Source organism: Achromobacter sp. ACM02, assembly GCF_014851605.1.
GTDB lineage: Bacteria > Pseudomonadota > Gammaproteobacteria > Burkholderiales > Burkholderiaceae_B > Achromobacter > Achromobacter aegrifaciens.
Genome location: NZ_JACUZY010000003.1, coordinates 739093 through 795622 on the forward strand (window position 1 = coordinate 739093; position 56530 = coordinate 795622).

The following is a 56530-nucleotide window of genomic DNA, read 5'->3' on the forward strand; positions in this document are numbered from 1 at the left end:
CCCAGGAAGCCGGGCGTAAGCCGGTCGATGCGGATCACGTCCGCGCCCATGTCCGCCAACATCATGGCGCAGAACGGGCCGGGCCCGATGCCGGCCATTTCCACCACCGTCAATCCGTTCAGGGGACCAGCCATGTCTATCGTCACTCCATGATGTGTCGGGTTCTCAGGCTTCGAAGAATTCGGCGCGCGCGTCCAGGATGACCTGGGTGTACTTCTCCATGTTGGCGTCCATGCGATGGGTCGGGCCGACGATGGACAGGGCAGTCAACTGTCCGCCGACACGCCCGGCGATGCCGATGGCCGAGACGCCTTCATTGCCTTCGTCGCGGGTGTGGAAGTACTTCTTTTCCAGCTGGGATTCGATCTGCGTGCGCAGGGTCCCGGGGTCGGTGATGCTGCTGGCCGTGACGTGTTCGAACGGCAGCGCATCGATCACGGCGTTGCGTTCTGCGGCGTCCATTTCACCCAGCAGCGCCTTGCCCAGCGCCGCGACCTGCAGGTCGAAGGTGGTGCCGGGCTGCACCACGTAGCGCAAGGCGCGCGGGCTTTCCTGGCTGGCGTAGATCTTCACCTTGTTGCCGTCCAGCAGGCCGCACATCGAGGATTCGCCGGACTGGCGCGTCAGGATCTCCAGCGCTTCGGACGCGAAGGCTTGCAGCGGATCGGCCGCCGAAATGCCCTGGGCCACGTCGAGCAGCCTGCCCGTCGGGTGGAAGTAGCGCGACTTGGGCGTGCGCAACAGGTAGCCTGCCTGGCGCAGCGTGTAGAGCAGGTCCGAGCAACTGCTGTCGGCCAGGTCGAGAAAGCGCGCCATTTCCGAATTCGTCAGGGGACGGCGTTCCCGCGCATAGACTTCGAAGACTTGCAGCACGCGCTGTGCGGTAGGGAGGATTTGCGGCATAGGATGTCGGAGTGGATAGTGGAACCGGCCCGGGCGTTTGCGTAGCCGGTCATTTCAACGCGGAAATGCCTAATACGCTCTGCGCCATGAGCAGGGCCTGGATCTGGTTGGTGCCTTCGGCAATGCTCAGGTGGCGGGCGTCGCGGTAATGACGCTCGACGGGGAACAGCGTGGTGTAGCCCGCGCCGCCATGCACCTGCATGGACAGTTCCGCCACGCGCAGCACGGCGTCGGTGGCATGGCGCTTGGCCATCGAACATAGCATCTGGCTGTCGGCGGCGTTGCGGTCCAGCGCGTCGGCGGCGCGCCAGCACAGCAGGCGCGAGGTTTCGACCAGCGTCATCATGTCGGCGATCATATGCTGCACCAGCTGGAAGCCGCCTATGGGCCGGCCGAACTGGACCCGGTCGCCGGCGTATTTTACCGCCGCCTCATAGGCGGCCTCGGCGATGCCCAACGCGGAAAACGCCACCACGCAGCGGCCGATGTTGAGGTACTTCTTGGCCAGCGCGAAGCCCTTGCCCTCGGCGCCGATCAGGTTGGCCGCGGGGATCTCCACGTCTTCGAACAGCAGCTCGCCCAACGGGCAGCTCAGCATGCCCATCTTGTCGATGGGGCTGGACGAGAAGCCTTGCATGGCGCGCTCGAACAGCAGGCAGGACACGCCGCGTTCGCCGCCATCCCGCTGGGTCTGCACGAACACCACGCCCAGCTCGCAGACCGTGCCCAGGCTGATGTAGAGCTTGCGGCCGTTGACCCGCCAGCCGGTTTCGGTCTGCACCGCGCGCGTTTCGACATGGGCCGCGTCCGAACCAATGTTGGGTTCGCTCAGCGCGAAGCTGGCGATCGCGTCGCCCGACAGGACGCGCGGCAGGTACTTTTCCTTGAGGTGGGGCGAGCCGCCGTCGCTCAGCACCGAGGCGGCGAGATTGCTGGTGCTGACGATGCTGCGCAGCGACGGCCAGACGCGCGCGAGCTCGGCTATCAGCATGCCGTAGGTCGTCATCGGCAGGCCGTAGCCGCCGTCCTTTTCCTGCAGCATGCCGCCCAACAGGCCGAAGTCGCGCATGGCGCGGACCATGTCCTGCGGCACCACGCGGGCTTCGGCCTCGTAGCGGTTGACGATGGGCGCGACTTCGGCCGTCAGGTAGCGGCGCAGCGAGTCGCGCAATTCGATCTGGGTGGAGTCCAGTGAGAAGTCCATGCGAGTCCTAGGCGGATATGGTCGAGGAGGGCGTTGCGGCGGCGGTCATGAGGGGCGTTGCTCCAGGCTGGCATCCGCGCCGGGGCGCAGGCCGATCAGCGCGTCCAGCGGCATCGCGCCCTGTCCTTCGGCGCCGACCCAGACCGGGTTGAGCTCCAGTTCCTGCAAGGTGTCGCGGCGGCTCCAGGCAAAGTCCGAGACCCGCAGGATCAGGTCCTCCAGCGCGGCAAGGTCGGCGGGCGCCTGGCCGCGCACGCCGTCCAGCATGTCGGCGTAACGGATCTCGCGCAGCAGGGCGCGCGCATCGTCGCGCGACAACGGCACCATGCGGTGGGCCACGTCGCGGATGGTTTCGACGAAGATGCCGCCCAGGCCGAAGGTCAGCACCAGGCCGAAGGCCGCATCGCTATGCACGCCGACCAGCACCTCGCGGCCGCCCGGCGGCAGCATGCGCTCCACCAGGATGCCGTCGATGATGGCGTCCGGCTGGTGGCGTGCGACCGATTCATGAATGGTGGCATAGGCTTCGCGCGCCGCGCCGGCGCTGGCGATGCCCAGCTTGACGCCGCCCGCTTCCGTCTTGTGCGCGATCTGGGCGCTGACCACCTTCATCACCACGGGAAAGCCCAGGCGCTCGGCCTCGCGGGCTGCCTGCTCGGCGCTGGCGGCAACCACTCCTTCGGGTATTGGCAGGCCGGCCGCGCGCAGCATGGCCTTGGCCGCGGCTTCGCTAAGCATGCGGGCCTGGTCGGATGCGGCATCGGCGTGCGCGGGCGCTGCCGCCGTCGCGCGTTCGGGCCGCTTCCACGGTATGGCCTTGGACAGGGCCGCGATCGCGTCCGACAGCGACAGGAACGGCAGCAGGCCGGCGGTTTCCAGCAGTTGGAAACCGCCGCCCAACCGCCGGCTCATCCAGACCGGCACGATCAGGGTTTCGGTTTCGGCCGCCACCGTGGCGATGGCCTGCGCCATGCCGTCGGTGATGGAACCGTAATCCATGGGGATGGGGAACAGCACCGTGCCCACCGCCGGGTCGGCGCATATCGCGCGCAGGCAGGCCGCCGAGGCTTCGGGGTTGCGCAGGATGTCGGCAGTGGTGTCTACCGGGTTGTCGATACTGGCGAAATCCGGCAGCAGCTTGCGCAAGGCGGCCTTGGTCTCGGGCGCGAACACCGCCATCGGCAGGCCGGCTGCGCCGGCGATGTCGGCGGCCAGCGCGGCGGTGCCGCCCGAGAAGGTATGGATGCACAGGCCGTTGCCGCTCTTGGGCGTGATGCGCGTCAGCAGGCGCGAGACCGCCAGCAGCTGGTCCAGGTCGTCCACTTCGATTGCGCCGAACTGCCGGAACACAGCGCTGTTGACCGCAGCCGTGCCGGCCACCGACGCCGTGTGCGACTGCGCGGCGCGTACGCCGGCTTCCGACCGGCCCACCTTCAGCACCACCACCGGCTTGTTGCGGGCGCGCGCCAGTTCCAGCGCCGCCGTCAGCCGCCTGCCGTGCTTCACGCCTTCCATCAGCAAGGCGATCACGCTGGTTTTCGGATCGTTCGCCATGTGGGCGATGAAGTCAGGAATCTCCAGGTCGACCTCGTTGCCGGCGGAGAACCACAGGCCCACTCCCTGGCCGTAGGACAGGCCCTGCAGCAGGTTGCGGCCGAGTCCGCCGCCCTGGGTCGCCAAGCCGATGGAGCCGGTGTTCAGATCGTCCTTGAAGGCGGGCGAGAAGGTCATGCCCAGGCGGTCACGCACGTTCACGAAGCCCGGACAGTTCGGCCCGTAGACGTGCAGGCCGGTAGCCTCGCACAGCTCGGCGATCTCGCGTTCCAGGCGCCGGCCTTCCTCGCCTGCCTCGGAAAAGCCGGAGGTCATGACCACCGCGAAAGGGATCCCGCGCGCCGCGCATTGCCGCAAGGCATCCAGCACCAGCGAGGCGTTGATCATGATCAGGGCCACGTCGATCTCGGCTGGTGGCAGGGCGCTGATGGATGGCCAGCAGGGCCGGCCGCCGATTTCCTGGTAGGCCGGGTTGACCGCGTACACCTCGCCCGGCACCGACGAATGCAGCACCAGGTTGTCGTACAGGCGGCGCCCCTGGCTGGATTCGCGGGCAGAAGCGCCGACCACGGCCACATTGCGCGGATTGACGAAGCGCGTCAGGTCTGCGAACGGTTTCATGCCGCGCCCTCCACGGACCGCAGCACCATCGCGAAGTCGGCCTGGACCACCACCTCGCCGCGCTGGTTGACGGCTTCGCGCCGGAACACCACCTTGTCCTTGCCCGGCCGGTACTGCCCGGTTTTTTCGGTCACCGTCACTCGCACGACGATGGTGTCGCCGATGAAGGTGGGTTTGGGAAAGCGGCAGTTGATGTCGATCAGCGCCAGCACGTAGGGTTCCAGCTGGCGGTAGCCGCTGGACTGGGTGGTCAGCCCGGACAGCACGGACAGCACCAGCAGGCCGTGGGCGATGCGCTGGCCGAAGGGCGTGGCGCTGGCGTACTCGTGGTCGACGTGCAGGCGGTTGAAGTCGCCGGACAGGCAGGCGAAGTTGACGATGTCGCTTTCGGTAATGGTGCGGCCGGCGGATTCGAAGCAATGGCCGACCTCCAGCGGCTGCTGGACGGGAAGCGGGGATGGGCTGGCAGGGCTTGCGCTTTGCATGGCTGATCGGATTCCGGAAGGGAGGAGCGTTTTACGAAGCGTAGCGGCCGCCGGTCACATGCAGCAGTTCGCCCGTGATGAAGGAGGACCGTTCAGAGGCCAGGAAGGCCACCGCGTTGGCGATGTCCTCGACCGCGCCCAGGCGTGGCACCGGCTGGCGCGCCAGCGCATTGGCGCGCAGGGTTTCGTAGGTGGACAGGCCGCGCACCAGCGGCGTTTCGATCAGTCCCGGGGCGATGGCGTTGGCGGTGATGTTGAACTTGCCCTGTTCCAGCGCCAGCGCGCGGGTGAAGCCGATCAGGCCCGCCTTCGCAGCCGAGTAGTTGGTCTGGCCGGGATTGCCCCAGTGCGCGCGCGAGGCGATGTTGATGACGCGGCCCCACTTCCTTTCCATCATCGAGGGCAGGGCGGCCTTGGTGCAGTAGTAGGCGCCTTTCAGGATGGTGTCGACCACCGAATCCCAGTCCTCCACCGGCATCTTGAGCAGGTACTTGTCGCGCGTGAAGCCGGCGTTGTTGACCAGGATGTCGATGCCGCCGAACTTGTGCGCGGCCAGCTCGGCCATGGTCTGCACCTGTTCCGCGTCGCAGACGTCGAGCACGGCGCCGATGGCCTCGTGGCCGGCCTGCTTCAGGTTGGCTACCGCCTGTTCCACCGATTCGGGATTGATGTCGGTAATGACGATGCGGGCGCCTTCCTGCGCCAGGGCCAGTGCCGACGCGTAGCCAATGCCGCGGCCGGAACCCGTGATGACGGCGACTTTACCGGTGAGTTGCAGGTCCATCTCCATTCCCCTTCTGTAGCTGATGGCGCCCGGCACGCTGGGCCCGAAATCCGATATCCCGGGATAGGCGCCTGGCAAGTTTGAATTTATTCCGAGGTTCCGAACAAATATACACACCACCGGAATTCTTGACAATTAATATCGGCACGTCGTTATACTGTTCGGCATGTCGGAATAAGTTGGCCCGACATTCCCATATCTCTAAAAAAACGGAAGGAGATCGACTCATGGCAATGTTGAAGGGATTGTTGGCCGCGGTACTGAGCCTGGCTGCCGCAGGCGCAGCCAGCGGGGCCGACGCTTATCCGGACAAGCCGGTGCGGGTGTACGTGGGCTTCGCGCCCGGCGGCGCCACGGACTTGCTTGCCCGCCTGTACGCCAAAAAGCTCGGCGAACGTTTCAACCAGACATTCATCGTGGAAAACCGCCCCGGCGCGGGCGGCAACATCGCGATCCAGGCGCTGACGCAGGCCCCGGCCGACGGCTACACCATCGCGATGGCGGCCAACTATGTGGCGGCCAACGCCGCCATGAAGCGCAACCCCTACGACTGGGAGCGCGACCTGATGCCCATAGGCATGGTGGCCTCCACGCCCAACATCCTGGTGGTGCCGCCCGGCTCCAGCATCCAGGGTGTCGACGACCTGATCAGCAAGGCCAAGGCCGGCGGCAACAAGCTGACTTTCGCCTCGGCCGGCATGGGCTCGTCCATTCACCTGGCGGGCGAGCTGTTCAAGGTCATGGCCGGCGTCGACATGACCCACGTGCCCTACAAGGGCGTGTCGCCGGCCGAGGTGGACCTGATGTCGGGCACCGTGGACATGATGTTCGGCAGCGTTTCCACGGCCATTCCGCTGGTGCAGTCCAAGAAGCTGAAGGCGCTGGCTGTCACCGGGCGCGAGCGCATGAAGGCGATGCCCGACCTGCCCACCATCGAGGAAGCCGGCCTCAAGGGCTACGACGTGGAAGCGGTGTACTTCATTGCGGCCCCCGCCAAGGTGCCGGTGCCGGTCCTGAAGACGCTGGCCGATGCCGTGGCCGACATCAACAAGCAGCCGGATGTCCAGGAATTCATGGACCGGATCTACGCCCGGCCCCTGACTGGCGGCCCCGAAGAGGCGCGGGCCTTCCTGAAGAGCGAAGTGAAGAAGTGGCAGGGCGTGGTCGATGCCACCGGCATGAAGGTGGACTGACGCGCGGCAACGGGTCCGTTTGCCGGATTCGAGACAGCGGGCGCCACAAGCCCGCGGACACAAGACCAATCAGGAGACATACATGAACACACGCAGGCGATACACGCTGGCAGTGCTGGCCGGCCTGATGACCGCAATGACCTTGCCGCAGATGTCGCACGCGGCCGATGACTATCCGAACAAGCCCCTGCGCCTGATCGCGCCCAGTTCGCCCGGCGGGATCCTGGACATCACCAGTCGGGTGATAGGCAAGAAGCTGTCGGAGCGGCTCGGCCAGCCGGTGGTGGTGGAAAACATGGCAGGCGCGGCCGGCATCCTGGGCATGCAAGGCCTGCTGCGCGCCGAGCCCGACGGCTACACGATGGTCATGGGCAGCAGCGGCCCGAACGCGGTCAATTACACGCTGTACAGCAAACTGCCGTACGCCATGTCCGACTTCGCCCCGGTGATCCGCATCATCACCATGCCGAACGCGCTGGTGGTCAACGCCAACGCGCCGGTCAAGACGCTGGCCGAGTTCCGCGACTATGCCCGCAAGAAGCAGGGCAATCTGTCCATGGCGGTTTCCATGATCGGCACGTCCGGACACCTGGGCGGCGAGCTGCTGAAGAACCGCCTGGACTTCACCGCTGTCACCGTGCCCTACAAGGGCGCCGCGCCCGCGACCAACGACCTGGTCGCAGGCCAGGTCGACTTCACGGTCGAGAACGTGATCACCGTGGCGCCGCTGGTCAAGGCGGGCAGGCTGCGGGCGCTGGCGGTCACCACCCGCGAACGCAGCCAGATCCTGCCCGACGTGCCGACGCTGGCCGAGCAAGGCTATCCCGATGTCGACGTCGGCGCCTGGCTGGGCGTGCTGGTCGCGGCGCGCACGCCGCCAGCGGTGGTCGCGCGGTTGAACAAGGAGCTCAACGCGGTCCTGGCCGATGAAGAGGTGAAAAAGCAGCTGGCGCAGCAGGGCGGCATTCCGCTGGGCGGCACGCCGGCCGAGTTCGACAGCTTCATCCGGTCGGAAAAAGACCGCTGGGAAAAAATCATCAAGGCCGCCGGCATCAAGGCGGAATGACCAGCATGCCGGCGGCCTGGCGCCGCCGGCATGCGTAGGGAGGCATGATCCATGGCAATCGATTATCAAAATCTGCGCAACTGGAAGTTCGAGGACCGCGTCGACCGCTACAGCGCGCGCGACTGCATGATCTACGCGCTGGGCCTGGGCTACGGCAGCGATCCGGCCGATGAAGCCGAGCTGCGCTACGTGCACGAGGACGGGACGGCCGTGGTGCCGACTTTCCTGGCCACCATCGGCGCGCCCAATGGCTGGGCCGCCGATCCGGCCACCGGCATAGACTGGGTCAAGATCCTGCACGGCGAGCACCGCATGACCTTCCATGCGCCGCTGGCCGCGGCCGGCGCGGTGCGCAGCCAGACCCGCGTCACGCGCGTCGTGGACAAAGGCGCCAGCAAGGGTGCGCTGGTAGTCACCGTGCGCGACATTTCGGATGCTGAGAGCGGCGCGCCGTTGGCCACGGTGGAGCATGTGTCGTTCTGCCGCGCCGATGGCGGCTTCGGCCAGGGCGACGAGCCGCCCGAGGCCCTGCCGGCCACGCCGCAACGCGAACCCGATCAGGTCGTGCTGCTGTCCACGCTGCCGCAGCAGGCGTTGCTCTATCGCCTGAACGGCGATCTCAATCCGGTGCACGCGCTGCCGCACATGGCGCGCACCGCCGGTTTCGACCGGCCCATCCTGCATGGCCTGTGCACCTACGGCATGGCGGCGCGAGCCTTGCTGCAGGCTTGCGCGCCGGCGGCGCCGCAACGGCTGGGCGCCATCGCCGCGCGCTTTTCCGCGCCGTTCTTCCCGGGCGAAACGCTGCGCGTGGAGATCTGGCGCGACGGCGACCGCCTGCAATTCCGCGCGCTGGCCCACGAGCGCGGCACGGTGGTGCTGAGCCACGGCGCCGCCAGCCTGGCGCATTGAGAAAAACCAGAGGTGAACCATGTCAGTACTTGAAGCCCATGCCCGGGAGATGCCCGATGGCATCGCCTACCGCATGATTCCGTCCGGCACCACGGTGACCTGGCGCGAGTTGGAACTGCGCAGCCGCAAATGCGCGGCGGCCATGCTGGACGCCGGCCTGCAATCCGGCGATGTGATCGCGGTATTCCTGGAAAACCATCCGCGCTTCTTCGAACTGTTGTGGGCCGCGCACCGCGTCGGCCTGTACTACACCACCATCAGCCGCCACCTCAAGCGCGAGGAAGCGCGCTACATCATCGAAAACTGCGACGCGCGGGTGCTGTTCTATTCCGGTCACACGCAGGCCGAAACGGATGCGGACGAGCTGGATGCGCGCGGCGTGCTGCGCGTCAGCATGGACGGCGCGGACGCCAGCGCGATCCCGTACGAAGACTGGATCGGCCGCTACGCCGATGACGTGGCCCTGCCCGAAACCCCGGAAGGCACGGACTTCCTGTATTCGTCGGGCACCACCGGGCTGCCCAAGGGCATCAAGCGCCCGCTGTCGGTGGCCAACCGCTATTTCCGCGTTGGCGATGCGCCCAGCAGCGCCTGGAAAGCTTTCGACCGCGACACCGTCTATCTGTCCACCGCGCCGTTCTATCACGCGGCCCCGGTGCGCTGGAATATGGCGGCGCTGCGGGCGGGCGGCAGCTGCGTGATGATGGAAAAATTCGACGCGGCCGCTGCGCTGGAGGCCATCGCCACCCATGGCGTCACGCATTCGCAATGGGTGCCGACCATGTTCATCCGCTTGCTGCGCCTGCCGCAGGAGGAGCGCACGCGCCACGACCTGTCCACGTTGCGCTACGCCGTGCATGCGGCCGCGCCGTGTCCCGCCGACGTCAAGGAAGCCATGATCGCGTGGTGGGGGCCGATCCTGTACGAGTACTACAGCGGCACCGAACTGGTGGGACGCACCTCGCTGGGCTCCGATGAGTGGCTGGCGCACCGCGGCTCGGTCGGCCGGCCGGAGTTCGGCCAGGCCCACATCATGAGCGAGGACGGGCTGAACGAACTGCCCCCGGGCCAGCCCGGCGTCATCTATTTTTCCGGCGGCGGCTCCTTCGAATACCACAAGGATCCGGCCAAGACGCGCGGCGCCTACAACACGCGCGGCTGGGCCACCTATGGCGATATCGGCTACCTGGACCAGGACGGCTATCTGTACCTGACCGATCGCCTGTCCAACATGATCGTGTCGGGCGGCGTCAACATCTATCCCCAGGAAGCTGAGAACCTGCTGAGCACGCATCCCGCGGTGGCGGACGTAGCGGTGGTCGGCGTGCCGAACCCGGAGTTCGGCGAGGAGGTCAAGGCCGTCGTGCAATTGCGCGATCCGGCCGCGGCCAGCCCCGACCTGGCGCGGCAGTTGATCGACTATTGCCGCGACCGGATCTCGCCCATCAAGTGCCCGAAGAGCGTGGACTTTTCCAGCGACATGCCGCGCACCGAGACCGGCAAGCTGCTCAAGCGCCTGGTCAAGCAACGTTACTGGCCGCAAGCCTAGGCGGCCCGCCATGAAAGATCAGGAGGCAACATGAATCGGCAGCGCAAGCTTTTCTCGGCGGAGCATGACCTGTTCCGCGACACCGTGGCGCGCTTCATCGCGCAAGAGATCACGCCGCATCACTACCAATGGGAACAGGAAGGCCTGGTGCCGCGCGAACTGTGGCGCAAGGCCGGCGCGGCCGGCATCCTGCTGCCCAGCACGCCCGAGGAATACGGCGGGGGCGGCGGCGACTTCCTGCACACGATCATCGTGGTGGAAGAGATCGCCCGTGCGCTGGCCACCGGCGTCACCGGCTTCACCACCCATTCCGATATCGTCGCGCCGTATCTGCTGAACTTCGGCACCGAGCGCCAGAAGCAGCGCGACCTGCCCGGCATGGCCCAGGGCGATATCGTGGCGTCCATCGCCATGACCGAGCCGGGCGCGGGCAGCGACGTCAAGGCGATACGCACCGCGGCGGTCCGCGCGCAGGGCGGCTACGTCATCAACGGCCAGAAGACCTTCATCACCAACGGCTTCCATGCCGACCGCGTGCTGGTGGTGGCCAAGACCGATCCGGCAGCCGGCGCGCGCGGCATCAGCCTGTTCTGGGTCGATACCGCGACGCCCGGATTCACGCGCGGACGCCTGCTGGACAAAGTCGGGCAGAAGGCGCAGGACACGGCCGAACTCTTTTTCCAGGACATGTTCGTGCCGGACGAGGACATGCTGGGCGAGCCAGGCCAGGGCTTCGGCTATCTGATGAAGGAACTGGTGCGCGAGCGCCTGATGATCGCGGTGCGCTGCGCCATGGCGCTGGAAAGCGCGCTGCAATGGACCGTCGACTACACCAAGGACAGGCGCGCCTTTGACAAGGCATTGATCGACAACCAGCACATCCGCTTCAAGCTGGCAGACATCAAGACCCTGGCCGCCGCCACTCGCGCCTTCGTCGACGGTTGCGTGCAGCAATACCTGGATGGTGAGCTCGATGCCGGCGGCGCGGCCATGGCCAAGCTGTGGGCATCTGAAGCCACCAGCGCCATCGACGACCTGCTGCAGTTCCACGGCGGCTACGGCTACATGCGTGAATACCCCATCGCCCGCGCCTACACCGACGTGCGGCCCAACCGGATTTACGGCGGCGCCTCGGAAGTGATGCGAGAGCTGATCGCACGGACGCTTTGAGCTTTCTTCTTCTTCGACTTCGACAGGAACAGATCCCTACATGAGCAAGCATCTCTCGAAATCGGTTGCCATCGTCGGCGCCGCCGAATCCGACCTGGGGAAAGTGCCCGGGATGACCTCGCTGGACCTGCAGGCGCAGGCAGCGGCCCGCGCGCTGCGCGATGCCGGCCTGACGCTCAAGGACGTCGACGGCGTGTTCGCGCACGTGGACGACAAGTTCGCCGGGCTGCACCTGGCGGAATACCTGGGCATACGGCCGCGCTATGTGGATTCGACCAGCGTGGGCGGCATGTCCAGCGTCATGCACATCCGCCACGCCATGGCCGCCATCGAGGCCGGCATGTGCGAGGTGGCGCTGGTGGCCTACGGCAGCACCCAGCTGTCGGACGGCACGCGCAAGGTGGGCGGCACGCCCGAAGACATGCGCATGCCGCGCGGACAGTTCATCACGCCGTATGGGCAGCTGAGCCCTATCGGCTACTACGCGATGGTGGCGCAGCTGCACATGCAGCGCTACGGCACCACCCACAAGGACCTGGCCGAAGTGGCGGTGGCGGCGCGCAAATGGGCGCAGCTCAACCCCAAGGCCTACCGCCGCGAGGACACCTCGATCGAGGAAGTCATGGCGTCCAAGTTGATTGCCGACCCCTTGCGCCAGCGTGACTGCTGCCTGGTGACCGACGCCGGCGGCGCGGTCATCATCACGTCCGCGGCGCGAGCGCGAGAGCTCAAGCGGCCGCCGGTCTACGTGATGGGCATCGCCGAATCCTTCTCGCACCACTACACGCCCTTCAACACGGCGGACTGGCTGGACACCAATGTGGCGCAGACGGCCGACGCCGCGCTCGCCATGGCCGGCGTCACGCGCGCCGACATCGACGTGGTGCAGATCTACGACCATTTCACCATCGGCGTGATCCAGTCGCTGGAAGAACTGGGCTTCTGCAAGCGCGGGGAGGGTGGGGCCTTCGTGGCGGACGGACGCCTGGCTCCGGGGGGCGACTTCCCCATCAATACCTCGGGCGGCGGCCTGTCCTACAACCATCCCGGCCAGTTCGGCATGCTGCTGCTGCTCGAGGCCGTGCACCAATTGCGCAAGGAATGCGGCGAGCGCCAGCTGCCCCGCGCCGAACTGGCCCTGGTGCACGCGCCAGGCCTGGTTTTTTCCTGCAACACCACCCTGATACTCGGAGTCTGACCATGGAACTCGCCCAACGCCCGCTGCCGCAACCGACCCGGATCACCCAGCCTTACTGGGACGCGGCGAAGGAAAGCCGCCTGGTCATCCAGCAATGCGCCTGCTGCAAGACGCGCCAGTTCTATCCGCGCGAATTCTGCACCGCCTGCCTGTCCGACAGCATCGAGTGGATCGACTCCGCAGGACTGGGCACCGTCTACACCTACACCGTCAACCGGCGTCCGAGCAATGCCGCCCTGAGCGGAAAAGTGCCATATGTGGTCGCCATGATCGACCTGGACGAAGGCGTGCGCATGATGGCCAACATCATCGACACCCCGCCCGAGGCGGTTCGGATAGGAAGCCGGGTGCGGGTGTGTTTCGAACAGGTGTCGGACGAGATCACCTTGCCGCAGTTCAGGCTGGAGGTGTGAGCACAGCGCCGGCCGGTGGCCGGCGCAGGCAAATAAAAAAGGCCGGTCTGACTTTGAATCAGACCGGCCTTCTGCGGTATTTGGTGGAGCCGGGGGGAATTGAACCCCCGTCCGCAAGCCCTCCGCAACCAGTTCTACATGCGTAGTCGATTTATTTGGTTTTAACCTTGGACTTAGCCAACCGACAGGCCGGACCAAGGCGATTCACATAATTTAAATTTGAACCGTGTGACCCCAGTTCAAACCGATTCCTTGTGAATGTCGCTGCTGCGGTTCGAGGGTTACCCCCCTAGGAAGTTGCCTTCCTCCGCCTGACCCAAGGACAGATCAGTGCAGCGGCTCACCGCTTAAGCGGCGAGAGCGAAACGCTCGTCGTTGGCGTTTGTAGTGTTCCAGTGGTTTAACGAGCGTACTGGTGCTCGGCATGCCCTGAGTTGTTTCGCGACCCACGTCGAATCCGGATCGGCCCCAAGAAGATCTATTGTACTGGTAAACGCCATAGCTTGCTGCATCGTCTGCACCGCCATGCCCGGGCGTGGCGCAGACGATACATGCGCGCCGTCAGGCGGCGTTGGCGCAGGCTGCCTTGGGTTCCCGGCGTGGGCGCGAAGCCGCCATCAGCGCGAAGGCCAGGATCACGGAGACGCCGACGATGACGGCCGCGGCCCAGCCCAGCGAGGCCAACCCGTAGTTGTCGATGACGTACCCGCCGACCACGGCGCCCAGGCCGATGCCGGTGTTGGCGCCCGAGATATTCAGGGACGCGGCAAAGGCCGGCGCTTCCGGCGCGGACTTCATCAGCCGCACGTGGCAGACGATGAAGAGCGCGGCTTGGGCGATGCCCCAGACGCCCAGCGCCACGGCCAGCAGGCCGTGCGACTGCATCACGGGGGCGATCACGGCCAATCCTGCCGCCATCAGCGCCGAGAACAAGGCGGTCGCGCCCAGGGGACTGCGGTCCACCATGCGGCCGCCCAGGGTGTTGCCGATCAAACCGACGGCGCCGAATGCCATCATCGTCCAACCGACGATCTGGCCGTTGAAACCGGCCAGCCGCTCCAGCATGTCCGCCAGGTAGGTGTAGGCCGTGAACATGCCGGTGAAAACCAGCAGCGACAGCAGCACATGGCCGACCACGATCGGGTTGCGCAGGATGCGCAGCTGCGTGATGAGCTTGACGCTGTCGGCGCGGATGCGGGTGCTGGGGAAGGCGAACAGCAAGAGCAGGGCCTTGGCGAACGCCACCGCCGACAGCACGCCAAAGGCGGCGCGCCAGCCGAAGGCGTCGGAAATCAGCACGCCGATGGGGATGCCGAATACCGTGGCCGCGACGATGCCGAAGGCAACCATGGAGATGGCGCGGCCGGCGCGCGCCGGGCCGACCAGTTCCACGGCCGTGGCGCTGGCCAGCGACCAGAACACCGGCAGAGCCAGGGCAGGGACGAGGCGCGCCACGGCCATGACCCAGATGTTCGGCGCGACGGCCGCCAGGGCGTTGGACAGGCCGAACAGCACCAGCACGCCAATGAACAGGCGCTTGCGCTCTATGTTGGCCATGAGCGCCGTGAGCAGCGGACCGGTCGCCGCCACCGTGAAGGCGAACAGCGATACCAGCAGGCCGGCCTGGGACACGGTGACGTTCAGGTCGCGGGCCAGGCCGGGCAGCAGCCCGATGATCAGGAACTCTGTCGTCAGGATGGTGAAGCCGGCGGCGGAAAGTAACAGGATGGGCAATAGCATAGGCATTCCTCTGGCGCGACGCGGCAAGGCGGCGCGCGGGGGGCGTTGTGGGCGGTCTAAAAAAGGTCAGGTGTGCGCCGGCCTGAATGCCGGGCAGAGCAACGGGGCCGAAGGGCGCCGTGGCAGGGATCAGTGGCGGACGGCGGTGTCCGCAACCTCCGGCATCAGCCGGAAAAGGCAATCGGGAAGCACCCGCATGCCTTGCATAAGCCACACTTTAAGTGACTTTGGTTTCAGGATAAAGGCCCTGGTTTCGGAAATATTGTTCGGGAAACTCAACTAATTTTCGCGAACAACAGCAAGACAGGAGCCGGGCCGCGTGGCGGCCCGGTCAGGCAGGCTTACCGCAGGTCGCTGGGCAGCAGCGGCTGGATGGCGGACCAGAGTTCCGCGGGGGAATTGGCGCAGGTTTCCGCTTCCCAGGCCGTGATGTTGTCGTCTTCGCCGACGTAGCCGTAAGCGGCCGCGACCGCCGGCATGCCCGCCGCGTGCGCGGCCTGGATGTCGCGCAGATCGTCGCCGACATAGACGCAACGGTCTACGGCGAAGCCGGCTTCGCGCGCGGCGTGCTGCAGCGGCAGCGGGTGCGGCTTGGCGTGGGCCGTGGTGTCGCCGCAGACCAGGACGGCGCTGTCGCGCGTCAGGTCCAGGTATTCGACGATGGGCAGGGTCAGATAGGTGACCTTGTTGGTCACGATGCCCCAGGACAGTCCGCGGTTGCGGATGTCCGCCAGCAGCGCTTCGATGCCGGGAAACAGCTTGCTGTGGACGGTGGAGCCGGCGGCGTAGTCTTCCAGGAACTGCAGCCGGGTGGGCTCGTAGTCGGCGTCGCCCGGCTTCAGGTCCAGCGCCACGCGCAGCAGGCCGCGGGCGCCCTGGGATGCGACCGGGCGCAGGGCCTCGTACGGCATAGGTTCCAGTCCCTTGCGGGTGCGCTGGCGGTTGGCTGCGGCGGCCAGGTCGGGGGCGGTGTCGGCCAGCGTGCCGTCGAAGTCAAACAGGATCAGGGCGCTCATTTGCGGGTAGCCATCAGGTAATTGACCGAGGTGTCGGACGACAGGGTGTAGATCTGGGTGATCGGGTTGTATTCCATGCCGCGCATGCTGACCGGTTCCAGGTTGGCGCCGCGCGCGGCTGCCGACAGCTCGCTGGGCTTGATGAACTGGTCATAGCTGTGCGTGCCGCGCGGCAGCAGGCGCAGGACATATTCCGCGCCCACGATGGCGAACAGGAAGGACTTGGGATTGCGGTTCAGCGTCGAGAAGAACACCCAGCCGCCCGGTTTCACCAGGGTCGAGCAGGCGCGCACGATGGACGCCGGATCCGGCACGTGTTCCAGCATTTCCATGCAGGTCACTACGTCGTACTGGCCAGGTTGTTCCGCCGCGAGTTCCTCTACCGGAACCTTGCGGTACTCCACCTTCACGCCCGATTCCAGGCCATGCAGGCGGGCCACCTTCAGGGACTTGTCGGCCAGGTCGATGCCGGTGACCTCGGCGCCGCCGCGCGCCATGGCTTCGGACAGGATGCCGCCGCCGCAGCCTACGTCCAGCACCTTCTTGCCTGCCAGGCTGCCCGCGCACTCCTGGATCCATTCCAGCCGTAGCGGGTTGATGGCGTGCAGGGGCTTGAACTCGCTTTCGGGATCCCACCAGCGGCTGGCCAGGGCGCCGAACTTGTCGATTTCGGCCTGGTCGGCGTTGATGGGGCGGGCGGTATCGTGGGTTTGCGTAGTCATGGGCAGGTTCAGCGTAAGGCGACTCTATGACTCTATATATAGAGGGGTCCATCGCGCCGGGCGAGGGAGGGGCGGCGCAGCCCTGCACCGCTTTGGTGCGTGGCTGGCGAAAAAAAGGGCCTCGCTATGCGAGGCCCCCTTATTGTAGCTAGTCCAGCAATTACTTGCGGCTACCCACGATTTCGATCTCAACGCGACGGTTTTGGGCGCGGCCTTCCTTCGTCTTGTTGGAAGCGATCGGGTTCAGCTCACCCTTGCCTTCCGTGTAGATACGGTTCGGGTCGATACCCTTGCTGACCAGGTAGGTCTTGACCGAAGCGGCGCGGCGCTCGGACAGCTTCTGGTTGTAGGCTTCGGTACCGATCGAGTCGGTGTGGCCCACAGCAATGATGGTTTCGAGGTCGATACCGCGAGCTTGCTGGGCGACTTGGTCCAGCAGCTGACGGCCTTCGGGCTTCAGCGTCGACTTGTCGAAGTCGAAGAACGTGTCAGCATTGAACACGACCTTGGCCGCCATCGGGGCCGGCTTCGCCTTCTGTTGTGCAACCGGCACGCCGTCGCAACCGGGGATACCGGTGGCCGGGGTCCAGAATGCATCGCGCCAGCACAGTTCGTTCGTGCCGTTCTTCCAAACGTCACCGAACGGGTTGCGCCAGTTGTCCACGGTTTGCGCGGAAGCTACACCAGAGGCCGTGACGGCGGCGAAGGCGAGCGCCAGAGCGAATTTGGAGGGTTTGTTCATGTTTCTCCTCGTTGAGCTTGAAGCTGGATAAGTGACTCGCAGCGAACCCCCGCCGCATATCAGGAAAACGGGGCCAGTATAGCAACGCCAAGAGCTGGTTCAAAGGAATAGCTACTGGGTTTCCTGCGTGCTGGAAACAATCTTAAGGCATTTGGGGGGCTTTGGCTTCCCTGGAGAGGCGCATTGGCGCTGGATATGACGTTTTCGGCGCTCCTTCGGTTTTCCATGTTGGTTTTTGACAACAGGGCCGCGGGACGCGGGCGGACGCGCGGTTGGTCGCCGCCCCATATCTTCCCGTCCGGCCGGTCGAGGCGCCGCTTGGGGAGCGCCTTCTGACCGCCGCGGGAATCGGATGATAGAATTTCCTGTTTACCCGGCCCGGGTTCCTCCTTACACGATTCTGTCGTTATATATATGGATTCCTTTGCCAAGGAGACGCTTCCGGTATCGCTGGAAGAAGAGATGCGCCGCAGTTACCTCGATTACGCGATGAGCGTGATCGTCGGGCGGGCGCTACCGGATGTGCGGGACGGCCTCAAGCCTGTCCACCGGCGCGTGCTCTACGCGATGCACGAACTGAACAACGACTGGAACCGCGCCTATAAGAAGTCGGCGCGTATCGTCGGGGACGTCATCGGTAAATACCACCCCCACGGCGACCAGTCCGTCTACGACACCATCGTCCGCATGGCGCAGGATTTCTCCATGCGCTACATGCTGGTCGACGGCCAGGGCAACTTCGGCTCGATCGACGGCGACAACGCCGCGGCGATGCGTTACACCGAAATTCGCCTGGCCAAGATCGCCCACGAATTGCTGGCCGACATCGACCAGGAAACGGTGGACTTCGGCCCCAATTACGACGGCAGCGAACAAGAACCGCTGCTGTTGCCGTCGCGCCTGCCCAACCTGCTGGTCAACGGCAGCTCGGGCATCGCGGTGGGCATGGCCACCAATATTCCGCCCCACAACCTCCAGGAAGTGGTCGACGGCTGCCTGTACTGCCTGCGCAATCCGGGCTGCTCGGTCGATGAGCTCATGGAGCTCATCCCGGCCCCCGATTTCCCCACTGGCGGCATCATCTACGGCATGTCCGGCGTGCGCGAAGGCTATCGCACCGGTCGCGGTCGCGTCATCATGCGCGCCAAGACCCACTTCGAGGACATGGAGAAGGGCAACCGCCAGGCCATCGTGGTCGACGCGATCCCCTACCAGGTCAACAAGAAGACGCTGCAGGAACGCATCGCCGAGCTCGTCAACGACAAGAAGATCGAAGGCATCTCGGACATCCGCGACGAGTCCGACAAGGACGGGATGCGCCTGGTCATCGAGCTCAAGCGCGGCGAGGTTCCCGAGGTTGTCCTGAACAACCTCTACAAGAACACGCAGCTGCAAGATACCTTCGGGATGAACCTGGTGGCGCTGGTCGATGGCCAGCCCCGCCTGCTCAACCTGAAGCAGATGATCGACTACTTCCTGCAGCATCGCCGCGAAGTGGTCACGCGCCGCACGGTGTTCCAGCTGCGCAAGGCCCGCGAACGCGGCCACGTGCTGGAAGGCCTGGCCGTCGCGCTTGCCAACATCGACGATTTCATCGCCATCATCAAGGCAGCTCCGACCCCGCCGGTCGCGCGCCAGGAACTGATGGCGAAGTCGTGGGATTCGTCGCTGGTGCGCGAAATGCTGTCGCGCGCCGACGGCGACACGCCGGGAGGCCGCGCGGCCTTCCGTCCGGACGACCTGGGCGCCGAGTTCGGCCTCCAGGGCGACGGCCTGTACCGCCTGAGCGACACGCAGGCCCAGGAAATCCTGAACATGCGCCTGCAACGCCTGACCGGGCTGGAGCAGGACAAGATCGTCGGCGAATACAAGGACATCATGTCCACCATCGCCGACCTGCTGGATATCCTGGCGCGTCCTGAGCGCATCACCACGATCATTGGCGAAGAGCTGCAGGCCATCAAGGCGGAGTTCTCGACCGGCGCGAAGGATACGCGCCGCTCGGAAATCGAACTCAACGCCACCGAGCTCGACACCGAAGACCTGATCACGCCGACCGACATGGTCGTGACCCTGTCGCACGGTGGCTACATCAAGAGCCAGCCGCTGTCCGAGTACCGCTCGCAAAAGCGCGGCGGACGCGGCAAGCAGGCCACGGCCATGAAGGAAAACGACTGGATCGACCAGTTGTTCATCGCCAACACGCACGACTTCCTGCTGTGCTTCTCCAACCGCGGCCGCGTGTACTGGCTGAAGGTCTGGGAAGTGCCGCAAGGCACGCGCAACTCGCGCGGCAAGCCCATCGTCAACATGTTCCCGTTGGCCGAAGGCGAGAAGATCACCGTGGTGCTGCCGGTCAAGGAATTCAGCGAAGACCACTACGTCTTCATGGCGACCTCGCGCGGCACGGTCAAGAAGACCCCGCTGTCCGACTTCTCCAACCCGCGCAAGGCCGGCATCATCGCCGTGGACCTGGACGACGGCGACTACCTGATCGGCGCCGACCTGACCGACGGCCAGCATGACGTCATGCTGTTCTCGGACGCCGGCAAGGCCGTGCGCTTCGACGAGAACGACGTGCGTCCGATGGGCCGCAACGCCCGCGGCGTGCGCGGCATGATGCTGGAAGACACCCAGACCGTCATCGCGCTGCTGGTGGCTGGCGACGAAACGCAAAGCGTGCTGACCGCCACCGAAAACGGCTACGGCAAGCGCACCCCGATCACCGAGTACACGCGTCACGGCCGCGGCACCAAGGGCATGATCGCCATCCAGACCAGCTCGCGCAACGGCAAGGTCGTGGGCGCGGTGCTGGTCATGCCTTCGGACGAGATCATGCTGATCACGACCGGCGGCGTGCTGGTGCGCACCCGCGTCTCTGAAATCCGCGAAATGGGCCGCGCCACGCAAGGCGTCACGCTCATCAACGTTGACGACGGCAGCTCTCTGTCCGGCGTGCGCCGCGTCGTGGAAAGCGATGCGGACGATGACGGCGACCTGGGCGAAGACGGCCAGGACGCGGACGGCGGCGACGACAACGGCGCTGCGGACTCGACGGATTCGACGGAACCTACGGAGCAATAATGGCCCGCCCCTGGAACTTCTCGGCAGGCCCCTCGGCCTTGCCCGAGGTGGTGCTGCAGCAAGCCGCTGCGGAAATGCTGGACTGGCACGGCAGCGGCATGTCCGTGATGGAAATGAGCCATCGCGGCAAGCATTTCGTGCAGATCTGCGATGAAGCAGAGTCCGATCTGCGCGACCTGCTCGGACTCCCGGCGGACTACGCCGTCATGTTCATGCAGGGCGGCGGTTCCGGGGAAAACGCCATCGTTCCCATGAATCTCATGGGACGCCGCGGTACGCCGGCGGCCGACTTCGTCGTGACGGGCCATTGGTCCAAGCGTTCGTACAAGGAAGCCGGCCGCTACGGCAGCACCCATGTGGCGGCAAGCAGCGAGCAGGCCATCCAGCTGGATGGCCGCGAGCAGGCGCCGCTGACCTGGGTGCCGCCGGTCGATACCTGGCAAGTGCGCCAGGATTCGGCCTATCTGCACCTGTGCAGCAATGAAACCATCGGCGGCGTCGAGTTCATGGACTGGCCCGACACCGCCGCGCTGGGCGCGCCCGACGTGCCGCTGGTCGTCGACGCGTCCTCGCATTTCCTGTCGCGTCCGATGGACGTGACGCGCTGCGGCATGATGTACGCCGGCGCGCAAAAGAATGCCGGCCCGGCGGGCGTGACCATGGTCATCGCGCGCCGCGACCTGATCGGCCACGCCTTGCCGATCTGCCCGTCCGCGTTCGATTACGCCAACGTGGCCGCGGAGCATTCGCGCTACAACACGCCGCCCACCTTCGCCATCTACGTCGCCGGCCTGGTCTTCAAGTGGGTCAAGGCCAATGGCGGCGTGGCCGGCATGGAAGCCGCGAACAAGGCCAAGGCCGATCTGCTGTACGGCTATCTGGACAGCACCAGCTTCTACCGCAATCCCATCCACGCACCGGTGCGCTCGCGCATGAACGTGCCGTTCGTGCTGCGCGACGAATCGCTCAACGACGCCTTCCTGCAAGGCGCGGACGCGGCCGGCCTGACGCAGCTCAAGGGCCACAAGAGCGTGGGCGGCATGCGCGCCTCGATCTACAACGCGGTGCCCCTGGCTGGGGTCACGGCGCTGGTCGAGTACCTCAAGGAATTCGAGCGTCGCTATGGATGACGATCTGCAGCGCAAGCTGCTCCCCTTGCGTCAGCGCATCGACGCGTTGGACGCCCAGATCCTCGACCTCCTGACGCAGCGCGCAAGCGCCGCGCTGGAAGTGGGCGAGGCCAAGCACGCCGCGAATGCCGATGGCCCCGTGCTGCGCCCCGAGCGCGAAGCCGAGGTCATCCGCCGCCTGCAGCAGACCAATCCCGGCCCGTTCCCGAACGCTGGCGTGGCCGCGGTCTGGACCGAAATCATCTCGGCCTGCCGCGGCCTGGAGCGCGGCATGACGGTCGCCTTCCTGGGACCGCAGGGCTCGTTCTCGGAACAGGCGGCGCAGGAGCATTTCGGCCACGCCGTGCAGAAGCTGCCTTGCGCTTCGTTTGACGAAGTCTTCCGCGCCGTCGAGGCGGGGCAGGCCGACGTCGGCATGGTTCCGGTCGAAAACTCCACCGAAGGCGCGGTCAACCGCAGCCTGGACCTGCTGCTGAACACGCCGCTGAAGATTCTGGGCGAGCGTTCGTTGGTCATTCGCCATTGCCTGATGTCGCAGTCCGGCAGCATGGACGGCATCAAGACGATTTCCGCGCATCCGCAGGCGCTGGCCCAGTGCCAGGGCTGGCTCACGCGCAACCATCCCGATGTGGCCCGCGTGGCCGCGTCCAGCAATTCCGAGGCCGCGCGCGCTGCCGCGGGCGACCCGAGCATCGCGGCGATCGCCGGTGAAGTGGCGGCGCCCGCCTGGAACCTGCAGATCGTGGCCGCGGGCATTCAGGACGACCCACATAACCGCACGCGCTTCCTGGCGATCGGCAACATCGAGCCGCTGGTCAGCGGCAAGGACAAGACCAGCCTGATCCTGGCCGTGCCGAACCGCGCTGGCGCCGTCTACGAAATGCTGGCGCCGCTGGCGGCCAATGGCGTGTCCATGACGCGCTTCGAGTCGCGGCCGGCCCGCACCGGCCAGTGGGAATACTATTTCTATGTGGACGTCCTGGGTCACCGCAATGATCCGAACGTCGAACGCGCCCTGGCCGCCTTGCAGGCGCAGGTTGCCTACCTGAAAGTGCTGGGTTCCTACCCGGCGCCGTGAGCCCTTCCGACATGACCACCGCATCCAAGCCCCTCGTTGCTCCGGCGCACGTCAGCGCCATCGCGCCTTACCAGGCCGGCAAGCCCATCGAAGAACTGGCCCGCGAATTCGGGCTGGACCCGGCCGGGATCGTCAAACTGGCGTCCAATGAAAACCCGCTGGGCATGCCCAAGTCGGCGCGCGAGGCGATGCTGGCCGCGGCCGAGTCGCTGGCGCGCTATCCCGATCCCAACGGCTTCGACCTGAAGTCGGCGCTGGCTGAACGCTACGGCGTGCCGATGAGCTGGGTCACGCTGGGCAACGGCTCCAACGACATCCTGGAAATCGCGGCGCTAGCGCTGCTGGAGCCGGGCGTTTCGGCGGTCTATGCGCAGCACTCGTTCGCGGTCTACCGCCTGGCCACCCAGGCGCGCGGCGCCCGCCACATCGTGGTGCCGGCCAAGGACTACGGGCATGACCTGGATGCGATGTTCGATGCCATCGCCGACGATACGCGGCTGCTGTTCATCGCCAACCCGAACAACCCCACCGGCACCTTCGTGCCGGGCGACCAGGTCGCGGCCTTCCTGGAGCGCGTCCACGCCGCCCACGGCGATCGCGTGACGGTGGTCCTGGACGAGGCCTACAACGAGTACCTCGACCCCGAGTTCCGCTTCGACAGCACCGCGCTGGTGCGCCGCTATCCCAACCTGATCGTGTCGCGCACCTTCTCCAAGGCCTACGGCCTGGCGGGGCTGCGCGTGGGCTTCGCGGTGGCGCAACCGGCCCTGACGGATCTGCTGAATCGCGTGCGCCAGCCGTTCAACGTCAATACGTTGGCGCAGGCCGCGGCCATCGCCGCGTTGCGCGACGCGGCCTACCTGGAAGAGGCCTATGCCTCCAACAAGGCGGGCAAGGCGCAGTTGTGCGCCGCGTTCGAGCGCCTGAAGCTGCGCTACGTGCCCAGCTACGGCAACTTCGTGCTGGTGCATGTGGGCGACGCCCCGCGCATCAACCTGGAGCTGCTCAAGCGCGGCGTGATCGTGCGCCCGGTTGCCGGCGACGGCTTGCCGGAGTGGCTGCGGGTGTCCATCGGACTGCCGCAGGAAAACGAGCGGTTCATCGAAGCCTTGAGCGCCATCCTGTCCGCATGAACGACGCGTCACCGAAATCCGATCAGGGGGCCGCTGGCCCCCTGATTCCTGTATTGGCCGTAGTAGGCGTGGGCCTGATCGGCGGATCCTTCGCCGCGGCCTTGCGCCGGGCGGGGCAGGTGGGCCGGGTGCTTGGGGTAGGGCGCAACGCGCAATCGCTGGCCCGCGCCGTTGAACTAGGGCTGATCGACGAAGCCGCTTCCGCAGAGGATGCCGCGGCGCGCGCCGATCTGATCCTGCTGGCGACGCCAGTGGGCGGGCTGGGCGACGTGCTGTCGCGCATGCGCGCGCATCTGCGCCCCGATACCGTGCTGACGGATGGGGGCAGTACCAAGGCCGAAGTGGTCGAGGCCGCACGCGCCGCCCTGGGCGACCGGATCGCGCAGTTCGTGCCTGGCCATCCCATCGCCGGCGCAGAGCGCACCGGACCGGAGGCGGCCGATGCCGAGCTGTACCGCAAGCGCACCGTCATCCTGACGCCGCTGGCCGAGAATGGCGCGGCCTCGCTGGAGCTGGTGCGCCGGGCATGGCAGGCTTGCGGGGCGGACGTGATCGACATGGACGCCGACGCCCATGATCGCGTGTTGGCTTCGGTCAGCCATTTGCCGCATCTGCTATCGGCGGTCTACATGGAGCAAGTGGCCGAGGCCACCGATGCTTCCACGCGCCTGGCGCTGGCGGGCAGCGGTTTTCGCGACTTCACGCGCATCGCCGCGGGTTCGCCCGAGATGTGGCGCGACATTTTTCTGTCCAACCGCGACGCCATGCTGACCGAACTGGCCGACGTGCGCACGGTGCTGGATCGTGCCGAACGCGCCATTGCCGATGGCGATGGCGCGGCTTTGCTGACGCTGCTGGACACGGCGGCCCGCGCCCGCCGCAACTGGCGCAAGGAGTAGCTGACATGGGCGCTTTGCCTTATCTCGATCTGCCGCGCGTGCGGCAAGCGCGGGGCGTGATGGCCCTGCCGGGTTCCAAGAGCATTTCCAACCGCGTGCTGCTGCTGTCCGCCATCGCCGAGGGCAGCACCGTCATCACCGGTTTGCTGGATTCCGACGACACCCGCGTCATGCTCGGCGCCTTGCGCCAACTGGGCGTGCAGGTGTCGGAACTGGAGGCGGGCAGTGTCACGGTGCAGGGCGTGCGCCGCCTTCCGGTGGAAAGCGCCGACCTGTTCATGGGCAACGCCGGCACCGCGATCCGGCCGCTGACCGCGGCGCTGGCGCTCATGGGCGGCGATTACCGCCTGTCGGGCGTGCCGCGCATGCACGAGCGCCCCATTGGCGACCTGGTCGACGCGCTCAAGGGCTTGGGCGCCAGCATCGATTACCTGGGCCAGCCTGGCTATCCGCCCCTGCATATCGGCCGCGGCGACATCGCGGCGGACGCGGTCACGCGCGTGCAGGGTTCGGTGTCCAGCCAGTTCCTGACTGCCTTGCTGATGGCCGCGCCGCTGCAGGCGGGCCGCAGCGGCAAGCCGGTCACGATCGAAGTGCTGGGCGAGCTCATCTCCAAGCCGTACATCGAGATCACGTTGAACCTGATGGCGCGCTTCGGCGTGCAGGTGCGGCGCGACGGCTGGAGCCGTTTCGTCATCGACGGCGGGGCGGCCTATCGCAGCCCCGGGCAGATCGCGGTCGAAGGCGACGCCTCGACGGCTTCCTATTTCCTGGCGCTGGGCGCGATCGGCGGCGGGCCGCTGCGCGTGACCGGCGTGGGCGCGGACAGCATCCAGGGCGACGTCGCCTTTGCCGGCACGCTGGCCGACATGGGCGCCACCGTGACCTACGGTCCCGACTGGATCGAGGTGACGGGCGCGCGCGTCGCCCAGGGCGAACGCCTGAAGGCCTTCGACACCGATTTCAACCTGATCCCGGACGCCGCCATGACCGCGGCCGCCCTGGCGCTGTACGCCGACGGCCCGTGTCGCCTGCGCAACATCGGCAGTTGGCGCGTCAAGGAAACCGACCGCATCCACGCCATGCAGACCGAACTGGAAAAGCTGGGCGCGCAGGTGGAATCGGGGCCGGATTGGCTGCGCGTGACGCCGCCGGCGCAGGATGCCTGGCGCGATGCGCACATCGGCACCTGGGACGACCACCGCATGGCAATGTGCTTTTCGCTGGCGGCTTTCGGGCCGGCGGCCGTCCGTATTCTCGACCCGGGCTGCGTCAGCAAGACCTTCCCGGGTTACTTTGATGTTTACGCGGGCCTGGTAGCGGCCTAGCGAAGAATCGCCCATGACTTCGATTTCCCCTGCAACTTCCTCCACTGTCCCCGTCATCACCATCGACGGCCCCACCGCGTCCGGCAAGGGCACGGTGGCCCACCGCGTCGCCAAGGCCCTGGGCTGGGCCGTGCTCGACAGCGGCGCGCTCTATCGCCTGACCGCGCTGGCGGCGCTCAACCGCGGCTTGGCCCCCGAGGACGAGCCCGCCGTGGCGCGCGTGGCCGAAACCCTGGATGTGCGTTTCGAAGGGCCTCATGTCTACCTCGAGGGCGTGGATGTCGGCCACGATATCCGTCGCGAGGAAGTCGGCAACTTCGCCTCGCGCGTGGCCGCCTTCCCGGGCGTGCGCCAGGCGCTGCTCGAGCGCCAGCGCGCCTTCCGGCTGGCTCCGGGCCTGGTTGCGGACGGGCGCGACATGGGTACGGTGGTGTTTCCCGATGCGCCCCTGAAGGTGTTCCTGGTAGCCGATGTGGTCGCGCGGGCGCAGAGGCGCTGTAAGCAGTTGATCGAAAAGGGAATTTCTGCTAATCTTGATGACCTCCTACGGGATATGCGCGAGCGGGACGCCCGCGATATGGGGCGGACTACCGCTCCCTTGGCTCCCGCAGCGGATGCACACGTGCTGGATTCGTCTGATTTGACGATTGCAGAAACGGTGCAGGCAATACTGGATTTCTGGAAGAACGCCGCCGCGGATTGAATTACCGGTCCCGGACTTTTCTCTCGAATCCTCCGCAGTTTTCTGTTTTTTTTATCGGCCCTGTTCAAGCCAGGCGCAGCCCCCACGGGACACCCCGCAAGGGTAAACCGGCAAGCAGGCATTTTGACTCCACTGTGGCGGGCAATCCGCTGCGGTGTGTTTTTAACGGCCATTTCGGCCCAATGGATTTCAACCCCATGTCTTCCGTTTCCACTACCGCCACCGGCGGCGAAAGCTTCGCCGACCTTTTCGCACAAAGCCTCAAGAGCCAGGACATGAAGTCCGGCGAGGTCATCAGCGCCGAAGTCGTGCGCGTCGACCACAACTTCGTCGTCGTCAACGCCGGCCTGAAGTCCGAAGCGCTGATCCCCCTGGAAGAGTTCCTGAACGACCAGGGCGAGCTCGAAGTGCAACCTGGCGATTTCGTCTCGGTGGCCATCGATTCCCTGGAAAACGGCTACGGCGACACCATCCTGTCGCGTGACCGCGCCAAGCGCCTGTCGGCCTGGCTGCAACTGGAAAAGGCCCTGGAAAACGGCGAACTGGTTACCGGCACCATCACCGGCAAGGTGAAGGGCGGCCTGACCGTCATGACCAACGGCATCCGCGCGTTCCTGCCGGGTTCGCTGGTGGACCTGCGTCCGGTCAAGGACACCACCCCGTACGAAGGCAAGACCCTCGAATTCAAGGTCATCAAGCTCGACCGCAAGCGCAACAACGTCGTTCTGTCGCGTCGCCAGGTGCTGGAAGCCAGCATGGGCGAAGAGCGCCAGAAGCTGCTCGAAACCCTGCACGAAGGTGCTGTGGTCAAGGGCGTGGTCAAGAACATCACCGACTACGGCGCGTTCGTGGACCTGGGCGGCATCGACGGCCTGCTGCACATCACCGACATGGCCTGGCGCCGTGTGCGTCACCCCTCCGAAGTCCTGCAAGTGGGTCAGGAAGTCGAAGCCAAGGTGCTCAAGTTCGACCAGGAAAAGAGCCGCGTCTCCCTGGGCGTCAAGCAGCTGGGCGAAGATCCGTGGGTGGGCCTGGCTCGCCGCTACCCGCAAGGCACCCGCCTGTTCGGCAAGGTCACCAACCTGACCGACTACGGCGCGTTCGTTGAAGTCGAAGCCGGCATCGAAGGCCTGGTGCACGTCTCCGAAATGGACTGGACCAACAAGAACGTCGATCCGCGCAAGGTCGTGACCCTGGGCGAAGAAGTCGAAGTCATGGTCCTGGAAATCGACGAAGACCGTCGTCGCATCTCGCTGGGCATGAAGCAGTGCCGCCAGAACCCGTGGGAAGAGTTCGCCACCAACTTCAAGCGTGGTGACAAGGTCCGCGGCGCCATCAAGTCGATCACCGACTTCGGCGTGTTCGTCGGCCTGCCCGGCGGCATCGATGGCCTGGTTCACCTGTCCGACCTGTCGTGGACGGAAACCGGCGAAGAAGCCGTGCGCAACTTCAAGAAGGGCGACGAGATCGAAGCCGTGGTTCTGGGCATCGATACCGACAAGGAACGCATCTCGCTGGGCATCAAGCAGCTGGAAGGCGACCCCTTCAACAACTTCGTTGCCACGTTCGACAAGGGCGCCGTTGTTCCGGGCACCATCAAGTCGGTCGAAGCCAAGGGCGCTGTTGTCACGCTGTCCGTGGACGTTGAAGGCTACCTGCGCGCTTCCGAGATCTCCTCGGGCCGCGTTGAAGACGCCACCACCGTTCTGACCGCCGGCGAGAACATCGAAGCCATGATCGTCAACATCGACCGCAAGACGCGTTCGATCCAGCTGTCGATCAAGGCCCGCGACAACGCCGAAACCGCCGAAACGATCCAGCGCATGTCCGACGCCAGCGCTTCGTCCGGCACCACCAACCTCGGCGCGCTGCTGAAGGCCAAGCTGGACCAACAGCGCAACGACGGTTAATTCGTGACCAAGTCGGAGCTGATCGCCGCCTTGGCGGCCCGCTATCCTCAGCTGGCCGCCCGCGACACCGATTACGCGGTCAAGACTGTGCTCGACGCAATGACCCAGGCCCTGGCCTCGGGTCAGCGCATCGAGATCCGCGGTTTTGGCAGCTTCTCGCTGTCGCAGCGGTCTCCCCGCATCGGTCGCAATCCGAAATCCGGCGAACAGGTGCTGGTGCCTGGAAAACAGGTGCCGCACTTCAAGGCGGGCAAGGAATTGCGCGAGCGGGTGGACTTGGCCGGCGGCAATGACGAGGACGCTCAATCCTCTGGATCGAGTGAACCGATGCCGTCGATGGTGAGTCTGCACGCCATGCATTGACGGCACGGCAGTAAGGCCGCCTTCGGGCGGATCGGACCGAGAACCTAGCCCCTTGAGCAATCAAGGGGCTTTGTTTTTTGGCGCCAGGCGGGATCCGTCGCTTACAATTGATAGTCTTGAATTCTTTGGAGCATGCGCCATGCGCTACCTAGTCTGGGCCCTGCGATTGCTCGTGTTTGTTGCAGTATTGATGTTCGCGTTGAAAAACACGGATCCGGTCGCCGTGAAGTTCTACGCCGATTACGTGGTGCAGGACGTGCCCCTCATCGTTGTGATGCTGGTCGTGTTCGTCTTGGGCGCCTTGTTTGGCTTGTTGCTGACCGTGCCCGCCGCCATGCGCCGCCGCCGCGAAGCCATGCGCCTGCGCCGCGAGCTGGACCGTGTCCAGGCCGCCGTCGCCGGCACCACGCCCGCCGTGCCGCCGGAGGCCGTGGCCCCGATGTCGCCGCTGTGATGCCGTTGCGTCAGCACTGAATCCCTTTCCGCACTGAATTACCGCAAGAGCCCGCATAGTGGATTTTGAACCTTGGTGGTTGATTTTCGTGCCGGTATTGTTCGCGCTGGGCTGGCTGGCCGCGCGCTTCGATATCCGGCAAATGCTGCGGGAAACCCGCAGCCTGCCCGACTCCTATTTCCGCGGACTGAACTTCCTGCTCAATGAAGAGCCGGACCGCGCCATCGACGCCTTCGTCGAAGTGGCCAAGCTGGACCCGGAAACCACCGAGCTGCACTTTGCGCTGGGCAGCCTGTTCCGCCGCCGGGGCGAAATGGAGCGCGCCATCCGCGTGCACCAGAGCCTCCTGAACCGTTCCGACCTGCCCGCCGCCGAACGCGAGCATGCGCAGCACGAGCTGGCGCAGGATTTCCTCAAGGCCGGCATGCTGGACCGCGCCGAAAACGGCTTCGAGCAGCTCAAGGACACCCGCTACGCCTTGCCCGCGCTGCGTTCGCTGATCCGCATCTACGAATCCGAGCACGATTGGCCGCGCGCCATCGAAGCCGTGAAGACGCTGCAGGGCCTGGTCGACGAGCCGGTGCCGCAGCTCGTGCACTATTACTGCGAACAGGCGCAAACCGCGCTGTCGGCCAAGCCCGCCGACATCGACGCGGCCCACAAGGCGCTGGATGCCGCCGACCATGCCTTGTCGACCATCGATCCGGCGTCGAGCAAAGGCGCCATGGTGCGCACCGCCATGCTGCGCGCCCGCCTGGCCCTGATCGAACAGGACCCGAAGCGCGAACGCCTGTACCTGGAGTCGATCATGACCGACGCTCCCGAGTACGCCGGCCTGGTGGCCGAGCAGGTCCTGGCGAACTACCGCGCCGCCAATCAGGAAGCGGCCGGGCTCGACGTGCTGCAGAAGCAGTATGCGCGCCACGCGTCGCTGGACCTGTTCAACGTGCTGTTCCGCGAACTGCGCGCCCAGCAGGGCTCCGCGCCGTCATGGGCATTTGCCCGCAATGCCTTGCGCAGCCATCCGTCGCTGCTGGGGCTGGACCGTCTGCTGGAGGCCGAGCTGGCCAATCCGGAAAGCGGCGCCGAGCAGGCGCCAGTGCCGGGCGCTGACCTGACGTTGTTGCGCAGCCTGATCCACAAGCATACGCAGCGGCTGGACCGCTACGCATGCCGCAGTTGCGGTTTTCAGGCGCGTCGCTTTTACTGGCAATGTCCCGGCTGCAACGCCTGGGAAACCTACGCGCCGCGCCGCTTGGAAGAACTTGAATGAATGCATTTCCCGCCGAAGCCATTTCGCATAGCCGCGTCCTCGTGGTGGGCGATGTGATGCTGGACCGGTACTGGTTCGGCGAAGTCGAACGCATTTCGCCCGAAGCGCCGGTGCCCGTGGTACGCGTGGCGCGCCGCGAAGACCGCCTGGGCGGCGCGGCCAACGTCGCGCGCAACGTGGCGGCCCTGGGCGGCCATGTGACCTTGGTCGGCGTGCTGGGCGAAGACGAGGCGGGCGACAGCGTCCGGCGCTTGTCCGCCGAAGCCGGCATACAGGCCGAGCTGCTCGCCGATCCGTCCTTGCACACGACCTTGAAGATGCGCGTGCTGGGTCGCCAGCAGCAGCTGCTGCGCGTGGACTTCGAACAGCATCCGGCACAGGCCGCGCTGGACAACGTCGATGCCGCTTTCGCGCGCCATCTGGCCAACCACGACATCGTCGTGCTGTCCGACTATGCCAAGGGCGTGCTGGCGCGGGTCGAATCGCTGATCGCGCTGGCCCGCAACGCCGGCGTGCCGGTGCTGGTGGACCCGAAGGGTCACGATTACACCCGTTACCGCGGGGCGACGCTCGTCACCCCCAACCGCTCGGAAATGCAGGAGGCCGTGGGCCGCTGGAGTTCCGAGGCCGAACTCACCGATCGCGCGCAGCGCCTGCGCGCCGACCTGGATCTGGAAGCCTTGCTCGTGACCCGTTCCGAGCAGGGCATGACTTTGTTTACCGACGCGGGACGCGACCACATCGACGCGCAGGCGCACGAAGTGTTCGACGTGTCCGGCGCAGGCGACACCGTGCTGGCGACGCTGGCCGTGTCGCGCGCCATCGATCTGCCGTGGGTCGACGCGATGGGCTGGGCCAACAAGGCCGGCGGCATCGCCGTGGGCAAGCTTGGCACGTCCATCGTCACCGCCGCGGAATTGGCAGGAGAACTCTCATGATCGTCGTTACCGGAGCCGCGGGCTTCATAGGCAGCAACCTGGTGCGCGGGCTCAACCGCCGCGGCATCAAGGACATCATCGCGGTCGATGACCTGACCGAAGGCGACAAGTTCGTCAACCTGGTCGATTGCCAGATCGCGGACTACATGGACAAGGACGACTTCCGCCGCCGCGTCCTCGACGGCAGCCTGCGGGAAGTGCGTGCCGTGCTGCACCAGGGCGCGTGCTCGGACACGACCGAGCGCAACGGCCGCTACATGCTCGACAACAACTACCGCGTCACGCTGGAGCTGTTCGAGTTCTGCCAGGAGCGCCGCATTCCGTTCCTGTACGCCTCGTCGGCGGCGGTCTACGGCGGTTCCTCGATCTACGTGGAAGACCCCGCCAACGAAGGCCCGCTGAACGTCTACGGCTATTCCAAGCTGCTGTTCGATCAGGTCCTGCGCCAGCGCATGGACAGCCTGACCGCACAGGTGGTGGGCCTGCGCTACTTCAACGTCTACGGTCCGCACGAACAGCACAAGGGCCGCATGGCTTCGGTGGCGTTCCACAACATGAACCAGTTCCTGGAGCATGGGCACGTGCGCCTGTTCGCGGGCTGGGACGGCTACGTGGATGGCGGCCAGAGCCGCGACTTCATTTCCGTCGAAGACGTGGTCGCGGTCAACCTGCATTTCCTGGACCACCCCGAGCAGTCGGGCATTTTCAACTGCGGCACGGGCCGCGCGCAGCCCTTCAACGATGTGGCGGCCGGCGTGGTCAATGCGCTGCGCGCGGAGCGCGGCGAAGCCGAGCTGACGCTGGCGCAACTGGTGGAACTGGATCTGATCCGCTACATCCCGTTCCCGGACGACCTGAAAGGGCGCTATCAGAGCTACACGCAGGCCGATGTCACGCGCCTGCGCGCAGCGGGATTCCAGGCGCCGATGCGCGATGTGCGGACCGGCGTCACCGAGTACGTGCGTTACTGGCGCGCCCGCAAGTAAGTCTGCGCCACTGCGCCGGGTCTGCAAGAAAAGCCACCGTTCGCGGTGGCTTTTTTTCGCCTGGCGGTTTGCCGGGGCGGATGTTTCCATTCACTGCGCCGCCGTGGCGGGGCGCGCCGCCAGCATGATCTGAGCGTGGCGTGACAGCCGTTGCGCCAGACACCTGGGAGACCCTCCATGAATCCATTCCTTCAATCCGCCGCTGCCCACCCGGCCCCTTTTGCCAGATGGCGCAGGGCGCGCGCCACCCTTGCTTCCGGCGCCCGGCCGCGCCCTTTGCGGCAGGCCTTGGGCGCGCTGCTGGTGACGGCGGGCCTGGGCCTGGCCGCGCCGCAGGCGCACGCGGTGGACCTCAACCAGGCCAATGCCCAGCAGCTCGAAGGCGTCCGGGGCATCGGCCCGCGCATGGCGGAAATCATCATCAAGGAACGCGAACGGGGCGGCAAGTTCGAATCCTTGAACGACCTGGCTGAACGCGTGCGCGGCATCGGTCCGAAGAAGGCGCAGGCCCTGCAAGAGGCCGGCCTGCAGGTGGCAGGGACGGGGCCCCAGGCCGGGCAGGGCGATACGGCGGCCAAGCCGGCGCAGGGCAAGCCGGCTGCGGGCAAGGCCGAAGCCAAATCCGAAGCGAAACCGGCGACGTCCCAGCCCGCGGCCCGCGCCCGGCCCTGAGCGCGTCGCGCGCCGCGCGGGTAGCCCTGGCGGGAGCGCGGCTTTTGGCGGCGCGCGCCGCCAGGCGGGGTTATCATCGTCCGCATGACTACTACCTATCCCACTATCGAGCAAACCGTCGGCAATACGCCGCTGGTGCGCCTGCAGCGCATTCCCGGGGCCGCGGGCGCCGCCCGGGGCAATGTCATCCTGGCCAAGCTGGAGGGCAACAACCCCGCCGGCTCCGTGAAGGACCGTCCGGCCCTGTCGATGATCGCCCGCGCGGAAGAACGCGGCGACATCAAGCCGGGCGACACCCTCATCGAGGCGACCAGCGGCAATACCGGCATCGCGCTGGCCATGGCTGCCGCCATGCGCGGCTACCGCATGATCCTGATCATGCCGGACAACCTGTCGGTGGAACGCCGCGCGGCCATGACGGCCTACGGCGCCGAGCTGATCCTGACGCCCGCGGACAAGGGCGGCATGGAATACGCCCGCGACCTGGCGTCGGCCATGCAGGCGGACGGCCGCGGTCTGGTGCTGGACCAGTTCGCCAACCCCGACAACCCCCGCGCCCACATCGAAACCACCGGGCCGGAAATCTGGAACCAGACCGAAGGGCGCGTTACCCACTTCGTGAGCGCCATGGGCACCACCGGCACCATCATGGGCGTGTCGACCTACCTGAAGTCGCGCAACCCCGCGGTGCAGGTGGTGGGCGCGCAGCCCGCCGAAGGATCGTCGATCCCGGGCATCCGCAAGTGGCCCGAAGCCTATCTCCCCAAGATCTTCGATCGCAGCCGGGTGGACGCCTATGAATCCATCGAGCAGGCCGAGGCCGAACAGATGGCGCGCCGGCTGGCGGCGGAAGAGGGCATCTTCGGCGGAATTTCATCGGCGGGCGCGCTGGTTGCCGCCCTGCGCGTGGCGGAACGCGTCAACGACGCCACCATCGTGTTCATCGTGTGCGACCGCGGCGACCGCTACCTGTCCACGGGCGTCTTCAACTGAACGCCTGACCGCCGTCGGGCAGAACAAAACCGCCATGCCGGGTTTGCCGGGCATGGCGGTTTTTCATTGGTCGGGCGCGGCGTGCGCCCGTGTTTCTTGCGCGCTTATTCGGGCTGGATGCCGGCGTCCTGCATCACCTTGATCCAACGCTCGCTCTCCGCTAGGTTGAAGGCTTCGGCTTCCTGGTAGCTCATGGTGCTGGGCAGCGTGCCTTGCGACTTCAGCGCTTCAACCACCTTGGGCGATTGCGAGGCTTCGATCATGACCTTGTTCAGCTTGGCGATGATGGGCTGCGGCGTGTCTTTGGGCGCCCACATGCCGTACCAGGTGACGATGTCGAAGCCGGGCAGGACGCTTTCCGCGATGGTCGGCACGTCGGGCAGTTCGGCCAGGCGGGTCTTGGTCGTCACGGCGATCGGGCGGATCTTGCCGCTCTGGATCAGCGGGAGAGCCGGCGCCAGCGGCGCGTACATCAGGTCCACGTGGCCGCCCGCGACGTCGGTCAGGGCCGGGCTGCTGCCGCGGTAGCCGACATGGGTGATCTTGGCCTTGGTGGAGGTATTGATCAGTTCGCCCGCCAGGTGCGGCAAGGTGGCCACGCCGGGGGATGCGAAGGTCAGCGAACCGGGCTGGGCCTGGCCCTGCTTGATCAGTTCGCCGAAGGTCTTGAACTTCGAGTTGGGCGGGACGACGGCCACCATCGGCACCGTGCCCAGCACGCCCACCATCTTGAAGTCCTTGATCGGGTCAAAGCTCAGATTCTTGAACTGGGCCGGATAGATGCCCTGCACCGACGGGTTCATCAGCAAGGTGTAGCCATCCGCCGGCGCCTTGGCGACCTGGGCCGTGCCGATGGTGCCGCTGGCCCCCGCGCGGGTTTCGATCACCAGCGGCTGACCCAGGATCTCGCCCATCTGGACCGCGATCAGGCGGCCGACCACGTCCGTCGGTCCTCCTGCCGCCCAAGGCATGATCACGCGGATGGGCTTGTCCGGATAGTCCGCCTGCGCGTAGGCGGTTGCTGCCGGCACGGCCGCCGTGGCGATCGCCGAGCAGGCCGCGGCGAGGAAGGTGCGTTTGTTCATCTACTGTCTACTCCTACAAAGGTGAGATTGGCCGAGGGCAGCGCTGCTTGCAGCATCGCCTTGACCTCGGCCAGCTGTTTCCCCGTGGTGGCTTCGTTCTTCAGCATCCGGCTCAGCGGGCCGGCCACCACGATGGCAAAGGGTTGTTCGTATGCGCGGAATCCGAGCGAAATGGACATCACGTCCTCGACGTTCTCGCCCACCGAGCGCTGCCAGCCGCGCGCCACGCCCGCCTCCAGGTCGCGGTCGAAGGCTTCCCGGCTGGTGAGCGTGCTGTCCGTGTAGGCGGCAAAGCCGCTGTAGGCCTTGAACCACTTCTGCCGTTCTTCCTGCGACAGCACCGATAGCAGCGCCTTGCCGGAGCTGGTGGCGTGCACCGCCTTGAAGCCGCCCGGCTGATGCGAGAAGCGGATGGTCTGCTTGGACTCGGCGACGATCAGGTACACGACCTTGTCGTCGGCCAGCTTGGCCAGCAAGGCCGTCTCGCCCGTCAGGTCCCGCACCCGGGCCAGCACCGGCTCGATCACCGCGTTCAGCGGGTCGCTATGGCAGATCAGGGTGGCCACGTGTATCAGTTTCTGGGTCGGGTAATAGCCGTGCTTCTTGCCGATTTCGTAGAGATAGCCGCGCGCCACCATGGTCTTCAGCAGCCCATGGCAGCTCGACAGCGGAATCCCCATCTGGGCAGCGATCTCGCTGTACAGCAGGGGCTTCTGCTCCTCGGCAAAGAGGTTCAGCACATCCAGCACTCGGCCAGCAGTTTTCACATCCATGATGTTAGTATCCTATACGTGATAAATTTATGTCAAACAGCATTCAATCGACCAGGAGTTGCAACGCATGAGATGGAAGAACCGTCCTGAGGGATCGAACTGGGGAGATTTCGGGCCTGACGACCAGCGAGGTTGCCTGAATTACATCACCCCCGCGAACGTGCTGAGCGGCATGCGGGAAGTGCGCGAAGGCCTGAGCTTCTGCCTGTCGCTGCCGCTGGATTACCCGGGCGGCAACGGCGTGAACGTGCGGCGCCATCCGCCCAAGCTGCGGCCCACCGAGAGGGACGGCGACCAGTACCTGAATTTCCCGCTGGGACGCCTGCGTCCCGGCTGCGTCGACGTGCTCAGCGACGACATCGTCGAAATGAGCTTGCAGTATTCGACGCAATGGGATTCGCTGGCCCACGTGGGCGCGCTGTTCGACGCCAATGGCGACGGCCTGCCCGAGCGCGTCTACTACAACGGCTACCGGCCCAACGAGCACGTGGTGGGTCCGGTGGACTACGACGTGGACAATGGCTATGCCAAGACCGATCTGGGCCAGGGGCCGGCCTCCAACGCCAAGAAGCTGGACATCACCCAGCTGGCCGAATCGTGCCTGCAGACGCGCGGCGTGATGGTCGATCTGGCGCGCCACTACGGACGGGAGCAGAAGTCGGTCGGCTACGACGAGCTGATGCGCATCCTGGACGCGGACCGGATCGAGATCGAGCAGGGCGATATCGTGCTGTTCCATACGGAATTCGGCGACGCCCTGCTGGAAAAGAACCGCGAGCCGGATCCCCATACGCTGCACGAGATCTGCGCCGGTCTGGACGGCAGCGACGAGAAGCTGCTGCAGTGGATCACCGACTCGAAGGTGGCGGCCATGGCCTCGGACAACCACGCCTTGGAAATCTATCCCACGCAGAAGCCCAATGCCTGCTGCGCGGCGCTGCCTCTGCACCATCACTGCATTTTCAAGCTGGGCCTGCCGATAGGCGAGATGTGGTACCTGGGGGCGCTGGCGCGCTGGCTGACGGCCAACGGCCGCAGCCGCTTCCTGGTGACGGCGCCGCCGCTGAACCTGCCTGGCGCCGTGGGTTCGCCCGTGACGCCGGTTGCGACGGTGTAAAGCGCAGGACCGCGGCGCCTGGCGCCGCGGGTCCTGGGGGCTTCAGCGGCCCACGCGCGCTTCGATCTCGCTTGCCAGATCCGCTACCGAGGTCGCGTAGAAGTAGCTGCGGTTGTACTTGGTGAGCGCGAAGAAGTTGGGCGTGCCGACGCGATATTGCGCCGTGCCTCGGGCCTCCTCGACCAGGTCGACCACGCCCAGCGGCTGGCTGCCCCAGCCCGAGGCCGATGCGCCTGGCTGCAGGCGGGCGCCGGCGGCGGTGAGCGTGCCCCAGCTTTGCTTGGGTTCCAGTCCGCCGTCGACGAGCGCGGTGGGATCGGCAGGCAGCACCACGGGTGCGAACACCGGCAGGCCGCGCTGCCAGCCGTGCTGCGACAGGAAGCTGCCCACGGACATGATGGCGTCGCGGGTGTTGTTGCTCAGGTCGATATGGCCGTTGTCGTCGCCGTCCACCGCGTAATGCATGACGCTGGTGGGCATGAACTGCGGCATGCCGATGGCGCCGGCGTACGAGCCGCGGGTTTCCAGGTCCAGCTTGTCTTTCATGACCAGGGTCAGGAAGTCGGCAAGCTGGCCGCGGAACATGGTGGCGCGTTCGGGCTTGGCGGGGTCCGGGTAGTCGAAGGCCAGCGTCGTCAGCGCATCCAGCACGCGGAAATTGCCCATATTGCGGCCGTACAGCGTTTCCACGCCGATGATCGAGGCAATCACCGGCGCCGGAACGCCGAAGCGCTGCGCCGCCTGGTTGAGCAGGTCGCGGTTCTCGTTGTAGAACTCCACGCCCCAGCCGATGCGCTTGGGTTCGACGAAGCGCGAGCGGTAGGTCAGCCAGCTGCGCCAGATCTTCTTGCCCGGGGGCGACGGCGCGATCAGGCGCGCGACGGTGGCGTTGTAGCGCGAACCGGCCAGCGCGGCGACCATGGGGTCCAGCGGCAGTTGGCGCTCGGTGGCCAGGTTTTCCACGAAAGTGCGGACTTCAGGCCGCAACGTGCCATTGGCGGCCAGCGCGGCGGGGGCGTCGTCCGCCAGTTCGGATCCAGGTGTCGGCGCGCTGGGTCCGATGCGGATGGGGGCCGGGGTTGATTCGGCGGCCGGCTGGCCGGCGACGGTGTTGGGTGCAGAGGGGGCGGTGGTGGAGCAGCCCGCCAGCAGGGCGGAGAGCGTTCCGAGTTGCAGTAATCGCCGACAGATGAACATAATCTTCCTTATGGAGACCATGTATCTTACCCACCCGGCATGCCGCCTGCATGAAATGGGCAGTTGGCATCCCGAAAGCCCCCAGAGGCTGGACGCCATTTCAGACCAGTTGCTTGCCAGCGGCTTGATGCCTTACCTGGACGACCGCCAGGCGCCGCAGGCATCCCGCCATGACATATTGCGGGTGCACACTGTCCAGTATCTGAACAGTTTGCGTGAACATACGCCGGAGCAAGGGTATTTCCCTATCGATCCGGATACGCTGATGAATCCCCATACCTACGAAGCCGCCCTGTACGCGGCCGGGGCAGGGGTGGCCGCGGTGGATGCGGTGATGGGCGGAGAGGCCCGCACGGCCTTCTGCGCGGTGAGGCCCCCGGGGCATCACGCCTGCCGTTCTCAGGCCATGGGATTCTGCTTTCTGAACAACGTCGCTATTGCGGCGCAGCATGCGCTGGACTTCCACGGCCTCTCGCGCGTGGCCATCGTCGATTTCGACGTGCACCACGGCAACGGCACCGAAGACATCTTCGCCGGCAACGACCGGGTGCTGATGTGCAGCTTCTTCCAGCATCCGTTCTTTCCCAATAGCGGCGCCGAGAGTCCCGCTTCGAACATGCTGAACGTGCCCGTGGCCGCGTACACCGGCGGGGCGGCGGTCAGGACCATCGTCACCGATACCTGGCTGCCGGCGCTGGAAGCGCACCGGCCCGAACTGATCCTGGTATCGGCCGGCTTCGACGCGCATCGCGAGGACGACATGGGCCAGATGGGCCTGGTCGAGGCGGATTACGCCTGGATAACAGAACAGCTCGTGGAGGTGGCCGAGCGCCACTGTCAGGGGCGCATCGTCAGCACGCTGGAAGGCGGTTACAACTTGTCCGCCTTGGGCCGCAGCGTGGTCGCCCATATACGAGCGCTGGCGAAGCTGTAGAATCGAGAAAAAATTGTGCAATGCGATCCCGGCGCATGCCGGGTAATTATTTTCCATTTGGAGGCAGCGGGATGAAGGTTTTGGTACCTGTCAAACGCGTCGTTGACTACAACGTCAAGGTGCGCGTCAAGTCTGATCAAACCGGCGTGGATATCGCCAATGTGAAGATGTCCATGAACCCCTTTGACGAGATCGCCGTCGAGGAAGCGACCCGCCTGAAGGAGAAGGGTGCTGTCGCCGAGGTCGTGGCGGTTTCTTGCGGCGTTGCGCAATGCCAGGAAACGCTGCGCACGGCCATGGCCATCGGCGCCGACCGCGGCGTGCTGGTCCAGACCGATGCCGAACTCCAGCCGCTGGCCGTGGCCAAGCTGTTGAAGGCGCTGGTCGACAAGGAACAGCCGCAACTGGTGATCCTGGGCAAGCAAGCCATCGACGACGATGCAAACCAGACCGGCCAGATGCTGGCCGCGCTGCTGGACTGGCCGCAAGCCACGTTCGCCAGCAAGGTCGAGCTGGCCGATGGCAAGGTCACGGTCACGCGCGAAGTCGACGGCGGCCTGGAAACGCTGACGTTGAAGCTGCCCGCCATCGTCACCACCGACCTGCGCCTGAACGAGCCGCGCTACGTCACGCTGCCCAACATCATGAAGGCCAAGAAGAAGCAGCTGGACACCGTCACGCCTGAAGAGCTGGGTGTGGACGCCGCGCCGCGCCTGAAGACGCTGAAGGTCAGCGAGCCGCCCGCCCGCAAGGCCGGCATCAAGGTGGCCGATGTCGCGGCCCTGGTGGACAAACTCAAGAACGAAGCGAAGGTGGTCTGAACATGACGACGCTGGTTATTGCCGAACACGATAACGCCCAGCTCAAGGGCGCAACCCTGAACGCCGTCGCCGCCGCCGCCAAGATCGGAGGCGACGTGCACGTGCTGGTCGCCGGCGCCAACGCGCGCGCCGTGGCCGACCAGGCCGCCGCCGCCGCCGGCGTGGCCAAGGTCCTGCTGGCCGACGCGCCGCAACTGGCCGACGGCCTGGCCGAGAACGTCGCCGCCCAGGTGCTGGCCGTGGCCTCGGGCTACAGCCACATCCTGTTCCCCGCGACCGCCTCGGGCAAGAACGTGGCTCCCCGCGTGGCTGCCAAGCTGGACGTGGCGCAGATCTCCGACATCATCGGCGTGGAATCGGCCGACACTTTCCAACGCCCGATCTACGCCGGCAACGCCATTGCCACGGTGCAGTCGGCCGATGCCGTCAAGGTCATCACCGTGCGCACCACCGGCTTTGACGCCGTGGCCGCGCAGGGCGGTTCGGGTGCGGTGGAAGAAGTCGCCGCCGTGGCCGATTCGGGCCTGTCCACCTTCGTGGGCCGTGAAGTCGCCAAGAGCGATCGTCCGGAACTGGCTGGCGCGCGCGTCGTCGTCTCCGGCGGCCGTGGTCTGGGCAGCGCCGAAAACTTCAAGATCCTGGATCCGCTCGCCGACAAGCTGGGCGCAGCGCTCGGCGCCTCGCGTGCCGCGGTCGACGCCGGCTACGCGCCTAACGACTGGCAAGTCGGTCAGACCGGCAAGATCGTTGCCCCGCAACTGTACGTCGCGGTTGGTATCTCGGGCGCCATTCAGCATCTGGCCGGCATGAAGGATTCGAAGGTCATCGTGGCCATCAACAAGGATCCGGAAGCGCCGATCTTCGGCGTGGCCGATTATGGCCTGGTGGGCGATCTGTTCCAGGTCGTGCCCGAACTGACCGGCGCGCTGTAAGCCACAACGCGCAGCCGTATCGAAGGCCCGCCAGCTTCGCGCTGGCGGGCTTTTTTATTATTTTGACGCGAGGACTACACATCTTGTGATTTCAGTATTCCAAATCTTTTGATTTCTCGAAAGATTCTGATAATGTGTTCCGCGCGCAGCTAGATTCGCGCAAGTGCTTGACCTGTACAGAACGAAGGAGATTCGGGATGGAATGGTTCTTTGACACTCTGCGAAAATATCCGGAACTTGCGATATTCCTTACCCTCGGTCTCGGGTACTGGATAGGCGCCAAGAAACTCTTCGGATTCAATCTGGGAGCCGTGACTGGCACGCTGCTGGTCGGCGTGCTGGTGGGACAGCTCAATATCACGATCGCTCCCGTCCTCAAGCAGGTCTTCTTCCTGCTCTTCCTCTTCGGTCTGGGTTACGGCGTCGGACCGCAGTTCTTCCGAGGGATGAAAAGCGACGGCCTTCCGCAGGTCATCTTTGCCGTCATTATTTGCGTGATCTGCCTGTTGGTGACATGGGCGACAGCCGTAGGCTTTGGCTTCGATGCCGGCACCGGCGCAGGCCTGCTGTCAGGGGCCCAAACCATTTCCGCGGTCATGGGCGTGGCGACGGACACCATCAACGGCTTGGGCATAGACGCAGCAACCAAAAAGAAATGGATTGACAGCATTCCCGTCGCGTACGCGGTCTGCTACATCTTCGGCACGGTTGGAAGCGCCTGGATCCTGGCATCCCTGGGCCCGAAGCTGATGCGCGTGGACATCGTCAAAGAATGCCAGGAATACGAAGCCAAGATGTCGGGGGGCGCCGACTCGATGGAGTTGTCGGGCTACCGCAAGTTCATCGCGCGCGCCTACAAGCTGGACCGCGAGGAATTCGCCGGCAAGACGGTGGGAGAGCTGGAGTCCCGCTTCGTCGAGGCCCGGGTGTTCGTGGAGCGCATCCGGCGCGGCGACCAGATCATCGACAGCGATGCCAAGACGGTGCTGCAGCAAGGCGACGTGCTGGGCGTGACCGGCAGGCATGATGCGTTGGTTACGCAGGCCGCCGGCATCATCGGCACCGAAGTCGAGGACCGCGACCTGATCAACATGCCCGCCGAGGTCGTCGAAGTCGTCTTGACCAACAAGAACATAGCCGGCAAGACCATCAAGGAAATCGCCGACAGCGAAGCGGGCCGCGAACTGGGACGCGGCGTGTTCCTGCGCAAGGTCGTGCGCGGCGGCCACGACATGCCGATCAACTGGGGCTTGAAGCTTGATCGCGGCGACCGTCTGTATGTGCTGGGCGCCAAGCGCGACGTAGAACGCGTGGTCGGCCGGCTGGGCTACGTGGATCGCGCCACCAGCCAGACCGACATGGTCTTCGTCGGCTTCGGCATTCTGCTGGGCGGCCTGTTCGGCTCTCTGGTGCTGACCGTGGGCGGCGTTCCCGTCACCTTGTCGACCTCCGGCGGCGCGCTGATTTCCGGCCTGATCTTCGGCTATCTGCGTTCGGTGCATCCGACCTTCGGCCGTGTGCCGGAACCGGTGCACTGGTTCCTGACATCGGTGGGGCTGACGACGTTCGTCGCGGTCGTGGGTATATCGTCAGGGCCGGGATTCGTGCTGGGCTTCCAGCAATTGGGCGCCAAGCTCTTCATCGCGGGCATCATCGCCACCAGCGTTCCGATGATCGTGGGCGTGTACATTGCGCGGTATGTATTCAAGTTCCATCCCGCCATTGCGTTGGGAGTCTGCGCCGGAGCCCGGACCACCACCGCGGCCATCGGCCAGATAACTGAAACGGCGAAGAGCCAGGTGCCTGCCCTGGGCTACACGGTTCCTTACGCCATCGGCAATACCCTGCTCATCATCTGGGGGATTGTCATCGTCATGCTCATGTCCTAGCAGAACGCCCCGCCAGCCCCGCGCTTGCGGGGCGTTTTGCAAGCGCGCCGGCGCGGCCGGCGACGCTCAGCGCCTGTCACCATGCAAACCAGGAGTACTGAACAATGGCTTCCACCGCGCCTCTTACCGTCAGCCTGGCTTCGGCCTTGAAAACCACCCGTTCGCGCCAACGCGACCTGGAGCAGCTTTCTCCGTTTGAACTCAAGGACTACCTGATCACGCTGGCCAAGGACAACCAGCACACCGCCGCGATCACCATGCTGAACGCGGGCCGCGGCAACCCTAACTGGATCGCCACCGAACCGCGCGACGCCTTCTTCCTGATGGGCCAGTTCGCGATGAAGGAAGCGCGCCGCGTGCGCGACGAATCCATCCTGGCGGGCATGCCGGCCAAGAAGGGCTGCGCCGACCGGATGCGCAAATTCCTGGCCAAGCACAAAGGCATGGACGGCTACGATTTCCTGGTCGGCGTGCTGGAGTACGGCGTCAAGGTCAAGGGCTTCGACCCCGACGCGTGGGTCCATGAACTGACGGACAGCATCATCGGCGACAATTATCCCGTGCCGCCGCGCGCGCTGGTCCATCTTGAACAGATCGTGCACGATTACCTGATCAAGGAAATGTGCGACGGCCGTCCGCCCAAGGGCAAGTTCGACCTGTTCCCGGTCGAAGGCGGCACGGCGGCCATGTGCTACATCTTCGATTCGCTGATGCAGAACGGCCTGCTCAAGCAGGGCGATACCATCGCGCTGTTCCTGCCGACCTTCACGCCCTATATCGAGATCTCGCATCTGGAGCGCTTCCAGTTCAAGATCGTGCCGATCAACGCCAGCAGCCTGCGGGCCGACGGCACCCATGATTGGCACTATCCGGCGTCCGAAATCGCCAAGCTCGAGAATCCCAAGATCAAGCTGGCGGTCACGGTCAACCCCAGCAACCCGCCGTCGGTGGCGTTCAGCCCGGTCGAGATGAAGCAGATCGTGCGCCTGATCCGCAAGAATCCGGACTTGGTGCTGGTGACGGACGATGTCTATGGCACCTTCGTGCCGAACTTCCGCTCGCTGATGGCGGAAGTGCCGCACAACACCATCTGCGTGTACTCGTTCTCGAAGAACTTCGGTTGCACGGGATGGCGCCTGGGCGTGATTGCGACCCATGAAAAGAACACCATGGACCGCCGCATCGCCGAATTGCCTGCATCCTGGAAACAGCGCCTGAACAAGCGCTATGGCGCCATGACGATGGAGCCCGAAAAGCTCAAGTTCATCGACCGGCTGGTGGCCGACAGCCGCAACGTCGCGCTGAACCACACCGCGGGCCTGTCCTTGCCGCAGCAGGTGCAGATGGGATTCTTCGCGCTGTCGCACCTGATGGACCTGAAGGACTCCTACAAGCACCTGACGATGAAGATCGTGCGCGCGCGCCGCGATGCCTTGTGGCGCGGCCTGGGCATACCCATGCCGCCCGAAGATCCGATGCGCGCCTGGTACTACGTCGAGTTGGATTTCATGGTCTGGGCCAAGATCACGTACGGCGATGCGTTCTGCAAGTACATGATGGCCAACTACGAGCCGGTCGACTTCCTGTTCCGCCTGGCCGAGAAATCCGGCGTGGTGCTGATGGACGGCGGCGGCTTCGGCGGTCCGCCGTGGTCGATCCGCGTGTCGCTGGCGAACCTGGACGACGGCGACTACGCCAAGATCGGCAAGCATATGGTCGAAGCCGCCACCGAGTACGTCGAGGCGTGGAAGGCCGGCGAACTGGTGCGTTCGGGCCCGACGGCCGGCAAGGGCCAGACCACGAAGGCGCCCGCGGCCAAGCGCAAGGCGGGCAAGACCGCGGCAGCCAAGAAAGCGGTCAAGAAGGCAGTGAAGAAGGCCGACACGGCGGCGAAGTCCGCCAAGAAGGCCGTGGCGCGCAAGTAGGCGGGCCGGGCAGCAACCTCCAGGGCGACATGACGACATGACTTGTACGGTCGGGTTTTTCAATAGCGTTCCCATCGCAGTGCTGTTTGTGACGGTGGGCTTGGGATACCTGATCGGCAAGCTGAAAGTCGGACCGATCCAGCTAGGCGGCGTGTGCGGAACACTCATCGTCGCCCTGCTGATCGGCCAGACGGGTTGCCAGATGCGCGGCGACCTCAAGGAAGTCGCCTTCGCCCTGTTCATATTCGCGATGGGGTACTCGGGCGGGCCGCAGTTCTTTGCCAACCTGAACCGCTCCAGCTTGCGCTACATCGCGCTGCCTATCATCGAAGCATTGCTGGTGCTGACCATCGTGCTGGCCGCGGTGCCGCTGTTCGGCCTGGACGCTGGGACGGCGGCGGGCCTCGCGGCCGGCGCGGCCACCGAATCGGCCGTGGTAGGCACGGCGGCAGAGGCGCTCAAGCATCTGGGCCTGGCGGATGCCGAGGTCCAGCGCATGGAAGCCAACATCGCCACGGCCTACACGCTGACCTATCTGGTTGGCCTGATCAGCATCGTGTTCTTCACCAGCCAGGTAGCGCCAGCCCTGTTGCGCATGAATCTGCGCGAGGCTTCCAAGGCATTGGAGGAAAAGCTCGGCGTGGCGGCCGGAGAGGGCGAGGACGCGAACATGCCCACCTTGCCGCGGCTGGTGGGACGCTCGCACGTGGTCAAGGACGCGGATGGCAAAAGCGTGGCTGAAGTGGAAGCCGCGCTGGGCGGACGCACCGTCATCAGCCGCATCCTGCGCAATGGCGAGGCGGTGGACGCCACGCCCGGCGACATGCTGGCCACGGGCGACATCGTGGTGGTGCTGGGCTTGCGGCGCTTCGCGCTGCGCGCGGGTTCCGTCATCGGACCCGAAATCCAGCTGCCGGAGGCGCATGCCGACGACTTGCAGCTGAGCGAGCTGGCCGTCATCGTCAACAAGAAGGCCGTCAATGGCCATACCGTCGGCGAACTGGCGAAGCGGCCCAACGCCCAACGCGCACGTGGCGTGTTTCTGCAGTCCATCGTGCGCTCGGGCCATTCCTTGCCGATCACGCCAGCCACCGTGGTGCAGTACGGCGACCTGGTTACGCTGGTCGGCGCCGAGCCCGAACTCTCCCAGGCCGGCGCGGCGCTGGGCAACGAGCTGCGGCGCAGCGGCGTGACCGACCTGGTGTTCCTGGCGTTCGGCATCCTGGCCGGCTTGTTGATCGGCAGCCTGAGCGCGCGGATGTGGGGCATCCCCGTGTCGCTGGGCAGTGGCGGGGGCGCGCTGGTCAGCGGTCTGGTCTGCGGCTGGATTAACGCCAAACGGCCCTCGATAGGCCACATGCCGGACCATGCCGTGCAGTTGCTGAAGGATCTGGGCCTGGCTGTGTTCGTGGCCTGCGTGGGCTTGTCGGCGGGGCCGGAAGCCATCGCGCTGATCCGCGAGCACGGCGCGGTATTGCCGCTCATCGGCCTGCTGGTGTCGCTGGGGCCTGCCTGCCTGTCGCTGTGGGTGGGACACAAGATCCTGAAGATCGAAGGTCCCTTGCTGGTCGGCGCCATCGCTGGCCAGCATGTCAGCACGCCGGCCATCAGCGCCATCCTGACCTCCAGCGGCAGTTCCGTGCCGCTACTGGGCTACACGGTGACCTACGCCATCGCCAACGTGCTGCTGCCAGTGCTGGGGCCGATCATCGTGTCGCTGGCGCACCATCTGGGTTAGCGCGGGCTCTGCTTCAGCAGCGCGCATCCCTGCCACGCCTGATCGTCGATCAGGCGTTTTATTTCGTCCTTGCACAAGGCCATGATCTGACTCACCGCCGGCGTGGGGGGCAGGCTCTCGCTGGCGCATAGCACCAGTTCGCGCGACAGCGTGTCGTCCAGGGCATGCGCCACGATCGACCCTTCCGCGATTTCGGGCTGCGCGGCCGAGCAGGGCAGGATCGTGGCGGCCATGCCGCTGCGCACCGCGGGGACGAGGATGGCCGAGGTGCTGGCTTCGGCAAACAGATTGCAGGTCAGGCCGGCGGTCAGGAAGGCATGGTCCAGGCGTGCGCGCAGCGTGTTGGGCAGGCTGGGCAGAACCAGGGGCAAGGCGGCGAAGTCCGCGATGGCCAGCGTGCGGCGCGGCAGCGCGACGCTGGCGTGAGCCAGCAGGAACAGGCTCTCGCGCAGCAGTGGCGTGCGCAGCAGTCCCTGCATGGGTTGCTGGTCCGGCGACAAGGAAAAATCGATGCGTCCCTGCAGCACCAGCTTGGTCAGGTCCGCGCTGGGCACATCGACGATTTCCAACACCACCGAAGGCAGCTCCGCCTTGGCCCGGCGCATCAGCGGCAACGCCAGCATGCGCGCGGTGCTGGAGGCCAGTCCTATCGACACCGTGCCGGTGACCTGGTCCCCGGTCTTGGACAGCAGGCTGCGAGTGCTGTCGACCTGACGCAGGATGGTTTGCGCGTGCCGGTACAGCAACAGGCCTTCCGCGGTGGGCTGGGCGCCTTTGACCCCGCGCACCAGCAGTGCGACGCCCAGGCTTTCCTCCAGCAGCGCCATCTGCTGACTCAGCGCGGGTTGCGCCACATGCAGACTTTCGGCGGCCCGGGTCATGTTGCGCATTTCAACCACCCGGACGAAGTACTTGAGCTGACGCAGATTCATTGGATAAGAAAATCTTATGAATGGATCGGAAAACAGTATTTTCGGGACCTGTGAAGCGCTGCCTAGAATGGGCTTCGCATCACGGGAGGACGAACATGAGTCTGCCATTGGCAGGGCTGAAAGTGCTGGATCTGACTCGGGCCCTTTCCGGGCCTTTCTGCACAATGATTCTGGGAGACCTGGGCGCCGAGGTCGTCAAGGTGGAACCCATGCCCGCCGGCGAGATGGCGCGGCAGTGGGGCCCCTTCGATGACGACATAAGTGTTTATTATCTTAGTGCCAATCGCAGCAAGCAAGGCATAGGCGTGGACTTCCGCAAGCCGGAAGGGATCGCGCTGCTGCGCAAGATGGCCCTGGCTTCCGACATCGTGGTCGAGAACTTCAAGGTCGGAACGATGGAGGCGATGGGCCTGGGATACGAGGCGTTGGCGCAAGAGCATCCGGGCCTGATCATGGCGTCGATTTCCGGCTTTGGCAGCAAGGGGCCGGCACGGGACTGGGCCGGATTCGATCAGGTCGCGCAGGGCTATTCGGGCTTCATGAGCCTGACCGGCACGCCGGAATCGGGGCCGATGCGGGTGGGCGTAGCCGTCGGCGACTTGAGCGCCGGCATGTGGCTGACGATAGGAATACTGTCCGCCGTCGCGCAGCGTGCCTCGACTGGTCGCGGGCAGCATGTGGAAACCTCGCTGCTGGCGGGCCTCATGGCGTTGCTCAGCGTGCAGGGCCAGCGCTACCTCAGCAAGGGGGAGATCCCGGAACCCTGCGGCAACGTGCATCCGGTCATCGCGCCCTACGGCACATTCGAGACCGCGGATGGGCCGCTCAACCTGGCGCCCGCGACCCAGGCGATGTGGGTCAGGCTTTGCGGCATTCTCGGACTCTCCCATCTGGTGTCCGACGAGCGGTTCCTGACGAACGCCGAGCGCATGCAGCACCGCTATGCGTTGAAGCAGGAGCTGGAGGCGGGGCTCAAGCGCAAGACGCGCATGGAATGGACCGCGCTGATGATCGAGGGCGGCATTCCCGCAGGGCCCATCAATACCCTGGAGGATGTGTTCGCCGACGCGCAGGTGCAGGCTTGCGGACTGGTCCGCTCGTTGACGCATCCGGTGTTGGGCGAATTGCGGCAGGTGGACCTGCCCCTGGGCCTGAGCGGCGCGCAGGCGCCGAGCCGCCGCGCTCCGCCCGTGTTCGGCCAGCACACGCGCGAGGTATTCGCCCGTTACGGGATGGCAGATGCCGAGATCGACCGGCTGCTGGCCGAGGGCGTGGCGCATCAGGCGGAGACGTGCACATGACGGGTTCCGCCGATACGCCCAGCCTTTCCGTCGACGGCCACGTGGCGACCATCCGGCTGCGCAGGCCCGGCCATGCCAACCGGCTCGGGCCGCAGGACCTGGCGGTCCTCAGAGAGCATCTGGACAGGGTCAACGCGGACGACGCCGTGCGGGTGCTGCGCTTTCAATCCGACGGCAAGTATTTTTGCAGCGGGTATGACATTTCGTCCCTGGCGTCCGACAGCGCGCCCAGCTCTCTTTATTTTGGCCAGACCATGGACCTGATCGAGGCGGCGCGGCCAGTGACCATCGCGGCGGTGCAGGGCGGGGCCTATGGCGGCGGCACGGACCTGTGCCTGGCTTGCGATTTCCGCATCGGCACGCCGCAGTCCGACATGTTCATGCCGGCCACGCGCCTGGGCCTGCACTTCTACGCGGGCGGCATGTCGCGCTATGTGACGCGCCTGGGCCTGGACCAGGCCAAGCGCCTGTTCCTGACGGCGGAAAAAATCCAGGCCGACGAAATGCTGCGCATCGGATTCCTGACCGAGCTGGTGCCGCAAGAAATGCTATCGGTCCGGCTGGACGCCCTGAGCGCGCAGATTGCGGCAATGGCTCCGATTCCGCTGTTCGGCGTGAAAGCGCACCTGAACCGCCTCGCGCGGGGCGAGCTCGATCTGGCCGCAATCGAGCAGGCGGTGCTGCGTTCCGAGCAGTCCCGCGACCTGGCCGAGGGCGCGCGGGCGTGGAAGGAGAAGCGCGCGCCGGATTTCACCGGCCGCTGACGCGGCCGGCGCATGACCAGAGAGCCGCGCCACAAGCGGCTCCGATTCCATCAAAGGAGACCCTGATGAAACCTGCTATTGCCGTCCATGGCGCCTTGCTTGCCGCCATCGCCTTGTCCGCGATGTCCGGCGCCGCGCATGCCGCCGATCCTTATCCCTCCAAACCCCTGACCTTGGTGATCGGGTTCCCGCCCGGCGGCGGGGCGGATCAAGTGGGGCGGGTCTATGCGAATGCGCTGGCCAGGCAATTGAAGCAGCCGGTGGTCGTGGAAAACCGCCCTGGCGCCGGTTCCACGATCGGCGCCAGCCTGGCCGCGCGCGCCGCCGCCGACGGCTACACGCTGTACCTGGGGAATTCCAGCGTCATGGGCAGCGACAGCGCCTTGTACAAGGTGGATTACACGCCGGACAACTTCGTGCCCGTGGCCCAGCTCACGACCGGCCCCATGGTCCTGATCGCGAACGCAAAGCTGGGGCTGAAAAGCGTGCAGGACCTGATAGACCGGGCCAGGAGCAAGCCGGGGTCCATCAATGTCGCCTCGTCCGGCAACGGCGTCATCACGCATCTGGCCGCGGTCGAGTTCATGACGCTTGCCAACGTGAAGCTGATGCACATTCCCTTCAAGGGGGGCGCCGCGGCGGCGCAGTCCGTGGCGGCGGGCGACACAGATATCTCGTTCGCCACGGCGCCTTCGGCCAAGTCGGTGATCGATACGGGAAAGGTGGTGGCCCTGGCGGTCACGTCTGGCCAGCCCTCGCGCCTGTTGCCCTATCCGACCATCGCGCAGACCGTGCCCGGCTATGACGTGTCCAACTGGTGGGGAATCTTTGCTCCCAAGGGCACGCCGCCGCAGGTGCTGGACACGCTGTTCAAGGCCAGCAACGATGTGCTGGCGCTGGCCGATGTGCAGCAGGGCATGGCGGCCGGATACGAGGAAGTGACGCCGTCCGCGTCCTTGGCCGCGTTCGGGGAGTATGCCCGCAAGGAAGGAAGCAAGGGTTTAAGATTGGCCAAAGAGAGTCAGGAAACGGCCAATTGATGGAGACCCCATGCCCTACGTAACCCCGCTGCAGGACTTCCGCTTCGCTTTGAAGGAGCTGGCAGGACTCGATGACGTCCTGAAACTGCCCGGCTTCGAAGAAGTCACGCCGGATCTGGTGGACGCCATCCTGGAAGAAAACGGCCGCTTCGTCGAGCAGGCCGTGGCGCCTTTGAACGTGCCGGGCGATACGCAGCCGCCGGTCTGGAAGGATGGCCAGGTCACGACCACGCCGGGCTACGCGCAGGGCTTCAAGGATTACGCCGCGGGCGGCTGGCAGGGCTTGCAGCATCCGGTGGAGTGGGGCGGGCAGGGCCTGCCCAAGCTGGTCGCGGCGGCGCCGGGCGAGAACATCCAGGCGGCCAGCCTGGCGTTTTCCCTGTGTCCCATGCTGACGGACGGCGTGATCGAAGCCTTGTTGACGGTCGGATCGGACGCGCAACGCAAGCAGTACGTGCCGCAGCTGATCGGCGGCAAGTGGACCGGCACGATGAACCTGACCGAACCGCAGGCCGGCTCGGACCTGGCGCAGGTCGCGACTCGTGCGGTGAAGCAGGACGACGGCAGCTACCGGCTGACGGGCCAGAAGATCTTCATCACCTATGGCGACCACGATCTGGCCGAGAACATCATCCATCTGGTGCTGGCGCGCACGCCGGACGCGCCGGCCGGCGTGAAGGGGATCTCGCTTTTCATCGTGCCCAAGTTCCTGGTGCAGGCCGACGGCAGCCTGGGCAAGCGCAACGACGTCTGGTGCGCGTCGCTGGAGCACAAGCTGGGCATCCACGGCAGTCCCACCGCAGTGCTCATGTACGGTTCGGGCAAGGGCGACGTGGGCGAAGGCGCCATCGGCTATCTGGTCGGCGAGCAGAACCGCGGCCTGGAATACATGTTCATCATGATGAATGCCGCCCGCTATTCGGTGGGGCAGCAGGGCATAGGCGTGTCCGAACGCGCCTATCAGCATGCCCTGGCCTATGCGCGCGAGCGCGTGCAGGGCCGCGCGGTCGAAGGGTCGGCCGGCCCCGTGGCCATCGTGCGCCATCCGGACGTGCAGCGCATGCTGATGACCATGAAGGCGCTGACCGAGGCGGCGCGCGCCGTGTCCTACGTGACGGCGGCCGCGCACGACAAGGGCACGCATCATCCGGATCCGGAGCAGCGCTCGCGCAACCGGGCCTTCTATGAGTACATGGTGCCCATCGTCAAAGGATTCTCCACCGAGACCGCGGTCGAGGTCGCATCGCTGGGCCTGCAGGTGCACGGCGGCATGGGCTATATCGAGGAAACCGGGGCCGCGCAGTATTACCGCGACGCGCGCATCCTGCCCATCTACGAAGGCACGACCGCGATCCAGGCCAATGACCTGGTCAGCCGCAAGACGCAGCGCGACGGCGGCGCCACCGCCCATGCCGCGATCGCGGCGATGCGCGAGACGCTGCGCGCAGTCGAGAACGAGGCGATGCGCGCGTCGGCGGACGATCGCGAAGGACTGCGCCTGCTGCGCGACAACCTGGACAGCGCCATCCAGGCCTACGAGGCCGGCGTGGCATTCATCCTGGAGCAGTCGCCGACCAATATCAGGGCGGTCTATTCCAGCAGCGTGCCCTATCTGATGCTGGCCGGTGTGGTGCACGGCGGCTGGCAGATGGCGCGGGCCGTGCTGGCCTGCCGCCGGCATCTGGCGGCAGGATCCACCGATCCGTTCTACGGGGCCAAGTTGGCGACCGGATTGTTCTACGGCGCCCACATCCTGCCGCGCGCGCTGGCCCTGTCCGCCGCAGTGCGGGCCGGGGTGGTGGCGGACGCCTGCGGCGCCAGCTTGAATATTGCATAAGGTTATATGACTTGCGTATTTCCCCGGCTACAGGTTTGATGGAAGAATCGTTTCACAGACGCTGACCTGCGCCATGAAACGCTTTTCCTGCGCTGCCCGCCGCGACGGGCGGCCAGCCCCCAACCTGCATCCGCACACTGGAGACACCATGAGTCATCTACGCCTGGGCGACACCGCCCCTGATTTCGAACAGGAATCTTCGGCAGGGCCGATCCGCTTCCATGAGTATCTGGGCAACAGCTGGGGTGTTCTTTTCTCGCACCCGGCCGATTTCACGCCCGTCTGCACCACTGAACTGGGCTACACCGCCAAGCTGGCCGACGAATTCGCCAAGCGTAACGTGAAGGTGCTGGCGCTGTCCGTGGACGGCACCGATTCGCACACCAAGTGGATCGAGGACATCAACGACACGCAGTCCACCAAGGTCAACTTCCCGATCCTGGCCGACAAGGACCGCAAGGTGTCCGAGCTTTACGACATGATCCATCCGAACGCCAACGCCACGCTGACCGTGCGCTCGGTGTTCATCATCGACCCCAACAAGAAGGTGCGCCTGACCATCACGTATCCGGCCAGCACCGGCCGCAACTTCAACGAGATCCTGCGCGTCATCGACTCCCTGCAGCTGACCGACAGCCACAGCGTGGCCACGCCGGTGAACTGGGAAGACGGCGACGATGTGATCATTGTTCCGTCCTTGCAGGACGAGGCCGTGATCAAGCAGAAATTCCCGAAGGGCTACAAGGCCGTGCGTCCCTATCTGCGCATTACGCCTCAGCCGAATAAGTAAATTCGGAAATCGAAGGGGCGGGTCCCCGTTAGCAACCGCCGCCTGCCCCTTGGGGAGGCGGCGGTTTTTCATTGGGGCGCGCATGGGGCCAGGGCAAATTCCCATTGCTGGGACACCGGTCCTATATGCCTGCGAGCGATGAGCAACCAAATAATGATTCGTTCCGTTCAGAACGCCCAGCCAGCACACTTGCTCCCACATTGCCGAACACAGGGAGCATGGGATGTCTTTCAGGAAAGCCGGTTGGTTGGCCGCCTTGGCCGCAGTGACGATGTCGTTTGCCGCGATTGCGCCGGCGCAGGCACAGCAGAAGCAGACGCTCCTGAATGTCTCATATGACCCGACCCGCGAGCTGTATCGCGCCATCGATGATGCGTTCATCAAGCAATACAAGGACAAGGCCAACGTCGACCTGACCATCCGCCAATCGCACGGCGGTTCGGGCCGCCAGGCGCGCTCCGTCATCGACGGCCTGGAAGCCGACGTGGTGACGCTGGCGCTGGCTTATGACATCGACGCGGTTGCCGACCGTGGGCTGCTGCCTGCCGATTGGCAGGCCCGCCTGCCGCAGAACAGCTCGCCCTACACCTCCACCATCGTGTTCCTGGTGCGCAAGGGCAACCCCAAGCAGATCAAGGACTGGGACGACCTGGTCAAGGATGGCGTGCAGGTCATCACGCCCAATCCCAAGACCTCGGGCGGGGCGCGCTGGAACTACCTGGCCGCCTGGGCCTATGCGCTGGAGAAGAACGGCGGCAGCGAGGACAAGGCCCGCGCCTTCGTGGGCGACCTGCTCAAGCACGTGCCGGTGCTGGACACTGGCGCGCGCGGCGCCACCACCACCTTCGTGGAGCGCGGCGTGGGCGATGTGCTGCTGGCCTGGGAAAACGAGGCTTTCCTGGCGCTGGAAGAGCTGGGTCCGGACAAGTTCGACATCGTGGTGCCGTCGCTGTCCATCCTGGCCGAGCCGCCGGTGGCCGTGGTCGACAAGGTCGTGGACAAGAAGGGTACCCGCGCCGCGGCGCAGGCCTATCTGGAATTCCTCTACACGCCCGCCGCGCAGGAAATCATTGCCAAGAACTACTACCGGCCCATCGACAAGACCGTGGCCGCCAAGTACGAAAGCAAGTTTCCCAAGGTCAAGCTCGTGACCATCGACGACAAGATCTTCGGCGGGTGGCGCAAGGCGCAGAAGGACCACTTCAGCGACGGCGGCACCTTCGACCAGATCTACCTGCCGCAAAAGAAATAAGCATCTGACGATCGGACGACGGCCATGACGACAGCCTCGAACCCGGTGGCAAGCGGCGCGCAAGCGCCTTTTGCCTTTCGGCGCAACAGCCCGGGCGTGCTGCCCGGATTCGGCATCTCGATGGGCTACGCGGTGCTGTACCTCAGCATCCTCGTGCTCATTCCGCTGGCGGCCTTGCCGATCAAGAGCGCGGGCCTGGGCTGGCAAGGCTTCTGGGACGCGGTGACCGCGCCGCGGGTGCTGGCCTCGTACAAGCTGACCTTCGGCGCGTCGTTGATCGCGGCGCTGGTGAACCTGGTGTTCGGCACGGTGGTGGCCTGGGTGCTGGTGCGCTACCGCTTTCCGGGCAAGAAGATTCTGGATGCGCTGGTGGATCTGCCGTTCGCGCTGCCCACGGCGGTGGCGGGCATCGCGCTGACCTCGCTGTATTCGCAGAAGGGCTGGCTGGGCGGACTGCTGGCCGACTGGTTCGGCTGGAAGGTGGCATTTACGCCCTTGGGCATCGTGATCGCGTTGATCTTCATCGGCGTGCCGTTCGTGGTGCGCACGGTGCAGCCGGTGCTGGAAGACGTGGAGCGCGAAATCGAGGAGGCCGCGGCCAGCCTGGGCGCCAACCGCTGGCAGACCATACGCCGGGTGCTGCTGCCCATCATCATGCCCGCCTTGATGACGGGCTTCGCGCTGGCGTTTGCACGCGCGGTGGGCGAGTACGGCTCGGTGGTGTTCATTGCCGGCAACATGCCGATGGTGTCCGAGATCACGCCGCTACTGATCATCGCCAAGCTCGAGGAATTCGACTACGCGGGCGCTGCCGCCATTGCCACGGTGATGCTGGTGCTGTCCTTCGCGCTGTTGCTCGTCATCAATCTGCTGCAGGGCTGGCAGGCCCGCCGCAACCTCGGGAGGCTCGCATGAGCGCCGCGGACCGTCCCGCCCATCTGACCGAGCCGCGCTGGGTGCGCGGCGTGCTGCTCTTCATCGCGCTGGGATTCCTGGCGCTGTTCCTGCTGGTGCCGCTGGCAGCGGTATTCGCCGAAGCCTTCAAGAAGGGCTGGCAGCTGTACCTGGACGCCATCGTCGAGCCGGACGCGCTGTCCGCCATCCGACTGACGCTGCTGGTGGCGGCCATCGCGCTGCCGGTAAACCTGGTGTTCGGCGTGGCCGCGGCCTGGGCGATCACCAAGTTCCAGTTCCGCGGCAAGCAGTTCCTGATCACCCTGATCGACCTGCCGTTCTCGGTGTCGCCGGTGGTGGCCGGCCTGGTGTTCGTGCTGCTGTTCGGCACCCAGGGCTGGTTCGGTGGCTGGCTGCAGGAACATGACATCAAGATCGTCTACGCGGTGCCGGGCATCGTGCTGGCCTCGCTCTTCGTGACCTTTCCGTTCGTGGCGCGCGAGCTGATCCCCCTGATGCAGGCGCAGGGCAGCGAGGAAGAGCAGGCTGCGCTGACCCTGGGCGCCAACGGCTGGCAGATCTTCTGGCGCGTCACGCTGCCCAACATCAAGTGGGGCCTGCTGTATGGCGCCATCCTGTGCAACGCGCGGGCCATGGGCGAGTTTGGCGCGGTGTCGGTGGTGTCCGGGCAGATCCGCGGCCTGACCAACACCATGACCCTGCACGTCGAGATTCTCTACAACGAGTACCAGTATTCCGCGGCGTTCGCCGTGGCGTCGTTGCTGGCCCTGCTGGCGCTGGTGACGCTGGTGGCCAAGAACGTCGTCGAGTGGCGCAACGCGCGCTTTCAGCAGGCCGCGGACCTGCCGGTCGAGTATCCCGGCCAGCCGGCCGCCATCAAGCCGGCCCTGGCCTGACAGGAGACAAGCATGAGTATCGAAGTCCGCAATCTATCCAAGCGCTTCGGCCAGTTCCGCGCGCTCAACGACGTCTCGCTGCATATCGAGACGGGAGAGCTGGTCGCGCTGCTGGGCCCGTCGGGCTGCGGCAAGACCACGCTGCTGCGCATCATCGCGGGGCTGGAGTCGGCTGA

The 56530-nt window shown here is 65.6% G+C and carries 52 protein-coding genes and 1 other RNA gene (2 of these 53 running past the window's edge); 38 read left to right on the forward strand and 15 right to left on the reverse strand.

Features of this window, described 5'->3' with window-relative positions; all coding sequences use genetic code 11:
* The 6 genes in view from IB258_RS12235 to fabG are tightly spaced (at most 49 nt apart) and all read right to left on the reverse strand, a layout consistent with a single transcriptional unit that may run on beyond the window.
* A protein-coding gene (locus IB258_RS12235) for a CaiB/BaiF CoA-transferase family protein (RefSeq protein WP_192352628.1) crosses the window boundary here: on the reverse strand, nt 1–134 show its beginning. 997 nt of this gene lie to the left of the window's left edge; only the first 134 of its 1131 coding nucleotides appear in the window; the start codon lies at nt 132–134; its stop codon lies off the left edge, out of view.
* Nucleotides 135–165: 31 nt separating this feature from the next.
* Entirely contained in the window at nt 166–903 is a 738-nt protein-coding gene (locus IB258_RS12240; RefSeq protein WP_054450848.1) for an IclR family transcriptional regulator, read from the reverse strand.
* 49 nt (nt 904–952) lie between these two features.
* Complete coding sequence (locus IB258_RS12245) at nt 953–2107, reverse strand: acyl-CoA dehydrogenase family protein (protein WP_192352629.1); 1155 nt, start codon at nt 2105–2107, stop codon at nt 953–955.
* 45 nt (nt 2108–2152) lie between these two features.
* The gene (locus IB258_RS12250) at nt 2153–4282 is read right to left on the reverse strand and encodes an acetate--CoA ligase family protein (RefSeq protein WP_192329997.1); all 2130 of its coding nucleotides are present in this window, start codon (nt 4280–4282) and stop codon (nt 2153–2155) included.
* Nucleotides 4279–4767, reverse strand: coding sequence for a MaoC/PaaZ C-terminal domain-containing protein (locus tag IB258_RS12255; RefSeq protein WP_192352630.1), 489 nt, complete (start codon nt 4765–4767; stop codon nt 4279–4281). The genes IB258_RS12250 and IB258_RS12255 overlap by 4 nt, the downstream gene beginning before the upstream one ends.
* 31 nt (nt 4768–4798) lie before the next feature.
* Nucleotides 4799–5551 carry a 3-oxoacyl-ACP reductase FabG gene (gene fabG / locus IB258_RS12260; RefSeq protein WP_119450912.1) on the reverse strand — a complete coding sequence of 251 codons (753 nt, stop codon included), beginning with the start codon at nt 5549–5551 and terminating at the stop codon, nt 4799–4801.
* A gap of 227 nt (nt 5552–5778) precedes the next feature.
* Between fabG and IB258_RS12265 the strand changes: the two genes are divergently transcribed.
* From IB258_RS12265 to IB258_RS12295, 7 genes are all read left to right on the forward strand, one after another.
* Nucleotides 5779–6744, forward strand: a complete 966-nt coding sequence (locus IB258_RS12265; RefSeq protein WP_192352631.1) for a tripartite tricarboxylate transporter substrate binding protein — start codon at nt 5779–5781, stop codon at nt 6742–6744.
* 82 nt (nt 6745–6826) lie between these two features.
* On the forward strand, nt 6827–7810 hold the full coding sequence (locus IB258_RS12270; protein ID WP_054450860.1) for a tripartite tricarboxylate transporter substrate binding protein: 984 nt from the start codon (nt 6827–6829) through the stop codon (nt 7808–7810).
* 51 nt (nt 7811–7861) lie between these two features.
* Nucleotides 7862–8722, forward strand: coding sequence for a MaoC/PaaZ C-terminal domain-containing protein (locus IB258_RS12275; RefSeq protein ID WP_054450862.1), 861 nt, complete (start codon nt 7862–7864; stop codon nt 8720–8722).
* Nucleotides 8723–8741: 19 nt separating this feature from the next.
* Complete coding sequence (locus tag IB258_RS12280; RefSeq protein WP_175181961.1) at nt 8742–10271, forward strand: AMP-binding protein; 1530 nt, start codon at nt 8742–8744, stop codon at nt 10269–10271.
* Nucleotides 10272–10301: 30 nt separating this feature from the next.
* Nucleotides 10302–11441: an acyl-CoA dehydrogenase family protein gene (locus IB258_RS12285; RefSeq protein WP_054450868.1), complete on the forward strand. Its 1140-nt coding sequence runs from the start codon at nt 10302–10304 to the stop codon at nt 11439–11441.
* A gap of 40 nt (nt 11442–11481) precedes the next feature.
* A complete protein-coding gene (locus IB258_RS12290; protein ID WP_119450909.1) occupies nt 11482–12639 on the forward strand; it encodes an acetyl-CoA acetyltransferase in 1158 nt (385 codons plus the stop codon).
* A 2-nt stretch (nt 12640–12641) separates the two neighbouring features.
* Nucleotides 12642–13052, forward strand: coding sequence for a Zn-ribbon domain-containing OB-fold protein (locus IB258_RS12295; RefSeq protein WP_119450908.1), 411 nt, complete (start codon nt 12642–12644; stop codon nt 13050–13052).
* 81 nt (nt 13053–13133) lie between these two features.
* On the opposite strand, the gene ssrA is transcribed toward IB258_RS12295, so the two are convergent.
* The 5 genes from ssrA to ompA form a co-directional block, all read right to left on the reverse strand.
* Nucleotides 13134–13522: a transfer-messenger RNA gene (gene ssrA / locus IB258_RS12300) on the reverse strand.
* 91 nt (nt 13523–13613) lie between these two features.
* Complete coding sequence (locus IB258_RS12305; protein WP_192352632.1) at nt 13614–14792, reverse strand: MFS transporter; 1179 nt, start codon at nt 14790–14792, stop codon at nt 13614–13616.
* 341 nt (nt 14793–15133) lie between these two features.
* Nucleotides 15134–15808, reverse strand: coding sequence for an HAD-IA family hydrolase (locus tag IB258_RS12310; RefSeq protein ID WP_054450877.1), 675 nt, complete (start codon nt 15806–15808; stop codon nt 15134–15136).
* The gene (gene ubiG / locus IB258_RS12315) at nt 15805–16530 is read right to left on the reverse strand and encodes a bifunctional 2-polyprenyl-6-hydroxyphenol methylase/3-demethylubiquinol 3-O-methyltransferase UbiG (RefSeq protein ID WP_192352633.1); all 726 of its coding nucleotides are present in this window, start codon (nt 16528–16530) and stop codon (nt 15805–15807) included. The genes IB258_RS12310 and ubiG overlap by 4 nt, the downstream gene beginning before the upstream one ends.
* 160 nt (nt 16531–16690) lie before the next feature.
* Complete coding sequence (ompA, locus tag IB258_RS12320; protein ID WP_013392385.1) at nt 16691–17272, reverse strand: outer membrane protein OmpA; 582 nt, start codon at nt 17270–17272, stop codon at nt 16691–16693.
* A gap of 414 nt (nt 17273–17686) precedes the next feature.
* Between ompA and gyrA the strand changes: the two genes are divergently transcribed.
* The 15 genes from gyrA to cysM all read left to right on the forward strand — a co-directional run bounded on the left by gyrA (nt 17687) and on the right by cysM (nt 34216).
* The gene (gene gyrA / locus IB258_RS12325; RefSeq protein ID WP_054450882.1) at nt 17687–20356 is read left to right on the forward strand and encodes a DNA gyrase subunit A; all 2670 of its coding nucleotides are present in this window, start codon (nt 17687–17689) and stop codon (nt 20354–20356) included.
* Nucleotides 20356–21486, forward strand: coding sequence for a 3-phosphoserine/phosphohydroxythreonine transaminase (gene serC / locus IB258_RS12330; RefSeq protein WP_054450883.1), 1131 nt, complete (start codon nt 20356–20358; stop codon nt 21484–21486). Before gyrA ends, serC begins: the two co-directional genes overlap by 1 nt.
* Complete coding sequence (gene pheA, locus IB258_RS12335) at nt 21479–22564, forward strand: prephenate dehydratase (RefSeq protein ID WP_119450904.1); 1086 nt, start codon at nt 21479–21481, stop codon at nt 22562–22564. Before serC ends, pheA begins: the two co-directional genes overlap by 8 nt.
* Before the next feature lie 11 nt (nt 22565–22575).
* Nucleotides 22576–23697 (forward strand): histidinol-phosphate transaminase, encoded by a 1122-nt coding sequence (hisC, locus tag IB258_RS12340; protein WP_054451323.1) that lies wholly within the window; start codon nt 22576–22578, stop codon nt 23695–23697.
* Nucleotides 23694–24596, forward strand: coding sequence for a prephenate dehydrogenase/arogenate dehydrogenase family protein (locus IB258_RS12345; RefSeq protein WP_192352634.1), 903 nt, complete (start codon nt 23694–23696; stop codon nt 24594–24596). Before hisC ends, IB258_RS12345 begins: the two co-directional genes overlap by 4 nt.
* A gap of 5 nt (nt 24597–24601) precedes the next feature.
* Nucleotides 24602–25924, forward strand: coding sequence for a 3-phosphoshikimate 1-carboxyvinyltransferase (gene aroA / locus IB258_RS12350; protein ID WP_192352635.1), 1323 nt, complete (start codon nt 24602–24604; stop codon nt 25922–25924).
* 13 nt (nt 25925–25937) lie between these two features.
* Nucleotides 25938–26627: a (d)CMP kinase gene (gene cmk / locus IB258_RS12355; protein ID WP_192352636.1), complete on the forward strand. Its 690-nt coding sequence runs from the start codon at nt 25938–25940 to the stop codon at nt 26625–26627.
* A gap of 197 nt (nt 26628–26824) precedes the next feature.
* Complete coding sequence (gene rpsA, locus IB258_RS12360; RefSeq protein WP_026382780.1) at nt 26825–28537, forward strand: 30S ribosomal protein S1; 1713 nt, start codon at nt 26825–26827, stop codon at nt 28535–28537.
* A gap of 3 nt (nt 28538–28540) precedes the next feature.
* Complete coding sequence (locus tag IB258_RS12365; RefSeq protein WP_013392394.1) at nt 28541–28900, forward strand: integration host factor subunit beta; 360 nt, start codon at nt 28541–28543, stop codon at nt 28898–28900.
* Nucleotides 28901–29039: 139 nt separating this feature from the next.
* Entirely contained in the window at nt 29040–29354 is a 315-nt protein-coding gene (locus tag IB258_RS12370; protein ID WP_013392395.1) for a lipopolysaccharide assembly LapA domain-containing protein, read from the forward strand.
* 58 nt (nt 29355–29412) lie between these two features.
* The gene (gene lapB / locus IB258_RS12375) at nt 29413–30627 is read left to right on the forward strand and encodes a lipopolysaccharide assembly protein LapB (protein WP_054450896.1); all 1215 of its coding nucleotides are present in this window, start codon (nt 29413–29415) and stop codon (nt 30625–30627) included.
* Nucleotides 30624–31565, forward strand: coding sequence for a D-glycero-beta-D-manno-heptose-7-phosphate kinase (rfaE1, locus tag IB258_RS12380; RefSeq protein ID WP_119450901.1), 942 nt, complete (start codon nt 30624–30626; stop codon nt 31563–31565). The genes lapB and rfaE1 overlap by 4 nt, the downstream gene beginning before the upstream one ends.
* A complete protein-coding gene (gene rfaD, locus IB258_RS12385) occupies nt 31562–32551 on the forward strand; it encodes an ADP-glyceromanno-heptose 6-epimerase (RefSeq protein ID WP_054450903.1) in 990 nt (329 codons plus the stop codon). Before rfaE1 ends, rfaD begins: the two co-directional genes overlap by 4 nt.
* Before the next feature lie 177 nt (nt 32552–32728).
* On the forward strand, nt 32729–33223 hold the full coding sequence (locus IB258_RS12390; RefSeq protein ID WP_192352637.1) for a helix-hairpin-helix domain-containing protein: 495 nt from the start codon (nt 32729–32731) through the stop codon (nt 33221–33223).
* An 84-nt stretch (nt 33224–33307) separates the two neighbouring features.
* Complete coding sequence (gene cysM / locus IB258_RS12395) at nt 33308–34216, forward strand: cysteine synthase CysM (RefSeq protein WP_041655288.1); 909 nt, start codon at nt 33308–33310, stop codon at nt 34214–34216.
* Nucleotides 34217–34320: 104 nt separating this feature from the next.
* On the opposite strand, the gene IB258_RS12400 is transcribed toward cysM, so the two are convergent.
* Together IB258_RS12400 and IB258_RS12405 are read right to left on the reverse strand one after the other, a co-directional pair.
* Nucleotides 34321–35301 (reverse strand): tripartite tricarboxylate transporter substrate binding protein, encoded by a 981-nt coding sequence (locus IB258_RS12400; RefSeq protein ID WP_054450908.1) that lies wholly within the window; start codon nt 35299–35301, stop codon nt 34321–34323.
* Nucleotides 35298–36074 carry an IclR family transcriptional regulator gene (locus IB258_RS12405; protein WP_125473340.1) on the reverse strand — a complete coding sequence of 259 codons (777 nt, stop codon included), beginning with the start codon at nt 36072–36074 and terminating at the stop codon, nt 35298–35300. Before IB258_RS12405 ends, IB258_RS12400 begins: the two co-directional genes overlap by 4 nt.
* Nucleotides 36075–36141: 67 nt before the next feature.
* Here IB258_RS12405 and IB258_RS12410 point away from each other — a divergent pair, with 67 nt between their 5' ends.
* Nucleotides 36142–37191 carry a cyclase family protein gene (locus tag IB258_RS12410; protein ID WP_192352638.1) on the forward strand — a complete coding sequence of 350 codons (1050 nt, stop codon included), beginning with the start codon at nt 36142–36144 and terminating at the stop codon, nt 37189–37191.
* Between the two features lie 42 nt (nt 37192–37233).
* On the opposite strand, the gene mltB is transcribed toward IB258_RS12410, so the two are convergent.
* The gene (gene mltB / locus IB258_RS12415) at nt 37234–38388 is read right to left on the reverse strand and encodes a lytic murein transglycosylase B (RefSeq protein ID WP_119450899.1); all 1155 of its coding nucleotides are present in this window, start codon (nt 38386–38388) and stop codon (nt 37234–37236) included.
* Between the two features lie 10 nt (nt 38389–38398).
* Between mltB and IB258_RS12420 the strand changes: the two genes are divergently transcribed.
* From IB258_RS12420 to aspT (IB258_RS12445), 6 genes are all read left to right on the forward strand, one after another.
* On the forward strand, nt 38399–39322 hold the full coding sequence (locus IB258_RS12420; RefSeq protein WP_082400679.1) for a histone deacetylase family protein: 924 nt from the start codon (nt 38399–38401) through the stop codon (nt 39320–39322).
* Nucleotides 39323–39393: 71 nt separating this feature from the next.
* Nucleotides 39394–40143 carry an electron transfer flavoprotein subunit beta/FixA family protein gene (locus IB258_RS12425; protein ID WP_013392406.1) on the forward strand — a complete coding sequence of 250 codons (750 nt, stop codon included), beginning with the start codon at nt 39394–39396 and terminating at the stop codon, nt 40141–40143.
* A gap of 2 nt (nt 40144–40145) precedes the next feature.
* On the forward strand, nt 40146–41075 hold the full coding sequence (locus IB258_RS12430) for an electron transfer flavoprotein subunit alpha/FixB family protein (RefSeq protein WP_054450918.1): 930 nt from the start codon (nt 40146–40148) through the stop codon (nt 41073–41075).
* Between the two features lie 197 nt (nt 41076–41272).
* The gene (gene aspT, locus IB258_RS12435) at nt 41273–42964 is read left to right on the forward strand and encodes an aspartate-alanine antiporter (RefSeq protein WP_119450898.1); all 1692 of its coding nucleotides are present in this window, start codon (nt 41273–41275) and stop codon (nt 42962–42964) included.
* A gap of 104 nt (nt 42965–43068) precedes the next feature.
* A complete protein-coding gene (locus IB258_RS12440; protein ID WP_119450897.1) occupies nt 43069–44889 on the forward strand; it encodes a bifunctional aspartate transaminase/aspartate 4-decarboxylase in 1821 nt (606 codons plus the stop codon).
* Between the two features lie 37 nt (nt 44890–44926).
* On the forward strand, nt 44927–46627 hold the full coding sequence (gene aspT / locus IB258_RS12445) for an aspartate-alanine antiporter (RefSeq protein ID WP_054450923.1): 1701 nt from the start codon (nt 44927–44929) through the stop codon (nt 46625–46627).
* Here aspT (IB258_RS12445) and IB258_RS12450 read toward each other — a convergent pair.
* The gene (locus tag IB258_RS12450; RefSeq protein ID WP_054450925.1) at nt 46624–47559 is read right to left on the reverse strand and encodes a LysR substrate-binding domain-containing protein; all 936 of its coding nucleotides are present in this window, start codon (nt 47557–47559) and stop codon (nt 46624–46626) included. The genes aspT (IB258_RS12445) and IB258_RS12450 overlap by 4 nt on opposite strands.
* Before the next feature lie 95 nt (nt 47560–47654).
* Here IB258_RS12450 and IB258_RS12455 point away from each other — a divergent pair, with 95 nt between their 5' ends.
* The 9 genes from IB258_RS12455 to IB258_RS12495 form a co-directional block, all read left to right on the forward strand.
* Nucleotides 47655–48860, forward strand: a complete 1206-nt coding sequence (locus tag IB258_RS12455) for a CaiB/BaiF CoA-transferase family protein (protein ID WP_054450927.1) — start codon at nt 47655–47657, stop codon at nt 48858–48860.
* Entirely contained in the window at nt 48857–49624 is a 768-nt protein-coding gene (locus tag IB258_RS12460; RefSeq protein WP_192352639.1) for an enoyl-CoA hydratase/isomerase family protein, read from the forward strand. Before IB258_RS12455 ends, IB258_RS12460 begins: the two co-directional genes overlap by 4 nt.
* 65 nt (nt 49625–49689) lie before the next feature.
* Nucleotides 49690–50664, forward strand: a complete 975-nt coding sequence (locus IB258_RS12465; protein WP_054450932.1) for a tripartite tricarboxylate transporter substrate-binding protein — start codon at nt 49690–49692, stop codon at nt 50662–50664.
* Nucleotides 50665–50674: 10 nt separating this feature from the next.
* Complete coding sequence (locus tag IB258_RS12470) at nt 50675–52501, forward strand: acyl-CoA dehydrogenase (protein ID WP_192352640.1); 1827 nt, start codon at nt 50675–50677, stop codon at nt 52499–52501.
* A gap of 148 nt (nt 52502–52649) precedes the next feature.
* Complete coding sequence (locus IB258_RS12475; RefSeq protein WP_042792543.1) at nt 52650–53291, forward strand: peroxiredoxin; 642 nt, start codon at nt 52650–52652, stop codon at nt 53289–53291.
* A gap of 271 nt (nt 53292–53562) precedes the next feature.
* A complete protein-coding gene (locus IB258_RS12480; RefSeq protein WP_225589316.1) occupies nt 53563–54543 on the forward strand; it encodes a sulfate ABC transporter substrate-binding protein in 981 nt (326 codons plus the stop codon).
* A 24-nt stretch (nt 54544–54567) separates the two neighbouring features.
* Complete coding sequence (gene cysT / locus IB258_RS12485; protein WP_192352641.1) at nt 54568–55458, forward strand: sulfate ABC transporter permease subunit CysT; 891 nt, start codon at nt 54568–54570, stop codon at nt 55456–55458.
* Complete coding sequence (cysW, locus tag IB258_RS12490) at nt 55455–56354, forward strand: sulfate ABC transporter permease subunit CysW (protein ID WP_054450940.1); 900 nt, start codon at nt 55455–55457, stop codon at nt 56352–56354. Before cysT ends, cysW begins: the two co-directional genes overlap by 4 nt.
* Before the next feature lie 12 nt (nt 56355–56366).
* Nucleotides 56367–56530, forward strand: the beginning of a protein-coding gene (locus IB258_RS12495) for a sulfate/molybdate ABC transporter ATP-binding protein (protein WP_054450941.1). Its footprint extends 901 nt past the window's final position; the window shows 164 of its 1065 coding nt (coding positions 1–164); the start codon lies at nt 56367–56369; its stop codon lies off the right edge, out of view.

What these genes read in the sequence shown, in the direction of transcription:
- IB258_RS12240 (WP_054450848.1), bottom strand. Translation starts at nt 903, where the DNA reads ATGCCGCAAATCCTCCCTACCGCACAGCGCGTGCTGCAAGTCTTCGAA.
- IB258_RS12245 (WP_192352629.1), bottom strand. Translation starts at nt 2,107, where the DNA reads ATGGACTTCTCACTGGACTCCACCCAGATCGAATTGCGCGACTCGCTG.
- IB258_RS12250 (WP_192329997.1), bottom strand. Translation starts at nt 4,282, where the DNA reads ATGAAACCGTTCGCAGACCTGACGCGCTTCGTCAATCCGCGCAATGTG.
- IB258_RS12255 (WP_192352630.1), bottom strand. Translation starts at nt 4,767, where the DNA reads ATGCAAAGCGCAAGCCCTGCCAGCCCATCCCCGCTTCCCGTCCAGCAG.
- fabG (WP_119450912.1), bottom strand. Translation starts at nt 5,551, where the DNA reads ATGGACCTGCAACTCACCGGTAAAGTCGCCGTCATCACGGGTTCCGGC.
- IB258_RS12265 (WP_192352631.1), top strand. Translation starts at nt 5,779, where the DNA reads ATGGCAATGTTGAAGGGATTGTTGGCCGCGGTACTGAGCCTGGCTGCC.
- IB258_RS12270 (WP_054450860.1), top strand. Translation starts at nt 6,827, where the DNA reads ATGAACACACGCAGGCGATACACGCTGGCAGTGCTGGCCGGCCTGATG.
- IB258_RS12275 (WP_054450862.1), top strand. Translation starts at nt 7,862, where the DNA reads ATGGCAATCGATTATCAAAATCTGCGCAACTGGAAGTTCGAGGACCGC.
- IB258_RS12280 (WP_175181961.1), top strand. Translation starts at nt 8,742, where the DNA reads ATGTCAGTACTTGAAGCCCATGCCCGGGAGATGCCCGATGGCATCGCC.
- IB258_RS12285 (WP_054450868.1), top strand. Translation starts at nt 10,302, where the DNA reads ATGAATCGGCAGCGCAAGCTTTTCTCGGCGGAGCATGACCTGTTCCGC.
- IB258_RS12290 (WP_119450909.1), top strand. Translation starts at nt 11,482, where the DNA reads ATGAGCAAGCATCTCTCGAAATCGGTTGCCATCGTCGGCGCCGCCGAA.
- IB258_RS12295 (WP_119450908.1), top strand. Translation starts at nt 12,642, where the DNA reads ATGGAACTCGCCCAACGCCCGCTGCCGCAACCGACCCGGATCACCCAG.
- IB258_RS12305 (WP_192352632.1), bottom strand. Translation starts at nt 14,792, where the DNA reads ATGCTATTGCCCATCCTGTTACTTTCCGCCGCCGGCTTCACCATCCTG.
- IB258_RS12310 (WP_054450877.1), bottom strand. Translation starts at nt 15,808, where the DNA reads ATGAGCGCCCTGATCCTGTTTGACTTCGACGGCACGCTGGCCGACACC.
- ubiG (WP_192352633.1), bottom strand. Translation starts at nt 16,530, where the DNA reads ATGACTACGCAAACCCACGATACCGCCCGCCCCATCAACGCCGACCAG.
- ompA (WP_013392385.1), bottom strand. Translation starts at nt 17,272, where the DNA reads ATGAACAAACCCTCCAAATTCGCTCTGGCGCTCGCCTTCGCCGCCGTC.
- gyrA (WP_054450882.1), top strand. Translation starts at nt 17,687, where the DNA reads ATGGATTCCTTTGCCAAGGAGACGCTTCCGGTATCGCTGGAAGAAGAG.
- serC (WP_054450883.1), top strand. Translation starts at nt 20,356, where the DNA reads ATGGCCCGCCCCTGGAACTTCTCGGCAGGCCCCTCGGCCTTGCCCGAG.
- pheA (WP_119450904.1), top strand. Translation starts at nt 21,479, where the DNA reads ATGGATGACGATCTGCAGCGCAAGCTGCTCCCCTTGCGTCAGCGCATC.
- hisC (WP_054451323.1), top strand. Translation starts at nt 22,576, where the DNA reads ATGACCACCGCATCCAAGCCCCTCGTTGCTCCGGCGCACGTCAGCGCC.
- IB258_RS12345 (WP_192352634.1), top strand. Translation starts at nt 23,694, where the DNA reads ATGAACGACGCGTCACCGAAATCCGATCAGGGGGCCGCTGGCCCCCTG.
- aroA (WP_192352635.1), top strand. Translation starts at nt 24,602, where the DNA reads ATGGGCGCTTTGCCTTATCTCGATCTGCCGCGCGTGCGGCAAGCGCGG.
- cmk (WP_192352636.1), top strand. Translation starts at nt 25,938, where the DNA reads ATGACTTCGATTTCCCCTGCAACTTCCTCCACTGTCCCCGTCATCACC.
- rpsA (WP_026382780.1), top strand. Translation starts at nt 26,825, where the DNA reads ATGTCTTCCGTTTCCACTACCGCCACCGGCGGCGAAAGCTTCGCCGAC.
- IB258_RS12370 (WP_013392395.1), top strand. Translation starts at nt 29,040, where the DNA reads ATGCGCTACCTAGTCTGGGCCCTGCGATTGCTCGTGTTTGTTGCAGTA.
- rfaE1 (WP_119450901.1), top strand. Translation starts at nt 30,624, where the DNA reads ATGAATGCATTTCCCGCCGAAGCCATTTCGCATAGCCGCGTCCTCGTG.
- rfaD (WP_054450903.1), top strand. Translation starts at nt 31,562, where the DNA reads ATGATCGTCGTTACCGGAGCCGCGGGCTTCATAGGCAGCAACCTGGTG.
- IB258_RS12390 (WP_192352637.1), top strand. Translation starts at nt 32,729, where the DNA reads ATGAATCCATTCCTTCAATCCGCCGCTGCCCACCCGGCCCCTTTTGCC.
- cysM (WP_041655288.1), top strand. Translation starts at nt 33,308, where the DNA reads ATGACTACTACCTATCCCACTATCGAGCAAACCGTCGGCAATACGCCG.
- IB258_RS12400 (WP_054450908.1), bottom strand. Translation starts at nt 35,301, where the DNA reads ATGAACAAACGCACCTTCCTCGCCGCGGCCTGCTCGGCGATCGCCACG.
- IB258_RS12405 (WP_125473340.1), bottom strand. Translation starts at nt 36,074, where the DNA reads ATGGATGTGAAAACTGCTGGCCGAGTGCTGGATGTGCTGAACCTCTTT.
- IB258_RS12410 (WP_192352638.1), top strand. Translation starts at nt 36,142, where the DNA reads ATGAGATGGAAGAACCGTCCTGAGGGATCGAACTGGGGAGATTTCGGG.
- mltB (WP_119450899.1), bottom strand. Translation starts at nt 38,388, where the DNA reads ATGTTCATCTGTCGGCGATTACTGCAACTCGGAACGCTCTCCGCCCTG.
- IB258_RS12420 (WP_082400679.1), top strand. Translation starts at nt 38,399, where the DNA reads ATGGAGACCATGTATCTTACCCACCCGGCATGCCGCCTGCATGAAATG.
- IB258_RS12425 (WP_013392406.1), top strand. Translation starts at nt 39,394, where the DNA reads ATGAAGGTTTTGGTACCTGTCAAACGCGTCGTTGACTACAACGTCAAG.
- IB258_RS12430 (WP_054450918.1), top strand. Translation starts at nt 40,146, where the DNA reads ATGACGACGCTGGTTATTGCCGAACACGATAACGCCCAGCTCAAGGGC.
- aspT (WP_119450898.1), top strand. Translation starts at nt 41,273, where the DNA reads ATGGAATGGTTCTTTGACACTCTGCGAAAATATCCGGAACTTGCGATA.
- IB258_RS12440 (WP_119450897.1), top strand. Translation starts at nt 43,069, where the DNA reads ATGGCTTCCACCGCGCCTCTTACCGTCAGCCTGGCTTCGGCCTTGAAA.
- aspT (WP_054450923.1), top strand. Translation starts at nt 44,927, where the DNA reads ATGACTTGTACGGTCGGGTTTTTCAATAGCGTTCCCATCGCAGTGCTG.
- IB258_RS12450 (WP_054450925.1), bottom strand. Translation starts at nt 47,559, where the DNA reads ATGAATCTGCGTCAGCTCAAGTACTTCGTCCGGGTGGTTGAAATGCGC.
- IB258_RS12455 (WP_054450927.1), top strand. Translation starts at nt 47,655, where the DNA reads ATGAGTCTGCCATTGGCAGGGCTGAAAGTGCTGGATCTGACTCGGGCC.
- IB258_RS12460 (WP_192352639.1), top strand. Translation starts at nt 48,857, where the DNA reads ATGACGGGTTCCGCCGATACGCCCAGCCTTTCCGTCGACGGCCACGTG.
- IB258_RS12465 (WP_054450932.1), top strand. Translation starts at nt 49,690, where the DNA reads ATGAAACCTGCTATTGCCGTCCATGGCGCCTTGCTTGCCGCCATCGCC.
- IB258_RS12470 (WP_192352640.1), top strand. Translation starts at nt 50,675, where the DNA reads ATGCCCTACGTAACCCCGCTGCAGGACTTCCGCTTCGCTTTGAAGGAG.
- IB258_RS12475 (WP_042792543.1), top strand. Translation starts at nt 52,650, where the DNA reads ATGAGTCATCTACGCCTGGGCGACACCGCCCCTGATTTCGAACAGGAA.
- IB258_RS12480 (WP_225589316.1), top strand. Translation starts at nt 53,563, where the DNA reads ATGTCGTTTGCCGCGATTGCGCCGGCGCAGGCACAGCAGAAGCAGACG.
- cysT (WP_192352641.1), top strand. Translation starts at nt 54,568, where the DNA reads ATGACGACAGCCTCGAACCCGGTGGCAAGCGGCGCGCAAGCGCCTTTT.
- cysW (WP_054450940.1), top strand. Translation starts at nt 55,455, where the DNA reads ATGAGCGCCGCGGACCGTCCCGCCCATCTGACCGAGCCGCGCTGGGTG.